Origin of the sequence: Pseudomonas jinjuensis (assembly GCF_900103845.1) — a bacterium.
Classification (GTDB): domain Bacteria; phylum Pseudomonadota; class Gammaproteobacteria; order Pseudomonadales; family Pseudomonadaceae; genus Pseudomonas; species Pseudomonas jinjuensis.
This window is the reverse complement of the sequence record NZ_FNIJ01000004.1, coordinates 112,052-167,175: the sequence shown is the minus strand read 5'-3', so window position 1 is coordinate 167,175 and position 55,124 is coordinate 112,052. Positions and strand designations below refer to the sequence as shown.

Sequence of the window (55,124 nt, the reverse complement as noted above, 5' to 3'; positions counted from 1 at the left end):
CATGTCCGTCGCGCAGTCGGCGGGCCTGTTTTCCTTGCGCGATTCCAGCGCCGCGCGGTCATAGCAGAGGCTTCGGCGCCCGGACGGGCTTTCGGCGGAACAGTCGACGAATACGAACGCGCCGGTGTCCCTGTCCTGACCCACCACATCGGGTTCGCCGCCGGTCCGCTCCATTTCGCCGAGGGCGCGCAGTTTCTCCGGGGCTGACTCCAGCCTGGCCTGCACGCTCGACCAGTCGATGCCTTGATGTCGGCCCATGTTCCCTTCGAATCGCACTTTCAGCGTTTCCACCAGCGCTTCGCGTTGTCCTGCATTCATGCTGCACCTCCGTTGGCTAACCAACATAGCAGCCCGATCGTTTGACGAAGGCTTCGGCCATGGTTAGATTGGCCGCTCGTTCACCTTCACGACTCGCCCCCATGTCCCATGACGCACTCCATCGCTCGCTGACTCCTGACCTCCAGTCAGGCGGCCTGCCACTGTGCGTTTCCAGCGTCGCTCCCCCTCCTGCCTCGGTCGCTCCGCCGCCGGCATCTCCGCCGCCGCCGGCTGATTCGTTCTAACGACCCACTCGAAATCCACGTCCGATCTCGCGCCGCCGGCCACCCGGCACGGTGAAGTTGCGCCCGGACGTCGTTCAACGACCTGGACAGGTATCACATGACTATCTTCAGGAACGCCTGGGCCACCTTTGGCCCGACCTCGCTTTTCGTCCTGCTCTGGGGCAGCGGTGCGATATTCTCGCGCTGGGGCCTCGACCACAGTTCGGCATTCGCCATTCTCACGCTGCGCTTCGGCCTGGCGCTGCTGGCACTGCTGTTCGTCGCCGCCCTGCGTCGCCGGCTGTTGCCGCGACCGGGCACAGGCTGGCAGGTCGCCCTGACCGGCCTCGCGCTGATCGGCGGCTATTCGATCTGCTATTTCCTGGCGCTGGAAAACGGCATCACCCCGGGTGTGCTGGCGACCGTGCTGGGGGTGCAACCCATCCTGACGCTGCTGATCGTCGAACGCGGTTTCTCCCTCTCGCGGCTCGCCGGGCTGGTCCTGGCGCTCTGCGGGTTGGCGCTGGTGGTGTTCCAGGGGTTGCTGAAGGCGCATTTCTCCCCGACGGGAGTGGCCTTCGCCCTGCTGGCACTGGCCTGCATGACCAGCGGGGCGATCCTGCAGAAACGCATCCGGCAGGCGCCGCAGGACGTATTGCCGCTGCAGTACCTGGTCAGCCTGGTGCTGTGCCTGCTGTTCGTGCCGTTCAAGCCCTTCGCGGTGGAGTGGGTGGCGGGCTTCGTCATCCCGCTGCTGTGGCTGGGGCTGGTGATTTCCGTCGGTGCGCAGTTGCTGCTGTACCGGTTGATCCAGGCGGGGAACCTGGTGAATGTCACCAGCCTGTTCTACCTGGTGCCGGTGGTTACCGCGGTCATGGATTACCTGTTCCTCGGCAACGCCTTGTCGATGCTCGGCGTTGCGGGAATGGCGGCGATTCTGCTCGGGCTGGCGATGGTCTTCCGGCCTGGTCGCAGAACGTAGGGTAGATCGGTCGGGGCCATGGCCGCCCTTCGTAGGAGCTCAGCTCGCTCGCGATCCATGGTTTCTACCGGCACCCCATCACCAGGGGAAACACCGGTTCGCGAGCAAGCTCGCTCCTACAAAAAAGCATGCAGTTCCCCAGGCTGGGCATCTACCGTTGCGGGACCGCATGCGCGGCCATGGCCGCCCTTCGTAGGAGCTCAGCTCGCTCGCGATCCATGGTTTCTACCGGCACCCCATCACCCGGGGAAACACCGGATCGCGAGCAAGCTCGCTCCTACAAAAAAGCGTGCAGTTCCCCAGGGTGGCCGTTTTCAGGCGAGCTGAATCCAGGTGGTCTTCAGTTCGCAGTACTGGTCATGGGCATAGACCGACTTGTCGCGGCCGCCGAAGCCCGACTGCTTGTAGCCGCCGAAGGGCGTGGAGATGTCGCCTTCGGAGAAGCAGTTGACCGACACGGTGCCGGCGCGGATCGCCGAGGACACGCGGTGGGCGGTGTTGATGTTGTCGGTCCAGAGCGAGGCGGCGAGGCCGTAGCAGGTGTCGTTGGCGATGGCGATGGCTTCTTCCTCGCTGTCGAAGGTGATCACCGCCAGCACCGGGCCGAAGATCTCTTCGCGGGCGACGGAGGAAGCATTGGTCACGCCGTCGAAGATGGTCGGAGCGACGAAGTAGCCGCCGCTGTCCTGATGCAGCCGCACGCCGCCGGTCACCAGGCGCGCGCCTTCGGCCCTGGCCTGTTCGATATGCCCGAGCACCTTCTCCATGTGCGCCTGTTCGATCAGCGCGCCGAGACGCACGGATGGGTCGAGCGGGTCGCCCGTCTTCCAGTCCTGCAGTTGCCGAACCAGCTCGTCGAGCAGGGCGTCCTTGATCGAGCGGTGCACGATCAGGCGCGAGCCCGCCGAGCAGTTCTCGCCCATGTTCCAGAAGGCGGCGCTGAGCACGTTGCTGGCGACGTTCTCCAGGTTGCCGGCATCGGCCATGACCACCTGCGGGTTCTTGCCGCCGCATTCCAGCACCACGCGCTTGAGGTTGCTCCTGGCCGAGTATTCGAGGAACAGCCGGCCGACTTCGGTGGAGCCGGTGAAGGCGGCGAGGTCGATGTCCGGATGCAGGCCGATGGCCTTGCCGGCGGTATGGCCGAGGCCGGGGACGACGTTGAGCACACCGGCGGGAATGCCGGCCTCATGGGCCAGTTCCGCCAGGCGCAGGGTGGCCAGGGAGGTCAGTTCGGCCGGCTTGAGGATCACGCTGTTGCCGGTGATCAGCGCCGGGCCGAGCTTCCAGCCGGCCATCATGCAGGGGAAGTTCCATGGCAGCACGGCACCGACCACGCCGATCGGCTCGCGCTTGATCATGCCGATGTTGCCAGGGCTGGACGGCGAGATGGCGTCGTACAGCTTGTCGCCGGCCTCGGCGTGCCAGCGGATGGTGTTGGCGGTATCCGGGATGTCGATGGCGAAGCATTCGCCGACGGGCTTGCCGGCTTCCAGGGATTCCAGCACCGCCAGTTCCAGGCGGTGCGCGTCGATCAGGTCGGCGAAGCGCTGCATGATCGCCTTGCGCTCGGCGGGCGCCAGCTTCGACCAGACGCCGGCTTCGAACGCGGCGCGGGCGGCCTTGACCGCGACGTCTATGTCTTCGGCATCGCAGGCCGCGACTTCGGCCAGCACCTGGCCGGTCGCCGGGTTCAGCGTGGCGAAGGTGGCGCCGGAGCGGGCGCTGACGAAGCGTCCGCCGATGAAGGCCTGGGTGCGCAATTCGAGTCGTTCGATCTGTTCATCGATGGCGCTGCGGGTGAGGGCGTCGCTCATTGTCGTTCTCCAGAGTGGGTCTCAAAGTTCTGCGCCGGCGGTCCATTCCTTCCAGGCGATGGACGAGCGCACGCCAAGTCCCAGCAGGGGCTCGGGCGGATTGCGGCAGGGTTTGGGCTGTTCCAGCATGCTGCGCAGCAGGTCGCTGTCCATGCCCAGTGCGTATTCGGCGATCAGCTTCCCGGAGATGGTGCCGCGGGTCAGGCCGAGGCCGTTGCAGCAGACCGCGCTGTAGACCGCCGGGGCGATCTCGCCGAACACCGAGCCGGAGTTGCGCGCCAGGCACAGGGCGCCGCCCCAGGTGTATTCGAACTCGACGCCGGGCAGCATCGGGAAGCGATTCTCGAAGGACTTGCGGTGGGCGCGGCGGACCCGTTCCAGGGTGCCGGCGCTGGCCTGGACCTGCGGGTTGTAGGTGAAGGAATTGCGGATGCAGATGCGTCCGTTGGCCAGGCGCCGCACCGTGGTTCCCAGCGGGTCGGCGGGAATCAGGCCCCAGGACTCGTCGCCGCCGAGCACCTGCAGTTCCTGCGGGGTGAGTTGGCGGGTCATGCTGGCGTAGGTGTACACCGGCAGGATGCGTCCCTTCAGGCCCAACTCGCCGAAGGTCGATGCGTAGGCGTTGTTCGCCAGCACCATGCGCGGGGCCTTGACGACGCCTTGCGCGGTGGTCAGCACGTGCGGCCTGCCGACCTCGATGGTCAGCACCGGGCTGTCCTCGAACAGCTGGACGTTCTCCGGCAGGGTCTGCCCCAGCCCGCGGGTCAGCGCCGCCGGCTGGACCAGCACGCAGCGCGGGGCATGCAGGCCGGCCTGGTAGAAGTCGCTGCCGGTGATGGCCTTCATCTCCCGGGCATCGAGCATGCGATAGGGCTCGCCGAGGGCGGAAAGCCCCCTGGCGAATTCCTCCAGCGAATGCGCGCCGCGCTCGTTGACCGCGCCGTGGATCTTGCCCTGCTCGCGCCAGTCGCAATCGATGTCGTGCTTCCTGACGATGTCGCGCACGTAGTCGATGGCGCCGCGGCAGAGGCGGATGATCTTCTGGTCGGCCTCCTGACTGCTGGTGTAGCTGTGCGAGGTCAGGTCATGGGGCAGGTCGACCATGAAGCCCGAGTTGCGTCCGGCGGCGCCGAAGCCGACCCGCCGGGCGTCGATGAGCACGATCGAGGCGTCCGGCTGCAGCTCCGCCAGCCGGCGCGCCGCGGCCAGGCCGGCGAGGCCGGCGCCGAGCACCACCCAGTCGGCCTGCACGGTGCCGCGCAGCGACGTACCGGGGGGCGGCGGCGGCAGGGTTTCGTACCAGCCGCAGCGACCGTCGTTCTGCGGCAGGAAATTGCATTGCAGCTGCATGGGGCACCTCCAGTGACCGCGAACTAACCGCGATGGGCGACCAGTTGCTCGTAGGTGCGCGCGAAGGCGGCCTTTTCCTGCTCATTCAGGGGGAGCAGCGGACGGCGGGTGTTGCCCACCGGCAGGCCGGCTAGTTCGCAGCCGTACTTGATGTACTGGCAGAACTTCCCGCCCTGTTCGAGCAGGTTGAGCATCGGCAGCAGGCGGCTGGCCAGTTCGCGGCCGGCGATCATGTCCTGCTCGACCACGCAGGCGCGGTACAGCGCGACGTGCTCGGGAGCGAGGAAGTTGGAGGCGCCGGCGACCCAGCTGCGCGCGCCCCAGGTGAAGAACTCCAGCACCTGGTCGTCCATGCCGCAGCTGGTCTGCAACTGGCCGGCGTACTCCTGGGTGAGGGCGTGCATGCGCTCGATGGAGCCGGTGCTTTCCTTGATCGCCTGGAAGTTCGGGCGGTCCTTGAGGGCGTCGATGAACTCGAAGCTCATGGGCGTCCCGGTGCGGGCCGGGAAGTTGTAGAGCATGGTCGGCAGGTCGAGGGCATCGTCCACCGTGCGGGCGTGGGCGAGCAGTTCTTCCTGGGTCGGCTGGCAGTAGTAGGGCGCGGCGAGGAGGATGCAGTCGAAGCCGGCCGACTTGGCGTAGCGGCCGAGGTCGAGGGATTCGTCGGTGGTGGTCGAGTTGATCCCGGCCATCAGCGGGATGCGTCCGCCGGCCAGTTCGGCGACCGCGTCGAACAGCTGCTTGCGTTCGCCATTGCTCAGCGCGTAGTACTCGCCGGTGGTGCCGCCGATGATCAGGCCGTTGATGCCGTCGCCGATCAGGCGCTCGACCACCGGGGAGAGGGCAGGGAAGTCGATGGAACCGTCCTGGGCGAAGGGCGTAACGACGGGGGTCCAGATACCATCAAAGTTCATGTAATCACCTAGCCGAAAAGTTGTTCTTGTTGAGGATTTCGGCTTGAAGATTAATGACGCGCTTCCGTGGTCAACAAGCAACATTTAAGGATGGCAATCAATGAGCGGGGGTTATGAATTTATTGGCGGAAAATAAAAAACCTGCACAAGGCAGGTTCTTTTTTTCTGGGCAGACTGGTGCGGCCGATATTAACAAGCCACAACTTCCGGAATTCGCAATTAAAACTGCGGACAAACAATAACGCCCGGTAATCAGAACTGCGCGAGCAGCCAGTCGCGCAGGCGGCAGCAGGCCTCGTCGTCTTCCTTGTCTTCGTTGAAGGTCAGGTAGTGCAGGCTGTCCTTGAGCACCATTTCCTGCTCCACCGGCCGGACCAGCAGGCCCTGTTCGAGCAGATGGCCGACCAGGTGATTCCAGCCGAGGGCGACGCCCTGGTGGCTGAGGACCATCTGGATCAGCAGGTTGTAGTCGTTGGCGTTGAAGAAGTGCGGGGCGTTGGCCTTGCGCGTCTCGATGTCGATGTCATGGAAGGCCAGCCAGACGCTCCAGTCGACGTGTTCGGCCACCTGCGAGCGGCCGTAGGGGCTGAGGTTCAGCAGCACGCTGTCGCGCAGGCCTTCCAGGCTGCGCAGCTCCGGATGCTCGTCGAGGTACTTCGGCGTGCACACCGGGTAGATCACGTCGTGCATCAGCGGATAGCTGCGGTAGCCCTCGCGGATCTTCGCCATCTTGGTGATGAAGATGTCGGGGCGCACGCCGGGTTCCATGGACAGGAAGTTCTGCGTGGTGATCAGGTTCAGGTCCACGTCCGGGTGCGTGCTGAAGAAGTCCGGCAGCCGATGGGCCAGCCACAGCGCGGAGAAGGCCGGCGAGCAGCACAGGGTGAGCACGCGCTTGCTGGTGCTGTGGCTGCGGATGCGCTCGGCGGCCTGGGCGATGTTGACGAACGACAGCTGCACCGCATCGAAGAAGATCGAGCCGGCGGCGGTGAGTTCCACGGCACGGCCGACGCGCTTGAACAGCTCGGCGCCGAGGTAGGTTTCCAGCTCGCGGATCTGCCGGCTGATCGCCGCCTGGGTCACGCACAGGGCTTCGGCCGCGCGGGTGAAGTTCTGGTATTTGGCCGCGGCGACGAAGGATTTCACGGCGCGCAACGACGGCATCTTGATCAGGGTCTGATCGGGTTCGGTGTGCTTAACCATAACGACAGGTAATCAAGAACCTCAATAAAAAGTCGATTCAGTCCGCGGACGGGGCCGCCCTAGACTGCGCTTATTGCAATCGCGGTGAAATGATCGCTGCCGACGGAGGGTAGCCGAAAAGGGCGGAAGCGCAGAAGCCCGGCTTTTCGGTTCCATCCTTCGCCGGCCAGAGAATGCACCGACAAACCACCGAGCCTGCTCCGGAGTGCAAATAACAATGGACAACAAAATTGCTGTGATAGACCTCATCCACCAGCGCGAACAGCGCCATGCGCTTCCCGGGGCGGTGTATAGCTCGCCGGAAGTCTACCGCCAGGACCTGGAGCAGATCTGGCACAGGGAATGGATCTTCGCCGGCCATACCTTCGAGCTGGAAAAGCCCGGCCAGTACTTCACCCTGCAGATCGGCGACTACCCCATCGCGGTGGTACGCGGCGGCGACGGCCAGGTGCGCGCCTTCCACAACGCCTGCCGGCACCGCGGCTCCAAGGTCTGCACCGAGAACAGCGACAAGGTCGCCAAGCTGGTCTGCCCGTACCACAAGTGGGTCTTCGACCTGGACGGCAAGCTGCTCTTCGCCGGCAACATGGGCCCCGACTTCAATGTGGCCGAGTACGGCCTGAAGCCTGCCCATTGCGAAGTGGTGAACACCTACATCTACGTCTGCGTGGCCGAGAAGGCGCCGGACTTCGAGAAATTCCGCAAGGCGGTTTCGCCCTTCATCACCCCGCACAACCTGGAAGACTGCAAGGTCGCGTTCGAATCCAACCTGATCGAGCGCGGCAACTGGAAGCTGGTCTTCGAGAACAACCGCGAGTGCTACCACTGCGAGGGCACCCATCCGGAACTGCTCAACTCCTTCGTCGAGAACCTCTCGGTGGCGGGCGTGGGCGGCGAGGAAGACCCGGAGCTGGTGGCGCACTGGGATCGCTGCGAAGCCGCCGGCCTGCCCAGCCGCCTGGTGATGGACGAAGACGGGCAGTTCCGCATGACGCGCATTCCGCTGTCCGCCGGCGCGGTGAGCTACACCATGGACGGCAAGCCGGCGGTGGCGCGGCGCCTCGACAGGAGCGGCGCGGACAACATCGGCGCGCTGCTGTACTTCAACTATCCGTCCACCTGGAACCACTTCCTCGGCGACCACGCGCTGAGCTTCCGCGTGCTGCCCCAGGGGCCGAACGAGACCCTGGTGACCACCAGGTGGCTGGTGCCGAAGGACGCCCAGGAAGGCATCGACTACGACCTCGACCGCCTGACCCGGGTCTGGGTCGCCACCAACGACCAGGACCGCCGCCTGGTGGAAGGCGCGCAGGCTGGCGTGACCTCGCCGGCCTACGTGCCCGGCCCGTACTCGGCGATCGCGGAGAACGGCGTCTGCCAGTTCGTCGACTGGTACTGCGAGACCATGCGCCGCCGGCTGGCGGACTGATTTCCCGCACCGCCTTTCCTCGCTGCGACCCCGTTTCACCGCTCCGGTGAAACGGGGTTTTTTCGTCCATGGCCCAGGAAGCAACGATGCAATCACATTCCTCTTCTCTTCGCGACGGACACGCCCGGGGCTTCTGCCTGGTGCTGCTGGCGGCGTTCTGCTACGGCCTGCAGCCGTTCTTCGCCCAGTACGCCTATGCCGGCGGAGCCGATCCGGTGGGCCTGCTGCTGGCGCGCTTCTCCATCGCCGCGCTGGCCTTGCTGGCATTCCTGCGCTGGCGCGGGATACCGCTGCCGAGCGGCCGGCTGGCGCGGCAGAACCTGCTGCTGGGCGTCGGCTACGGGCTCGCGGCGCTGGGCTACTACAACGCCTGCCGTTCGACCTCGGTGAGCCTGGCGATCATCGTGGTGTACACCTTCCCGGCCTTCGTCACGGTGGTCTCCATCGCCTGCCTGGGCGAGCGCACCAGCGCGCTCAAGCTGGCCAGCCTGGTGCTGGCGCTGGGCGGGGTGCTGCTGGCGACCGGGCTGAGCCTGTCCGGCGCATCGCTGGGCGCGCTCTGGGCGCTGTTCGCGGCGATGTGCTACGGCGCGTCGATCATCTACGGCACCCACCGCATCTGCCATGAGGACCCGCTGGCCTCGGCGGCCATGCTGTTGCTCGGCTGCGCGCTGACCTTCGCCGTGGCGGCGCTGTTCCGCGGTGCGGCGTTCCCGGCCACGGGCGCGGGATGGTGGGGAACGGCAGGGCTGGCGCTGTTCGCCACCCTGGTGCCGGTCGCGGCCTTCCTCGCCGGTTCGCCGCGCATAGGCTCCTCGGCGGCGGCCACGCTGTCGACGGTGGAACCGGTGGTGGCGGTGACCATCGCGGTGCTGTTCATGGGCGAGCGGCTCACCGTCGCCATGCTCTGCGGCGGGCTGATGGTGATGCTCGCCGCCGTGTTCCTGGCCCGCCAGGGCGGGGGAGAACAGGGCGCGGACAGCGTGCCGGGAGACGCGACTCGCAACCGATAACATGAAGTTATGGTTAAGGGCGAACAAATGTCGTTGGACGCTGGGATAACCAAATCCTAATTTGAAGGTGCAGTGCGGCGCCATGTATGGAGCCGATTTTGAAGAGCAGGAATTTCTGCACGCCGGCATATATCCGGCCTATCTCGTACTTGTCGCAATACATGTGAAAAGTACGAAGTTGACTGATCCGTCATAAAGATAACAAAGAGGGTTGTATGAGCCAGGCTGACGATATTCTTTCGGTGAAGAACATCTTCAAGGTATTCGGACCCCATCCGGAAGTCGCCATGGAGATGTTGCGCAAGGGTGCCGACAAGAATGAGATTTTCCGCAAGACCGGTCATGTCGTAGGGGTCTTCGACGCCAGTTTCTCGGTCAAGCGCGGCGAGATTTTCGTCATCATGGGACTGTCTGGCTCAGGCAAGTCGACCATGGTGCGGCTGTTCAACCGCCTGATCGAGCCGACTTCCGGCAGCATCCACCTGAACGGCCGCGAGATCACCGGCCTGTCGGACAAGGCGCTGCTCGACGTGCGACGCAGGGAAATGGGCATGGTGTTCCAGTCCTTCGCGCTGATGCCGCACATGAGCGTGCTGGAGAACACCGCCTTCGGCCTGGAGATTTCCGGCGTGGCCGAAAGCGAACGCCACGCCCGCGCCGCCGAGGCACTGCGCCAGGTGGGCCTGGCCGGCCACGAGAACAGCTATCCGCACCAGCTCTCCGGCGGCATGCAGCAGCGCGTCGGCCTGGCCCGCGCGCTGGCCAACGACCCCACCATCCTGCTCATGGACGAGGCGTTCTCCGCCCTCGACCCGCTGATCCGCAGCGAAATGCAGGGCGAGCTGATCCGCCTGCAGGCCGAGCAGCAGCGCACCATCATCTTCATCTCCCACGACATCGAGGAAGCCATCCGCATCGGCCATCGCATCGCGATCATGGAAGGCGGACGGGTGGTGCAGATCGGCACCCCGCAGGAACTGATCAACCACCCCGCCAACGAGTACGTGGAGACCTTCTTCAAGGGCTTCGACAGCTCGCGGGTGCTCAAGGCCGGCGACGTCGCCCAGCTCGACCCGGACGTGGTCTGCCGGGTCAACGGCAAGGCGCCGCACTTCAAGGCGGGCGTGCCCTACGGCTACCTGGTCGACGAGCGCGGCCAGCTGCTCAGCGTGGTAGGCACCAACGAATCCGGCAGCGTCGACGACACCCTGCCGGGCGAACAGCTCAGCCTGTACCAGCAGAGCCCCGTCTACACCGACACCCCCCTGCATGACGTGCTGGATATCGTCGCGACGCTGCCGTATCCGGTACCGGTCCTGGACCGCGGAGGCGCCCTCAAGGGCACCATTTCCAAGAATCAGCTGCTGCACACCCTGAGCCGCCACTGAGCGTCGTCAGGTTCGCCAGAGCCGCAACTTCTTAGAGCAGGTATCCAGCATGTCCGAATTCAGTCTCCTCGATCCCTTCCAGAGCGCCACGATTCCCCTCGGCGACTGGGTGGAAAACACCCTCAACTACCTGGTGCACAACTTCCGCGATGTGTTCCGCGCCATCCGCTGGCCCATCGACCAGGTCCTCAACGGTTTCGAATACGTCCTGCAGAGCATTCCTCCGTCCATCGGCATCCTGCTGTCCGGCCTGCTCGGCTGGCAGATCGGCGGCCAGCGCATCGGCTGGCTGTGCGTGGTGACCCTGACCCTGCTCGGCCTGATCGGCGTGTGGTCCGAGTCCATGACCACCCTGGCGCTGGTGCTGACCTCGGTGTTCTTCTGCGCGCTGATCGGCGTGCCGCTGGGCATCCTTTCCGCCCGCAGCGACCGGCTGGAAAAGATCGTCCGGCCGATCCTCGATGCGATGCAGACCCTTCCCGCGTTCGTCTACCTGGTGCCGGTGGTGATGCTGTTCGGCATCGGCAACGTCCCCGGCGTGCTGGTGACCATCGTCTTCGCCGTGCCGCCGCTGGTGCGCCTGACCAACCTCGGCATCCGCCAGGTGCCCGAGGACAAGATCGAGGCGGCCCGCGCCTTCGGCTGCACGCCGCGGCAGATGCTGATGCGCGTGCAACTGCCGCTCGCCACGCCGACCATCATGGCCGGCCTGAACCAGACGCTGATGCTCTCGCTGTCGATGGTGGTGATCGCCTCGATGATCTCGGTGGGCGGCCTCGGCCAGATGGTCCTGCGCGGCATCGGCCGCCTGGACATGGGCCTGGCGACCGTCGGCGGGGTAGGGCTGGTGCTGCTGGCGATCTTCCTCGACCGCCTGACCCAGGCGATGGGCGAACGCACCAACTCCGACCCGAGCCTGCGCTGGTACCACAGCGGTCCGGTAGGCCTCGTGCTGCGGCTGTTCGGCAGCCAACCGGCGCGCGGCAAGGCAGCGTGAACCTTTCCTAAGCGAATCCCCAGCGGTCCGTCGGACCACAGTAAAACAACAAGAGGTACGCGACGATGTTCTTCGACTTCACCAGAAAGTTTCGGCAATGCGCTTCCGTGGTCACCCTGAGCCTGGTGCCGCTTTACGGGATGGCGGCTTCGGCGGACAAGCCGGGCGAGGGCGTCAAGGTCAACCCGATCTTCCCGCCGATCGCCGAGGAGCGCTTCCGCGGCGAGGTGGCCATGGCCGGCCTGCGCGAGCTGGGCTATGACGTGCAGGAACCCAAGGAAACCGAATACGCGGCGATGATGGTCGCGCTGTCCTACGGCGATGCGGACTTCACCGTGCACTTCTGGGACAAGCTGCACGACAACTTCTACCAGAAGGTCGGCGGCGACGAGAACCTGGTCAAGGCCGGCGACGTCATCCCCGGCGTGCTGCAGGGCTACCTGATCGACAAGAAGACCGCCGATGCCTACAACATCAAGTACCTGACCGACCTGAAGAAGCCGGAAATCGCCAAGCTGTTCGACATCGACGGCGACGGCAAGGCCGACCTGACCGGCTGCAACCCCGGCTGGGGCTGCGAGCTGGTGATCGACCACCACCTCGAGGCATACGACCTGGAGAAGACCGTCACCCACAACCGCGGCTCCTACTTCGCGCTGATGGCGGACACCATCACCCGCTACAAGCAGGGCCAGCCGGTCCTGTACTTCACCTGGGTGCCGCAGTGGATCGCCGGCGTGCTGGTGGAGGGCAAGGACGTGGTCTGGCTGGAGGTGCCCTACACCGATCTGCCGGACGGCAAGAACGACGTGAACACCACCTACCAGGGCAAGAACCTCGGCTTCGCCATCGACAAGGTGGAAGCGATAGTGAACAAGGACTTCGCCGAGAAGAACCCGGCCGCGCTGAAGTTCCTCTCGCTGGTGCAGATCAGCGCCGCTGACGAGAGCCAGCAGAACCTGAAGATGCAGAACGGCGAGAACAAGCCCGCCGACGTCCGTCGCCATGCGGACGAGTGGGTCGCCGCGCACCGTCAGCAGTTCGACGCCTGGCTGCAGGAATCCCGCGCCGCCGCCGGCAACCAGGTCAGCAAGAAGTAATAGCCCGGGGTGCCCCGTGGCCGGGCACCCGCCTTTCCCTTTCCCGAGTTCCGTCTGTGGAGTACCCACATGTCGCTCTATTCGTTCGTCCGCGATTTCCACTTCAGCCAGGCTCCGGCGCATACCCGCGAGCTGCTGCAGACCTGCCTGCTGGACATCCTCGGCGTCGCCGCCGGGGCGCGGGACAACCACACCAGCCAGACCCTCAAGCGTTATGCGCTGGCGCATTACCCGGCGGGCGCCCTGGCCAGCCGCCTGCTGTTCGACGGCCGCGCGGTGCATCCGCTCGGCGCCGCCTGGGCCGGTGGCTTCAACATCGACAGCCTGGATGCCCATGAAGGCCACTTCACCTCCAAGGGCCATGCCGGGGCGACCGTGGTGCCGGCCCTGCTGGCGCTGGTGGATGCCTTCCGCGAACAGGGCAGGGAGGTGAGCGGCGAGGAGCTGCTCAGCGCCCTCTGCATCGGCTACGAAACCGCCCTGCGCGCCGGCGCTGCGCTGATGGCCACGGCCCCCGAATACCACGCCTCCGGCGCCTTCTCCGGCATCGGCGTCGTCTGTGGCGGCGCGCGCCTGCTGGGGCTGGACGAGGAAACCTTCCGCCATGCCCTGGGCATCGCCGAATACTTCGGTCCGCGCTGCCCGATGATGCGCCTGGTCGATCATCCCTCGATGCTGCGCGACGCCCACGGGGCAGGGGCCTACGCTGGCCTCAATGCGCTGCTGATGGCGGAGGCCGGCGTCACCGGCGCACCGGCCGAGACGGTGGAAAACGCAGAGGTAGCGCCTTTCTGGCGGGACCTGGGCGAACGCTGGGAGATCGACGCCCAGTACTTCAAGCCCTGGCCGGTGTGCCGCTGGGCGCAGCCGGCGCTCACGGCGATGACGGCGCTGCTGGCCGAGCACCCGCAGATCCGCGGTGGCGATATCGAGCTGATCCGGGTCGAAACCTTCCATGAATCCATGCGCCTGCAAGGGCATACTCCAGCCAATGCCGACGAGGCGCAGTACGCGCTGGCCTTCCCGCTGGCGGCGCTGGTGGTGCGCGGGCAGGTCGGCCCGCTGGAGGTGACGGGGGAGGCGATCCACGCCCCCGACATCCTCGCCGTCAGCCGCCGGATCGAGATAGTCGAGAACGACGAGCTTTCCGCGCGCTTCCCCGGGGAAATCCTGTCGATCGTCTCGGTCACCCTCAAGGACGGCCAGACCTTCGCCAGCCCGGTCACCGCGGCCAGGGGCGACCCGGCAACCGCCATGAGCCAGGCGGAATTCCGCGCGAAATTCGACCTGCTCGCCGGCATCAGTCTGGACGAAGCGTCGCGCCGGGCAATCGAAGAGGCGGTTGCGGCACTTCCCGACAGCCCCGATTGTGAGAGATTGTTCGCGCTGCTGTTCTCCGGTGACAGAGGACAGCGATAACGAGATGGCTGTTGAACCGGCGCCCGGGCGCCAGCGAGTCGAGCGATGAGAACCTCATTCGAGAGCGTGCTGAAGAGCAAGAACCTGGCCCATCTGGACAAGGCCAGCCGCGCCGGGCTGACCACGCCGGTGCGCCGCGTGGCCTTCGTCCTGCGCGAGCATTTCTCGATGATGGCCTTCACCGGTGCGGTGGATGCGCTGGTGACGGCCAACCTCATGAGCTCGACCACGCTGTTCGAGGTGCAGGTGGTGGGTGGCAACAGCGACAGCAACCTGGTCGTGAGCGACCTGGGGATCGCCATTTCCACCGACTGCCGCCTGGACGAACTGGACGAGAAGCAGCAGGACATCGTCGTGGTCTGCGGCGGCTTCCGCGTCCGCCTGGAAAGCGACCCGCTGCTGCGGGCCAAGCTGCGCCGGGCCGACTCGGCCGGCGCGGTGCTCGGCGGCCTGTGGAACGGCGCCTATTTCCTCGCCGAGGCCGGCTTGCTGGACGGCCACGAATGCGCCTTCCACCCGGACGGCCGGGCGATGATGGCCGAGCTGTTCCCCAACGTGAAGGTGACCAGCCACGCCCACGTGCTCGACCGCAAGCGGATCAGCTGCGCCGGCGCCAACAGCTCGCTGGACATGATGCTCGCCGTGCTGCGCCACACCGCCGGCCAGGAGCTGCTGAACGCCGTGGAGGAAGTGCTGAGCTGCGACAAGATGAAGGACATCGTCGATGTCTCGGTGGTCTCCATCGACTTCGACCCGACCCTGCCGCAATCGCTCAAGCTGGCCCTGGAGCTGATGCACCGGAACATCGAGGACCCCATCGAGATCACCGAGATCGCGCGCTATGCGGGCATTTCCCGGCGTCACCTGGAGCGCCTGTTCCGCCGCCACGTGAACGCTTCGCCACCGCGCTACTACCTGGAGCTGCGCCTGACCCACGCGCGCCAGCTGCTGCAGCACACGAACAAGTCGCTGATCGAGATCGCCGTGGCCAGCGGCTTCGCCACGCTGCCGCATTTCCACCGCTGCTTCCGCGAGAAGTTCGACATCGCCCCGGGGCAGTTCCGCGCGCGCAACCATTTCAAGGTCTGACGGCCAGAGTCCGTCGGCGCCGGCTGTCGATCCAGTAGAGCATCCCGCTGGCATAGATCGACACCAGCAGGAACAGGCCCATGCGCACGGCGAAGGCCTGGTAGACATCCTGGCCGGCGATGCTGTCCTGCACGGATTGCCCGAGCAGGATCAGCATGGTGGACAGGCAGCCCACCCAGAACGCCGGGCTCTGCCGCGTCGCGACCACGCCGTACAGCCGGCGTGCCTGCAGCAGGGCGAACAGCAGCACCCAGAGGAAGAACATCCACAGGTGGGTGAACATGCTCAGCGCGCTCCAGATCGCGATGGCCAGCAGGCCGGCCAGCAGGGTGGAGCCGACGAGTTCGCGGGCGGCGTGCCGGGCCCGGGTCTCGCAGGTCTGCTGGCCGAGGCTCACCGACTTCATGATCAGCGGCATGAAGCTGTCCGGCGCGATGAGCGCCAGGAGAAAGGCCGGCAGCACGATCAGCGTGGCGCGCAGGGCGATCCAGGCGGCATCCGCCGCGTCCGGCACAGGCGGCGGTGGCGGTGTCGGAGCGCCCGGCGGCTCGGGGAACAGGCGATGCGCCAGCGCCACGGAAAGGGCCGCCAGCAGCATGCCCTTGGCCATGGCCTCGACCACCGACAGCGCCAGGCCGAAATCGCTGGCGCCGGCGGCGGAGATCATGGTCAGGCCGATCACCAGGAAGTTCGCCACCAGCGGATTGCCGCCCTGCTGGGCGTAGCGGAAGCAGAGGAACAGGCACAGCCCCACCAGCAGCACCCCGCTGGCCGGGGTGTAGCGCAGCAGCGGAATGAGCAGCAGGCCGCTGCCGCTGCAGGCCATGACCAGGATCGCCAGTGCCGGCGCGGCCCGCACCGGCAGCGGCTGGGTGCGCAGGGCCAGCAGGAGCAGGGCGAATACCGGCGCCAGCACGGGGACCGGCAGCGCCAGGCCGAAGCTGGCCGCCAGGCACAGCGCGGTGCCGCAGGCCAGGCGCAGTGCGCGGCGGCGGCGCAGCGCGTCAATAGGCATAGGACAGCCAGCTCATCAGCCACATGAAGACGCGCCCCAGCAGGTTCAGCGGATTGCCTTCGGTGGGCAGGGCCATGACCTCGACCTGGCCGCCGACCCGGAGGTTGCCGATCTCCGCCAGTTCCTCGCGGTCGAACTCGACGATGACCGGGAAGCGCTGCGCCGGGCGCAGCCAGTCGCGGCTGTTCTGCACCGTCGGCAGGGCGCCCGGCGGGGGCGGCTGGCCGACGCTGACGCCGTGGCCGATGCTGCGTATGCGCCCGTGGAACACCTCGCCGGGCAGCGCATCGAGGATGACCAGCACCGGCGTGCCGATCCGCAGGCGGCCGAGGTTGTTCTCCGTCAGGTCGGCGCTGATCCACAGGTCGTGGATGGTGATCAGGGTCATGACCGGGCTACCGGCATTCACGAAATGGCCGACGTCGGTGCGCAGGTCGGTGACCAGCCCGGCCGACTCGGCGCGCACCACAGTGCGGGCCAGGTCCAGCTCGGCCTTCTCCACCGCCGCGGCGGCGCTGCGCAGCTGGGCGTTCTCGCTTTCCTGGCCGCCCTGTTGCTCGCGGGCGCGCTGCACTTCGGCGCGGGCCGCCGCCACCTGGCTGATCGCCTGCTGGTGCGTGTTCCGTGCGCCTTCCAGGCGGCGCACCGAGACGGTGCCGGGGTCTTCCCGATACAGCCGCTGCAACCGCTCGCTGTCCTGCCGCGCCTTGCGCTCGTTGGCCTGGGCCGCCGCCAGCCCGGCCTGGGCCGCGTCGATGCCGGCGGTACCGGCACCGATCTGCCGGCGCACGGTTTCCAGGTCGGCGCGGGCGCGGGCCAGGGCGATGCGGTACTGTTCCTGGTCGACCTCGAACAGGGTGTCGCCGGCCCTGACCTCCTGGTTGTTGCCGACGGTGACCCGCTTCAGCTGGCCGGAAATCTCGGCGGCGACCGGCACCACATAGGCCTGCACCCGCGCCTGCTGGGTATAGGGGGTGAAGCGGTCGGCCAGCAGGTACCACAGCAGGCTCGCCAGGATCAGTGCGAGCACCACCCTGATGCTGCGGTCGGGCGCGGCGGCGGGCTCCTCCGCCGGAGCGGCTTGCGGGGCTGGCGCGTCCGGCCTGGATGCGTCGTTCATGTTCGTTCTACCTCGGTCCTTGTGGGCTGGATGCATCCGTTTCCTGCTCGTCCAGCAGTTCGCCCCAGTCCGTGCGCCCGCGCATCTGCGCCCGGACCTGCGGCTCGACCAGCGGCCTGTCGCTTTCCCAGCCGCCGCCCAGGGCGCGGTAGAGGGCGATCAGGCTGCTCACGGCGTTGCCGCGGCTGACCAGATAGCCATCCTGCTGTTGCAGGAGGATCTGCTGGGCATCCAGCACCCGCTGGAAGTCGGCGAAGCCCTCGCGATATTGCGCGGTGGCCAGGTTCAGCGAGCGCTGGGCGGCGTCCGCCGAGTCCTGGCGGATGCGCGCGCTCTCGCTGAACTTCAGCAGTCCGTTGGCGGCGTCGTCGGCCTCCCGCGCGGCCTCGCGGACATCCTGCTGGTAGGCCTCGATCAGCTGCTGCAGGCGGGCATCCTCGACGCGCACGGCGTTCTTCCGCCGGCCGTAGTCGAACGGGTTCCACAGCAGGCTCGGGCCGGCGGCGATGTCCATGGCGTCGGGCACATCGCTGGCGGAAACGAAGGTCCAGGCGATGCTGCCGACCAGAGTCAGGGCAGGGTAGAGGTCGGCCTCGGCCACCCCGACCAGCGCCGACTGCGCGGCCACGGCGGCCTCGCTGGCGCGGATGTCCGGGCGCCGCTGCAGCAGGTTCGCCGGCACGTCCTGCAGGACGGCGCGGTCGGGCAGGGGGATCTGCCCATGGCGGGCGGCCAGCTCCGGCATCGGCCCAGGCGGACGGCCGATCAGCGTGGCCAGCGCATTGCCCAGGGCGTTCACCTGGTTCTCGAATTCGGGAATCGTCGCCAGGGTGGCGAGGTACTGGGTCCTGGCCTGCTGCCAGTCGAGTTCGTCGTTCTCGCCGTGCCGGAACAGCCGCTCGGTGATCTGCAGGCTGCGTTCCTGCCGGCGGGCGTTCTCGCGGGCGATGTCCAGCCGCGCCTCGGCGGTGCGCAGGGCGAAGTAGGTGTCGGCGACCTGCGCGCGCAGCAGCACCAGGGCATCCTCGTAGTTGGCCCGGGAGGCGAACCAGGCCGCGTCGGCGGCCTCGATGGCGCGGCTGAAGCGGCCCCAGAAGTCGATTTCCCAGGCGATGTCGAAACCGACGCTGGATTGCCAGAACTCCGAATCCCGCGCGATCGGCGCACCCGACTGGTCACGCTTGAGATAGATGCTGTCGGCGCGCAGCTGCTGCAGCTGCGGATAGCGTCCGGTGGTGGCGATCGCGAGCTGGGCGCGGGCCTCCAGCACCCGCAGGCCGGCCACCCGCAAGCCGGTGTTGCCGGCCTCGGCCTCGTCGATCAATGCGTCGAGGGTCGGATCGGCGAACACCGTCCACCACTGCCGATGGTCCGGCCGGGCATCGGTTTGGCTGGCCTGCTCCAGCGACGGCGTGCTCCAGCCGCTCGTCCAGGGCGCCTGCAGCGGCTGGAAGTCGGGCCCCACCTGCGTGCAGCCCGCGGCTGCGCCGAGCAGGAGGATGGCGAGCGGTCTGGCGCGCACAGGCATGGGGACGGGCTCAGCCCTGCTCCCCGGTGTCGGATTCGACGTCCGGCACCTGGTCGTCGACCCACTGCCAGAACAGGTTGTAGGCGACCGCCAGGATGACCGGCCCGATGAACAGGCCGATGACGCCTTTCACCACCATGCCGCCGAGGGCGCCGATGAGCACCACCGGCATGGGCACGTCCACGCCGCGCCCGAGCAGGAGCGGCTTGAGCACGTTGTCGGCCAGCCCGGCGACGAAGGTGTAGATGGCGAAGACGATGGTCGCCGCGGTGAAGCCCTCTGTGGCGAAGACATAGGCGATCACCGGGACGGTGATCAGCGTCGCCGGCAACTGGACGATGCCGAGCAGCAGCACGGCGATCGCCAGCATGCCCGCCGCGGGCACGCCCTTGACGACGAAACCCACGCCGATCAGCAGCATCTGGATGAAGGCGATGCCGACCACGCCCTGGGCGACCGCGCGGATGGTGGCCGAGCACAACGCGACGATCCGCGGCCCGCGCTCCGCGCCGGAAATGCGCGTGGCGATGCGCAGGGAGCTGCGCTCGCCGTTCTCGCCGAAGGCCATGATGATGCCGGCGATGATCATCGCGGCGATGAACATCAGGAAGGTCGCGCCGAGGCTCGCCAGCGCACCCAGCAGCACGCGCCCCGAGCCCTTGAGATGGGGCAGCAGCTTGTGCAGGGTGTCGGTCAGGTCGCTGGAGGCCCCCAGCCAGAATCCGTGCAGTTGCGGCCCGATGAGCGGCCAGCCGGCGACCGCGTCGGGCGGCGCCGGCAGCCGCCAGGTCCCGCTCCGGAGAAGCGCCACCGTGCTTTCCAGGGATTCGGTGATCGACATCACCATCAGGTAGATCGGCGCGATCAGTATCAGCAGCGCCACCAGCACGATCAGGGTCGCGGCATGGCCGTCGCGCAGGCCGGGCCTGCGCTTGAGCCGCTGCAGCAAGGGATACATGGTCACCGCCAGGATCACCGACCAGAGCATCAGTTCGAGGAAGGGCTGGAACACCTGGAAGGAAAAGATCACCAGCGCGGCGATCAGGCCGGCCTTGATGAAGATGTCGAGAAGTCCCCGCGAAAGGTTGCTGTCCAGCTTGAAATTGGGCTGCATCTGTCTGCCTCCAGGCGTGTTCGCGCGGCCAGGCTTCCGGCGCTCCGGCAGCCTTGCGCAACTCCGTTCACTGCTGTGCGAGGGGCCGCCAATGGCCGCCTACGCTTCCCCGATCCCGCTCCGGCGAGTACGGCATCCACCCGCCGTCCCTTGCCGGCAGCGTCATTCCTCGTCGTCCTGCCCGCTGCCCGCCGGTGTTTCTTCCCCCGGCTTCTCCGCACGCCCCCGGTGCTGCTCGCGCAGGGCGTCCTCGTCCTGTTTCTGGTAGCGCCTCACCCGGGCCGTGGCCTGGTCCTCGCTGAGGCCGAGGGCGACCAGCGCGCGACGGCCCATTTCCAGGCTGGAGTAGAAGGTTTCCCTGACCGGGGTCGCGCCCACGTCCAGCAGGTGCAGCACCTGCTGGCGGCTGCGCGCCCGGGCGATCACCTTGACCGAGGGGTAGAGCCGCGCGATCAGTTCGGCGGTCCTGAGATTGATCTCCGGATCGTCGGTGGAGACCACGACCAGCTCCGCGCTGCCCACCTTGGCCGCGTGGAGGATTTCCGGGCGGGTCGGGTCGCCATAGAAGGTGGGAATGGATTCCCGGCTGTTGCGCCCGAGGGCGACCACCGCGGTATCCAGGGCCACGAAAGGAATCTCCTGGGCCTGCAGCAGGCGCGCCACGATGCGGCCCATGCGGCCCATGCCGGCGATGACCACCCGCGGCTCGTCCTCGACTTCCGGCTGCTCCCGCGCCACCTCGGCTTTCGCCGGAGCGGCGCGCAACTGGCGCGACAGGGCGATCATCACCAGCGGCGTCAGCGCCATCGAGAGGGTGATGACCAGCACCATCATGTCGTGGACCTGCTGATCCAGCAGGCGATGCGCCAGTGACAGCTGGAACACCACGAAGGCGAATTCGCCGCCCGAGGCGAGGACGATGCCCATGGTCATGGCGCCGGCATGGGTAAGGCCGCCTGTCAGCCGGCCGATCCCGTAGAGCAGCGGCAGCTTGATGCCGACCAGCAGCAGGGCGAGCCCGATGATCGCCAGGGGGGCGTCGAACAGCAGGCGCAGGTCGGCGGACATGCCCACGCCGACGAAGAACAGGCCGAGGAACAGCCCCTTGAAGGGCTCGATCTGCGATTCCATTTCATGGCGGTATTCCGATTCCGCCATCAGCACGCCGGCGACGAAGGCGCCCAGGGCCATGGAGACCCCGACCTGTTCCATCAGCCAGGCGGTGCCGAGGACCACCAGCAGGGCGGTGGCGGTGGACAGGTCGCGCAGCCCGGAACTGACCGCCCAGCCGAACGCCGGACGCAGCAGGTAGCGCCCGCCGACTATGACCACGGCGATGGCGGCCACCACGCCGATTAGTTCGCGCGGGCTGGTGCCGTCCGCACCGTCGCCGCCGCCCAGCAGCGGCACCAGCGCGATCAGCGGGATCGCCGCGATGTCCTGGAACAGCAGTATGGCGATCGACAGGCGGCCGTGGGCGCTGCTCAGTTCCTTGCGTTCGGCGAGCATCTGCAGGCCGAAGGCGGTCGACGACAGCGCCAGCCCCAGTCCGAGCACGGCCGCCGCCTTGAACGACTGGGAAAACAGCAGGGCCGCGATCGCGCCGAGCACCACGGCGGTCAGCGCCACCTGCAGCAGGCCGACGCCGAACAGCGAGCGGCGCATCATCCACAGACGGCGCGGCGACAGTTCCAGGCCGATGATGAAGAGCAGCATCACCACGCCCATTTCCGAGAGCCTGGCGACGTTCTGCGGGTTGTCGACCAGCCCCAGCACCGAAGGTCCGATGAGGATGCCGGCCAGGAGATAGCCCGGAACGGCGCCGAGCCTCGAACGCTGGGCCAGCGGCACCAGTACCACCACCGCGAGCAGGAAGATCACTGTCGCCTGGAGCAGACTTCCATGGTGCGGCATAGCTCTCTCCCGGGGGCTGGTGGCCGCCCCGGCACTGGTGCATCGGGGCCTGCTGCATGTCCTCCGGAAAAATCTAGTTGGCGCAGCGGGAGTTGCGCGAAAAGTTTCGCATTTCGCGACAGAGGGAGAGGGCGGGGGCTAGTTCCAGCACACCACGTGGGGCTCAGGTTTGCTCCTGAGGGTCGCCGAGGGCGTTTCGCCGAACAGTTGCCGGTAGTAGGAGGCGAACATGCCCATGTGCCAGAAACCCCAGCGGGCGGCGATTTCGCCGATGGTGAGGGCGTCGGAGGAGAGCAGGTCCTGCCGGGCGCCATTGAGCCGCAGGTAGCGCAGGAAGGTCACGGGGTTGATGCCCAGCACCTTGATGAAGCCGTAGTGCAGCGTCCGGCGGCTCACCTTCAGTTCCTGGCAGATTTCCAGCACGGTTGGCGGCTCCTCCTTGCGCGACAGGATGTATTCGCGGGCGCGCTCGACGATGTAGCGATGGACGAACTGCCTGCGGCCATGGGGCTCGATCCTGTTCAGCGCCACCAGCGCGCCGAAGACGTGCTGCATCAGGTCGTTCAGCAGGACCCGCTGGGAAAGGCCGGAGTCGAGGATGCCCGGATTCGACTCGATGGACTGCAGCACGCTGTCGAAGCTTGCCCGGAAGGCATCGCTCAGCCGCTCCGGAACTTCCTCCACGCCGCTGAGGGTGAGAATCCGCTCCAGGCTGGTCTCCTCTATCAGGTCCGAATAGCTTTCCAGGCTGTCGATATCCAGCACCGCCACGTAGATGTCGGAATAGTCGGGCGTGCGGAATTTCAGCTCGGAATTCGGCCGCAGGGAAAATATCGAGTTCCGCGAAAGCCGGTCGCCGCACCAGTAGCCATCGCCGACGACCTCCACCGGCACGCCGATGGCGAAGCTGTTCGGCCAGGGTTTTCCCTGCTCGTCGACGGCCTTGTCCATCGATTCGCGGAACAGCTGGATGCCGCCCAGCGACAGCTCCTTCAGCAGTCCGGAGAAGGTGCCGCCACCGATCTGGATGTAGTTCTGCTCCCACTTGCGCAGGCATTCGGCCTGCTGGAAGACGTCGCGGGTTTCTATGGTCTGGTAGGCGATGGGGGGAGTTTTTTCACTTCGGCCGTGGATGGCAGTCGTACAGGACATGGCTAGCACCCTTGTTCAGGCTTCTTGTTCTGGAATCGTTCTGGCGCCTTCCGAAGTATTTTGAAACATCTGGCTCCATGCAAGTTTGCCGGGCCGGATGGTCGCTGGTGTTGCCGATTCTTGATAGGTGGGAGCTGGAACTGCACATACCGGTAGGAGCCAGCTTGCTGGCGATCCTGGCGTTATCAGAAAACCCGGAGTAGCCGGATGGCTCGGCTGATCGCCAGCAAGCTGGCTCCTACGAAGAGCCGTACCGCATTGATCGATCCACGTTCGGAGGCAATGCCTGTCTTGCCGATTCCCGATACCCCCGCGCCGCCTCTTGCCGAAACCCGATATCCCTCCCCAACACCCGCGCCGTAACGTTTTCCCGACGCCGACCCACCCGTGGCCGGAACCCCTCTCCGGCGCCCGTCGGCGTGCGCTACCCACCCCAACAAGAACAAGGGAGCCACCAATGCGCATGCGCAGTGCATACCCATTCCCCCTGCGGACTCTCGCATTTTCAGTCGCGCTGGCGATGTCGCCGCTGGCTGTCCATGCGGATTCCACACCCGATCCCAAGGCGCTGTTGAACGGCAAGTGCATGGCTTGCCACCTTCCCCTGGAAGAGCAGGGCATGAACCGTATCGACCAGTCCCGGCGCACGCCCGAAGGCTGGGACATGACCATCGGCCGGATGATCGTGGCCCATGGCGTGCGAGTCACCCCGGAAGAACGCCAGGCGCTGGTGAAGTACCTGGCCGATACCCACGGCCTGGCGCCGGAGGAGACCGCCGGGCGGCGCTACCTGCTGGAGCGCGACTACGCCCTGGTGGAAACGCCGGACGACCAGTTGGTCGCCGCCACCTGCGCGCGCTGCCATTCCTACGGGCGCATCGCCCTGCAACGGCGCACCGAGGACGACTGGCGCAAGCTCGCGCACTTCCATGTCGGCCAGTTCCCCACCATCGAGATCCAGGCCAGCGGCCGCGACCGCAACTGGTGGGAAATCGCCTCGCAGCAGATGCCCAAGGCCCTCGGCAAGCTCTACCCCTACCAGAGCGAAGCCTGGAACAAGTGGCTGCAGCACGAGAAGGCCGACGTCGCAGGCAACTGGCGCATCGCCGGGCATCGTCCGGGCTGGGGCGCCTACGAGGGCGACGCCACCATCGAGGCCGACGGCAACGACCATTACCGGCTGAAAATGCAGCTGACCTACGCCAACGGCAAACAGGAAAGCGCCGAAGGCAAGGCGATCCTCTACACCGGCTACGAATGGCGCGCCTCGGTCAGACAGGGCGGCGAGGACGTGGTGCAGGTGTTCACCCTCTCGGAAGACGGCCAGACCCTGGCCGGGCGCTGGCACAAGGCGGGCGTCGATTCCATCGGCGGCAGGCTGCAGGCGGTGCGCAGCGGCAAGGGCGCGACGGCGCGCCTGCTCATGGCCGAGCCGAGCTACATCAGGTCCGGCGCGACGCAGCGCATCACCCTCTACGGCAGCAATCTTTCCGGCGATGCGGATCTCGGCAGCGGCGTCGAGGTCAGCAAGGTGCTGGAACAGTCTCCCGACAAGCTGGTGGTGGAAGCCCGTGCCGCCGACGGCGCCGCAGCGCGCGCGCAGACCATCCGCGTCGGCGACGCCAGCCTGGAGAACGGCCTGGCCGTGTACCAGAAGGTGGATTACCTGCAGATCGAGCCGGAACAGGCGATGGCCAACGTCGGCGGCAACGGCGGCGTGCGGCCGAAGATTCCGGTGCAATTGGAGACCGTCGGCTACAGCGTCGGCCCGGATGGCAGGAAGGGCACCGCGGACGACATCCGCCTCGGCTACATGCCCGCCAACTGGTCGGTCAGCAACCTCAACGCCTACGCGGAAAAGATGCAGGACGACCGCTTCGCCGGGACCCTGCAGCCGGACGGCCTGTTCATCCCCGGCGACGCCGGTCCCAACCCCGAGCGCAAGTTCGGCACCAACAACGCCGGTGAGCTGAAGGTCACTGCCGTCGTCGACGATGCCGGACAGCAGGTCAAGGCCAGCAAGAAGCTGGTGGTGACCGTGCAGCGGTGGAATGACCCGCCGATCCGCTGACCGAGGAGCGATGCCATGAGCGCGCTTTATGTGAACCGCTACAGCTTTCATGACGTGGCGCTGGAAGGGCGGCGGGTGCTGTTCCACATCCCCTCCAGCGGCATTTTCGAACTGGATGAGCTGGGCACCTCGCTGATCGATTTCCTCAAGGAGAACGAACAGGTGTCCTTCGACAGCGTGCGCGAACGCTTCGCCGACGCGGCGCCGCCAACCGATCTGGCGCAGACGCTGGAGAGCTTCCGCGAACTGTCGATCCTCGGCGAACAGCCGGCTGCGCCTGACGCCGGCATGCAGGTGCAGATCCGCGAGTTCCCGCTCAGCACCCTGGTGCTCAACGTGAACACCGGCTGCAACCTCAGCTGCACCTATTGCTACAAGGAGGACCTGACGGTCCCGAACAAGGGTCGCAAGATGGACTTCGAAACGGCGCGCAAGAGCATCGAGCTCCTGCTCGTCGAAGGCGCGGCCCATGAGCGGCTGAACGTGATCTTCTTCGGCGGCGAGCCGCTGACCAACCTGCCGCTGATCAAGCAGGTCGTCGAGTACGCCGAGCGGCGCTGCGCGGAGGAGGGCAAGCAGGTCGACTTCTCCATGACCACCAACGCCACCATGCTCACCGAGGAGATCGTCGATTACCTCGACAGCCATCGCTTCGGCATCTCCATCAGCATGGACGGCCCGCAGGCCGTGCACGACCGCCGGCGCATCACGGTGAGCGGGCAGGGCACCTATGCGGTGGTGGCGGCCAAGGCACGCATGCTGCTGGAGCGCTATCGCTCCAAGCCGGTGGGCGTGCGGGTGACGCTGACCGCGGGCTTCACCGACGTGGTCGCCATCCACGAGCACCTGAAGAACGACCTCGGCTTCTTCGAAGTCGGCGTGGCGCCTGCCACGTCCGGGCCGGTGACGGTGTTCAACCTCGGCAAGGAGGAGCTGCGTCAGGTCTTCGACAACATGATGGAGCTGGGCCGCGCCTACCGCGATGCGGCGCTGGAGGGGCGCAACAACGGCTTCTCCAACATGCACCAGCTGATGAGCGACCTCTACGAGGGGCGCAAGAAGGCGCTGCCCTGCGGCGCGGGCGTCGGGCTGCTGGCGGTGGATCACAAGGGCGATCTCAACCTCTGCCACCGCTTCACTGGCTCGGACATGCCGCGCTTCGGCAACGTCGACGAGGGGATCGCCAAGGAGGCGCTGGGCAGCTTCCTCGAAGGCGCCACCAGCCGCGCCGACAAGGGCTGCTCCACCTGCCGCATCCGCAATCTCTGCGCCGGTGGCTGCTACCACGAGTCCTACGCGCACTTCGGCGACCCGCTGTCGCCGACCTACCACTACTGCGACCTGATGCGCGAGTGGGTGGACTTCGGCATCGAGATCTACATGGAGATCCTGCAGAAGAACCCGCTCTTCTTCAAACAGCACCTAAGCACCCGGAGTGTCCAGCCATGAACCACATGAAACCGATGAACGCCAAGGCCCGCCAGGTCGAGGTGGCGATGGAGAAGGGCGAGACCGAGGAAGTCGTCGCCATGTCCGCGGTGGCCGGTTGCGCCACTACCTTCGACCCGGGCTGGGAAGTCGATCCCTTCCTCGGCGTCGCCGGGCTCTGCCAGCCGATGGAGGCGGACCTCTACGGCTGCTCCGATCCCTGCTGGTGGCCGGCGCAGGTGCCGGACACGCTGCACACCTATCCGGACTGGAGCACCGGCAACGACTCGGCTCCCCACGACTGGGCGAAGCTGCAGGCGGTCTTCCCCAAGTGATCCATGCCCTTTCGGCTAGAGGAAGTCATATGAACAAGAAGAAACATCCGGCCCTGCGCATGGCCTTCACCCTGGGCGCCATCACCCTCGGCCTGATCAGCCAGATGGCGGCGGCCAGGGACTATCTGGTCACCGCCGCGCGCCCGAACCTGGTGCTGCTGGTCGACCCCGAGGCGCGCAAGGTGGTGAAGACCCACCACATCCCCAACACCTCCATGGGCAACAGCCCCGGCGCGCTGGTGGCATCGCGCGACGGCAAGGTCGCCTATGTCATCCATAACCGCTGGGAGAGCGTTTCCGGCATCGACCTGGATAGCGGCAAGGAAGTGTTCCGCGCCGACCTGTCCAGCCCCGGCACGCGGGCCAAGGCGCCCTATGCCATCGACCTGAGCCCGGATGGCAGGGAACTGGCGGTGTTCGTCAACGAGACCCAGCTGCTGCCGGGCGAATACCACGTGCAGGACCCGTACATCGCCATCTTCGACACCGCCAGCGGCGTGCACGCCAAGCCGCTGCGCAAGCTCAAGGTGCCGCGCCGCGTGTCGTCGCTGATCTATTCGCCGGACTACAAGCGCCTCTACGCCTTCAGCTGGGACATGCTGGCGCTCGACCCGAAGACCGGCAGGGAGATCGGCCGCCACCCGTGGCGCAGCTGGAGCCGCGAGGGCTTCGGCGAGCCGGATACGCTGGCGATCTGGCCGCAGTTCGAACAGACCAACGAGTTCGCCACGCCGTACTACATCAACCACACCGACGCCAGCGGCAAGACCACCCAGAAGGCCGGCATCTGGGCCCTGGACCTGGAGAAGGACAAGGTGCGTTTCTCCGAGTTCGAGGATGCCTCGGTGGTGCTGTTCTCCACCGCGATCAACCCGGTGCGGCGCAACGAGGCCTATACCGTCTACACCCAGCTGACCAAGACCGACGTGAATACCGGGAAGCTGCTCAAGCGTGTCGACCTCGACCACACCTACTACAACGTCAACGTCTCCAGCGATGGCAAGGAGCTGTACATCGGCGGCACCATCGACGACATCGCCGTGTACGACTCCGAGACACTGGAACAGAAGGGCAGGATCATGATCCCTGGGGGAGGGGATCAGGTGCTGACCTCGCTGCGCGTGGTGCATCGCTGAGGGTGTCCTGCCGAGGGGCGCGTCCCCTCGGCAGGCTGCCGCTGGAACCGCTGATCGGCATGCCGGCCCGGAGGCGGTCAATGCCGTGAAATCCCCCGGTATTTTGCTAATGTCCTTGTAAAAGGAGAGGGCATTCCTCCTCGAACCGCCCTCCGCCTGACGATGCCTGCGTGCGAACCCGACATGGGTGGCGCAGGTGCATGCCTGGCTATCCATCCACCTGCCCACGGATAGCCGCCATGAGCCACGACCTTTCCCCGCTGCTTCCTCCGTCTCCTTCCACCCGGCCCGGCCGTTTGCCGGTGGGGAGGCCCGTACACGACCCTGCCGTCGAGCGACGCAGAGGAGGCAGGCGATGATCAAGCGAATCCTGGTGGCCTACGACGCATCGGCCGCCGCCACCCTGGCACTCAACTTCGCCAACGAGCTGGCCGAGTTCTTCGCGGCCAACCTGTACATCCTGTCGGTGGCGCAGCCGCCCGAGTTCGGCGACGAGGTCGAGACGGAGGCGGTGATCGAGCGCTCGCGGGCGCATTTCCAGCATGCGATCCGTCTGCTCGGCTACAACCGCCTGCCGGTCGGGGACCGTCCGATAACCCATGTCTCGGTGGGGCGGCCCGCCGAGCAGATCGTGCGTTACGCGGAAGAGAACGCCATCGACCACATCGTCGTCGGCCATCGTGGCCATTCCGACTTCGAGCGCTGGCTGCTCGGCTCGGTGGCGCGGCAGGTGATCGACCACGCGCCGTGTGCGGTGACGGTCATTCGCGGATGAGAGGCACTCACTGGAACTGCGGCCAGTGATCCTCGATGGCGTACCAGCAGGCGCGCGAGGCGACATGCAGGTGCTTCTGCCTGGCCGCGGTGAAGTCGCTGTCCAGAGTGCCCAGGGCGATGGATATCCAGTCGCTGTAGTCGCCCGCGGAGTCCGACCAGAACAGTGACGAACCGCAGTCGCCGCAGAACTGGCGCAGCACCGTTGCGGAGGAGCGGTAGGACCTGAGCCGGTCGGCTCCGCGAAGCAACTGCAGATTGTCGCGCGGCACGCTGGCGTAGCTGGCGAATGCCGCGCCGTGGCCTTTCCGGCACTGGCTGCAATGGCAGTGGGAAAGCGCCTTCGGCGGCGTCGACAAGCGGTATTCGACAGCGCCGCACAGGCAGCTGCCGTGGAAGAACTCGGGCATCCGGACAAATCCCTCGGTCGATAAAAAGGAAGCCGCTCAGGACGAACCGTCTTCGCGTTCCACCTTGCGCCTGCCCACGGTGCCCAGCTCCACGGGCGTCTTCACGTAGAACAGCGCCAGGTCCTCGGAATCCAGGCGTTCGAACAGCCGCTCGCATTCCTCCTCCGTCACCGCCAGGCAGACTTCCACCGGCTGGTCGGCCAGTTCGAAGAAGTGGTAGGAATGCAGCCGCCCCCCGTGGCCGAAGCCCTCGGCGCCGACGACCAGGGTGGCGCCCTTGAGCTTCATGCCCTTGGCCAGCTCGACCAGCCAGTCGGTGATCGGCTTGCCGCCGTGGCGGCGGTTTTGGTGGGTGAAGAAGGTCACCAGGTAGCCTTGCATGGTTGCGTCTCCTAGCGTCCGCTGAACATGGGATAGGTCAGGAGTCCCGCCATCGTGGCCAGCAGGGACCCCACGACATGGATGGCGATCTGGCCGATCGCCCACGCCGGGCGGCCGGTCTGCAGCAGCGTCACGACCTCGGCGGAGAAGGTCGAGAAGGTCGTCAGGCCGCCGCAGAAGCCGGTGATGATCAGCAGCCGCCATTCCGGGCTGAGGGCGGGATTGGCGGCGAAGAAGGCCACCGCCAGGCCGATGATGTAGCCGCCGACCATGTTGGCGGCCCAGGTGCCCGGCGGGATGGTCGGGAACAGGGCATTCAGCTGCATGCCGAGAACCCAGCGCAGCAGGGCTCCCAGCGAGGCGCCGAGGGCGATTGCGATGACGGATTTCAGCATGCCGGACGACCTCCACGGGAGGGCTCGGGCTGGTTCGATGGGGAGAGTCGTGAGAAGTGCTGCGCTGTGGTCATGGTCCGTTCCTTCTGCAAGAGGACAGGACACATGACTACGCACCCTGTCCAGGGTTCACGTAGGCATCATCAGCACGGGGGCGGTTATGAGGAGGAATGCCATCTCCTTGCGCGAAAGGTAGCACCATTCCTACGTATCCCGGAAGATGGGGACTACAGCGGGCATGGAAACTCCCTACGCCGATTCGCCAAAGACCTGCGCATGCAGATCGGCGCCTAAGCCATATGACCCTTGCCGTGAACTGCCTGTGGCAGCGACTCCTTTTAGTTCGAAAGAGTGACTGTGGCCGCATTCCGGCCATGCCAAGATGCGGCTCGTTCGCCCCGAAAGCTGCAACTGGTACCGCTCCACAACCGACTGAAGCGAGAAAACAAGATGAAGAAATACCAACGGCACGACGAACCCCGCTGGATCACCTATGAAGTGCCTGCCGCGCACGTCGCCCGGATCAGCCTGAACAAGCCGGAAAAGCGCAACGCCCAGGACACCCATCTGCTCTACGAACTGAACGACGCCTTCGACCGCGCCTGCGCCGACAAGGAGATCAAGGTCATCATCCTCGCCGCCAACGGCCCGGACTTCTCGGCGGGCCACCAGTTCGGCGAGGAAAACCCGGCAGGAGCCATGGACGAGTGGCAGACGGTCGGCACCTGGTGCGGTTTCGGTTGCGCCGGCGCCGAGGCGCAGATGTCCCGCGAGAAGGAGATCTACATCGGCCTGAGCGAGCGCTGGCGCAACATCCCCAAGCCGACCATCGCGCAGGTGCAGGGCAAATGCATTTCCGGCGGCCTGATGCTGGCCTGGCCGTGCGACCTGATCATCGCCGCGGACAACGCGCGGTTCATGGACAACACCGTCAGCATGGGCATCAGCGGCGCCGAATTCTTCGTGCATCCCTGGGAAATGGGCGTGCGCCAGGCCAAGGAATTCCTCTTCACCTCGGGCTGGATGGACGCCCACGAAGCCTGGCGCCTGGGCATGGTCAACAAGGTGGTGCCGCTGGAGAACCTGGCCGCAGCCACGCTGGCCCTGGCGCAGAACATCGCGCAGAAACCGGCCTTCGCCCTCAAGCTGGCCAAGGAAGCGGTCAACGGCGTGCAGGACGCCGCCGGCCGGGTGAGCGGCATGAACACCGCCTTCGCCCTGCACCAGATCTGCCACAACCACAACCTGCTGCAGTACGGCACCCTGGCCGATCCGGCGTTCCTGGCGACGGCCAAGGGGCATGTGAAGAAGCCGGTGACGGAAACCGAGCCGAGCGACGAGGCCAAGGGGTAAAGCCGTAGCGTAGGGTGCATAACACGCCAGAGTTATCCGCCATCCTGTCGGCACGGCCCCATCGGCGGATGAAGCGTTCCGCTTCATTCGCCCTACATCTGTACATCCGAACGCGGATCGATCAGTGCGGTACCGCTCTTCGTAGGAGCCAGCTTGCTGGCGATCAGCCGAGCCATCCGGCGACACCGAGTTTTCCAATAACACTAGGATCGCCAGCAAGCTGGCTCCTACAGGTCTGGCGTCGGGGGGCAGAAAATATCAGGGCGAACGCTCAGTTCTTCAGCTTCAGATGCTTGATCGAATGTGCCCGTTGCTCATCCAGCGAGTTGTAGTAGGTGTTCTGCGTGGTGCTCAGGCTGTTGTGGCGCAGGTCGGCCTGGAGGTCCTTCATGTCGCGATGCGGGGCGTCGAAGGTGGCCGAGGTGTGGCGTAGCCAGTGCAGGGACGCCGAGCGCAGCTGGTCGATCTCGTCCTCGCTCCAGCCTTCCTCGGCCATGCGTTTCAGCGAGCGGTCGAAGACTTCCTGCAGCAGCAGGCGGATGTGGCGGTCGGAGAGGCCGCCGCGGCCGGAGAGGGTGCCGATCAGCGGGAATTTCTCGTGGGGCGAGGGCAGGGAAGGCAGCTGCAGGTGTCGGCGGTAGCGCGCCAGGTAGTTCTGGATGTAGTCGTCGCGGACGCTGATCTTGGCCGCCTTGTTGCCTTTACCGACCACGTGGAACCACCAGTTGCCCATGGTGTCCCGGCGGAAATCGCCCATGCAGGGCTCCCAGTTGTCGCGGCCGACCAGGTCGGAGACCCGCAGGTACATGGCGAACAGCGTGGCCACGATGAACAGCGTGCGTTCGTGGTCTTCGTCTTCCGCGGCCATCATTTCCGCCGTCTCGATGACGTAGCTCCATTGCAGCTGGGTCAGCGAGCGCGCAGAGACGTCCAGCGTGTTGCGCTGCTTGTAGACGGATTTCTGCTTGACCGCGCGGAACGGATTGACCTCGGTGAGACCTTCGTCGATGGCGTGCTGGAAGAAGCTGCCGCACACGGCGAATACCTGGGCCACCGAACCCTGGGACATCTTGTACGGACGTTCGGGAACCTCGCTCAAAGTTTCCGCGGCGATCTTGCGTTCGCGCTTGGCGACGGTACTGCTGAACGGCCGCCAGTTCTCGTTGACCACGTAGGTATCGGATTCCAGCTTCTTGCGGCCGCCGACACGGGAGAACCGCGATTTGACCACCGGGCCGATCCAGTCGGCCGGTGGATTCAGGCAGAACTCCATGAAGGCCTCGGCGTCGCGGCGGCGGAATTCCAGCAGCGGCTTGCGGGCGATCAGCAGTCCCCAGAGCAACAGGCGCTCGACGTGGGTCCGGTACGAATTGAACGTGGCTTCGTTGCCAGCGTATGACTTCAGGAAACCACGCACTGCGAGATAGCCTTCGACGGCCTGGACGTCGTCGGCGAAATCCTTCAGGTAATCGCGCACGACGGGAAGCTCGGCGCTCAGATGCAGGAAGTTGAGCTCGTGGAAGCGATCGAAGGTTTCGAAAAGCGGCTGCGGGTGTTGCGGCATGCTGATGGGAATCCTTGTGAAGACACGGATGAGGAAGCCGGGGACGCGGCCCGGAAAGCTGCAATATACAATATCCGGGTCTGGTGATTATCGGATATTGCATCCCTCTTTTTCCAGCCGCCCAGGTCGAACCGGCTGCTTGAATCCATGTTCGCATGGGTTTCGCGGGCTCTATTGCTGTTCACGCTGGAGTCTCCGTCGCATTGGAAATGCTCCGTGATCAACCCCGGCGACATGAACAGCAGATCGTTCACTTTGCGAAAAGCTGGCCGATGTCCTTGAACGCCTTGAACTCCAGCGCATTGCCACAGGGGTCGAAGAGGAACATGGTGGCCTGCTCGCCAACCTGCCCCTTGAAGCGGATGTAGGGTTCGATGACGAACTGGATGTCGAAGGACTTCAGGCGTTCGGCAAGGGCTTCCCACTGATCCCATTCCAGCACGATGCCGAAATGCGGCACCGGCACGTCGTGCCCGTCGACCGGATTGCAGTGTGCGTTGTCCTGCGATGAGGTTTTCGGGTGCTCGTGGATGACCAACTGGTGGCCGTAGAAGTTGAAGTCGACCCATTGGGCGCTGGAGCGGCCTTCTTCCAGGCCGAACACCTCGCCGTAGAATTTGCGCGCGGCGGGAAGATCGTAGACGGGGATCGCAAGATGGAAGGGAGAAAGGCTCATCTGTGGCTCCGTTTTTTGCTCGTCATGGAAGCGCGAAAGGCATGCCCTCGAGTTGCGGCATGCCTTTCATGATGGACCAGATGGCGCCCCGCGCTATCACTCCGCCAGTCGCAACGCCCCTACCGGCTCCTTGCCGCGGGTCGCCAGGCAGTAGTACAGCGGGCAGGTCACCAGCAGCCCGACCAGCCAGGACAGGTCCACGCCGTCGATGTAGTTGGCGTAGGGGCCTACGTAGAGCGCGGTGTTGGCGAACGGCAGCTGGACCAGGATGCCGAGGAAATAGGCGGTGATCGCGTGCATGTTGAAGCGCCCGTAGATGCCGCCGTCGGCCTTGAAGATCGAGGCGATGTCGTAGCGGCCGCGCTTGATCAGGTAGAAGTCGATCAGGTTGATCGAGGCCCAGGGCACCAGGACGATCAGCAGCGCCAGGATCAGGCCGATGAAGTGCGAGATGAAGTTGGCCGAGGCGCCCAGCGCCATCACGCAGCTGCCGGCCAGCACCACCGCCGAGAGCACCACCCGCACGCGCACGCTGGGCGTCCAGCTGCCGGCGAAGGTCTGGATCGAGGTGACGATGGACAGCACCGCGCCGTACAGGTTGAGGGCGTTGTGGCTGATGATGTTGAGCAGGAACAGCAGCATCAGCACCGGGCCGAGCACGCCGGTGGCCTGCTTGACCGCCGCCATCGCCTCGGTGCCTTCCGGGGTCGCCAGCACGGCCACGGCGCCGAAGCTGAACGACAGGATGGTGCCCAGGCAGGCGCCGGCGTAGGTCGCCAGGAACGGCCGGGCGATGCCGACGCTGGCCGGCAGGTAGCGCGAGTAGTCCGATACGTAGGGCGAGAAGCTGATCTGCCAGATGGTGCCCAGGCAGATGGTGGCGAGGAAGCCCGACAGGTTGAAGCCGCCGCGGCTGAAGAAGTCCGCCGGCAGCTCGCTGCAGAAGATCCAGGCGAAGCCGGCCAGCAGCGCCCCGCCCATCACCCAGGTGCCGATGCGGTTGAGGGTATGGATGAAGCGGTAGCCGATCACGCCGATGGCGGTCGCGCTGATCGCGCCGATGATGATGGCCGCCGGCATCGGCACCGACGGCGCGATGCCGTGGATCGATTCGCCGGCCAGGACGATGTTGGAGATGAAGAAGCCGACATAGATGATCGCGGCGAAGAACACGATCAGCAGCGCGCCGTAGCGGCCGAACTGGCCGCGGCTCTGGACCATCTGCGGGATGCCCATCTGCGGCCCCTGGGCCGAGGCCAGGGCGATGAAGACGCCGCCGAGCATGTGCCCCAGCGCGATGGCCAGCAGCCCCCAGAGCAGGTCGAGGTGGAACACCTGGACCACCATGGCCCCGGTGACGATGGGCAGCGGCGCGATATTGGTACTGAACCAGAGCGTGAACAGGTCGCGCGCCCGGCCGTGGCGCTCGGCTGGCGGCACGTAGTCGACGGTATGGTTCTCGATCAGCGTCTGCTGGGAATTCTCGGACATCGTCTTGCCTTGCTTGTTGTCTTTGTAGGAAGCCATTGCCGAGAGCCTTGGTCGCCCCTTCGGCGCGCACCATATTATGGTATTCCAAAGTTCAGGCAAGATGCTTCAGTACAGCCGAGACCGAAAAAAGCGTATCAGGAGAGTATCAGGCCCTCCTCCCCCGCCATCATGAAGGCCCGTCGTTATTGGCCTTCAGCCCGATTTCCGTCATTCGTCGGAGAAAATTTCGGCGCTGAAAAATAGTGCTTGCATTGCAGGTATTACGGTATACCATCAGACACGTACGAGCTGCCGGTCGCAGCCGCCTGCCCCGATAGGTACCCGCAATGATCGATACCAATGCCTACAAACAAGTCATGGGCTCCTTCCCTTCCGGCGTCACCGTCATCACCACCCTGGATGACGACGGCCAGGTGGTCGGGCTGACCGCCAGCGCCTTCAGCTCGCTGTCCATGGATCCGGCCCTCGTACTGTTCTGCCCCAACTACAGTTCCGATTCCTATCCGGTGCTGATCCGCAACGGGCGCTTCGCCATCCACCTGCTCTCCGCCGAGCAGCGCGACGAAGCCTATGCCTTCGCCAGGAAGGGCAAGGACAAGGCCCAGGGCATCGACTGGACCCTCAGCGAACTGGGCAACCCCCTGCTGCCCAACGCCTCCGCCATCATCGAGTGCGAGCTGTGGCGCGAATACGAAGGCGGCGACCACGCCATCCTGGTCGGCGCGGTGAAGAACCTGATCGTGCCGGAGCAGGAAGTGGTGCCGATGATCTATTGCCGCGGAAAGATGGGCGCGCTGCAGGCGTTCGCCTGAGTCTTCCCCGATTCGATTTCCCTTGCCCCCCTCGCGGGGGCTTTTTTTGTTTTCCTGTCGCTCCCATCGCTAGGCGCACCATGCGCCCCGCTCGCGGGCATGGTCCGCTCCTACGCGGAGTCGCGCCGCGCCTGAAACACGCACAGAACCTGTAGGAGCGAGCTTGCTCGCGATCCAGGTTTTCCCTCAACGTCGGCGTGGAAGGAGAACACGACAATCGCCAGCAAGCTGGCTCCTACAGGTATGGCGTCAAGCGGGCCATGAGCAGCCACGTAGGGCATAACGCGCCAGCGTTATCCGCCATTCCATCGGCACGGCCTTATCGGCGGATGAAGCGTTCCGCTTCATTCGCCAGATGTTTCGACCCGAAAAGCGGCCCGCAATCGCGAGCCCTTTTCCCATCAGGTCCTGAACCGCGACACCAGCCGGTTCAGCTCATCCGACAACCCGCTCAAGGTCTGCGCATCGCCCCGGGTGGCTTCGGCCAGCCCGGCGACTTCCCGGGCGTCGCGGTGGATCTGGCTGATGTGGCGGTTGATCTCCTCCGCCACCTGATGCTGTTCCTCGGCGGCGGTGGCGATCTGGGCGTTCATGTCGCGGATCACGTCCACCGATTCGCGGATCGCGCCGAAGCAGGCGCGGGCCTCGCGGATCGAGCCGACGGTGCGCTGCGAGGCTTCCAGGCTCGCCTGCATCTGCCGGCCGGTGTCGTGGGTGCGGCGGGCCAGGTTGCCCAGCAGTTCGTCGATCTCGCCGGTGGATTCCGCGGTGCGCCGCGCCAGTGCGCGAACCTCGTCCGCCACCACGGCGAAACCGCGGCCCTGGTCGCCGGCGCGGGCGGCCTCGATGGCGGCGTTGAGCGCCAGCAGGTTGGTCTGCTCGGCGATGGAGCGGATGGTGCCGAGGATCGACTGGATGTCGTTGCTGTCCTGCTCCAGCTGGCGCATGGCGTCGGCGGAGTGGGAGATTTCCTCGCTCAGGCGGCCGACGCTGTCCACCGCCTCGTCGATCTGCTGCTGGCCGTCGTGGGCCTGGCGCTGGCCGCTGTCGGCGGACGTCGCCGCCTGGCTGCAGGAGCGCGCCACCTCGTTGGCGGTCATCACCATCTCGTTGAACGCGGTGGAAACCATGTCCACCGCCTCGCGCTGGCGGGCGGCGGCGTCGGCCAGGGCTTGTGAGGTCTCGCTGCTGCTGCCGGAGCTCTGGTGGATGCTGCCGGCGGCGGCGCCGATGTTCTGCACCAGGCGGCGGATCGCATCGAGGAACTGGTTGAACCAGCCGGCGAGCTGCGCCGTCTCGTCGCGGCCGCGAACGTCCAGGCGGCCGGTGAGGTCGCCGTCGCCATGGGCGATACCTTCCAGGCCGGCGGCCACCGCGCGCACCGGGCGCACCACCAGGCCGGCGAACAGCGCGCCGAGGCCGGCGAAGACCAGGGCGATGATCACCGCGATCAGCGCGATGCTCCAGGTCAGGCGGGTCGCCGAGCTCATCACCTCGCTCTGCTTGATCAGGCCGACGAAGCGCCAGCCGAGGGCCTCGGACGGCCAGACGTTGGCCAGGTAAGGCTCGCCGTCGATCCGGACTTCCACCAGCCCCTTCTGCGCACTGGCCAGGCGCTGGAAGTCGCCGCCCAGGTCGCCCAGCGGCTTGAAGCTGTTCCCCGGCTCATGCGGGTCGACCAGGATGGTGCCATCGCCTTCCATCAGCATCAGGTAGCCGCTGTCGCCCAGGCGGATGGCCTTGACGATGTCGGTCAGGCGCTTGAGCGAGACGTCGATGTTGACCACCCCGCCCTGCGGGCCGAACTGGTTGGCGAAGGTGCGCACGCTGCTCACCAGCACCACCTTGTCCGCCGCCCAGTAATAGGCCCTGGTGCGCAGGGTCTTGCCCGGCTGGGCCATGGCCGCCTGGTACCAGGGACGGGTGCGCGGGTCGTAGTTGGCCAGCTTGTCGTCGCCCGGCCAGAAGCTGTAGCCGCCCTCGCGGGTGCCGAGGGACACGTAGGCGTAGTCCGGGTGGCTCCGGGCCAGGCCGGTGAAGAGCTCGAAGACGCGCTGGTCCAGCTCGCCGGCCGGGCGCTGCGCCGCGTCGGCGCCGATGTACTGCTTGAGCTCGCCATCGATCGCCGCGAGCTGTGGGTGATTGGCGAGGTACTCGACGTTCTGGGTGATGCCGTCGAAGAACAGTTGCATGGCGTTCTCGACCTGGCGGATCTCGCGCCCGCTGCCGTCGATGAAGCTGTCCCGCGCCTCGCCGCGCAGGTTGAGGATCACCAGCACGGCGACCAGGATCACCGGCAGGCTGGCGATGGTGGAAAAGGCGAGGATCAGTTTTTGTTTGAGGTTCATCCTTAATTCCCTTGGTCTTCTTTGGGTAGAAACGCCTTGCAGACATCCCATATTATGGTATACCAATATGCAGCGGAACCCCGGCGTCGAGATGGCCACCTGCCCTGCTCCACGCCAGCCCCCGAAAGCAGCGATGCGTGCCTGCGCATCCCACCCGCCGGCTGCCATGCCGGAAACAAGAAAGGTTCGAGGTAAGCGACATGAAATTCTCTTTGTTCGTGCACATGGAGCGCTACGACGAGCAGGTCAGCCACCGCCAGCTCTTCGAAGATCTGACCGAGCTGACCCTGATGGCCGAAGCCGGCGGTTTCGGCACCGTGTGGATCGGCGAGCACCACGCCATGGAATACACCATCTCGCCGAGCCCGATGCCGCTGCTCGCCTACCTGGCCGCCCGCACCACCACCATCCGCCTGGGCGCCGGCACCATCATCGCGCCCTTCTGGCACCCCATCCGCGTGGCCGGCGAATGCGCCCTGCTCGATGTGATCAGCAATGGCCGCATGGAAGTGGGTCTGGCCCGTGGCGCCTACCAGTACGAATTCGATCGCATGGCCGGCGGCATGCCCGCTACCAGCGGCGGCCAGGCTCTGCGCGAGATGGTTCCGGTGGTCAAGGCGCTGTGGCAGGGCGACGTCGCCCATGACGGCGAGATCTGGAAGTTCCCCGTCTCCACCTCCTCGCCGCGTCCGATCCAGAAGCCGACGCCGCCGATGTGGATCGCCGCCCGCGACCCGGATTCGCACAACTTCGCCGTGGCCAACGGCTGCAACGTGATGGTCACCCCGCTGATGAAGGGCGACGAGGAAGTCGTCGACCTGAAGAACAAGTTCGAGGCTGCCCTCGCCAACAACCCCGGCGTGCCGCGTCCGCAACTGATGGTACTGCGCCACACCCACGTGCACAGCGCCGACGACCCGGACGGCTGGAAGGTCGGCGCCGCCGCCATCTCGCGCTTCTACCGCACCTTCGACGCCTGGTTCGGCAACAAGCAGACCCCGGTCAACGGCATCCTCCCGCCGAGCCCGGAAGAGAAGTTCAAGGACCGCCCGGAGTTCGAGCTGGAGAACATCCGCAAGAACACCATGATCGGCACCCCGGAAGAAATCATCGCGCGCATCCGCCACTACCAGGAGCTGGGCGTCGACGAGTTCAGCTTCTGGGCCGACAACAGCCTGTCCCATGCGGAGAAGAAGAAGTCCCTGGAACTCTTCATCAAGCACGTGGTGCCGGCGTTCCGCTGAGTCATGCTGCAGGCGGCCGGATCGGGCGATCCGGCCGCCTTTCACCAACCCACGAGTGGTAGAACGCCATGTACCAGACAGGCATCACCCTCTGTACCTGCAAGCCACTGCCCGGGGCCGCCATGGCCTATCTGCGCGGCAAGTGGACGCCCACCCGCCTCTTCCTCAAGCGCTTGCGCTCCTCGGTCACCGCCAAGCAGAACGGCTTCTGGCAGATAGTCCGCTGATCAACTCCTACCGCTGAAATTCGCCCGCGTCCGACATCGCGTCGTCACGCCACGGCGCCCTGGTGCGCCTGGCCGATGCTGCCCGTCGCCGCGCACTCATGGCCGAACAACAACAAGAGTTGCTCATGAACACAGACCGAGCTTTCCTCGTCATCGACATGCAGCAGGAGGACGGATTCCCCCTGCACGCCCTGTCGCAGGTCGTCGACAACACCGCCGCATTGCTCGAAGCCGCGCGCAATGCCGACATTCCCGTCATCTACAGCCGCCACCTCAATGCGGCGGACGGCAGCGACCTGCCGCCGGGCGAACCGCTGGACGACAGCGGCCGCCCGCTCGGCTACCGCGCCGGCACCCGTCAGGTGGAAATCATCGAGCGCCTGGCGCCCCGCCCCGGCGACCGGGTGATCGACAAGCCACGCTACAGCGCCTTCCATCGCACCGACCTGGACCGGCATTTGCGGGAACTGGGCGCGCGCCGGCTGACCGTCGCCGGCGTGCTCACCGATGCCTGTGTGCTGGCCACGGTGCTGGACGCCTTCGCCCTGGGCTATGGCGTCGATCTCATCGCCGACGCCTGCACCAGCACCACCGAAGCGGCGCACAACGCCGCGCTGCTGATCATGGCCAACTGGGTCTACGCCATCGAACTCTTCTCCACCGGGCAGTACCTGCGGGCTCTGGGCGGCATGCCGTATCGGTCCTGCCGACCGACGGAACCGGACCAGTTCGCCCATCGCCCCGAGCAGTTCGTCGCCACCATCGCCCACCTGCAGGCCTCTCTCGGCCTGCCGCGCCGCGTACAGGAGTGATCGTCATGAATGTCGAGAAAAGAAGCATCGATTTCATCCCTGAAAGCGAACGTCACGGCCGGCCGGGTTCGCTGTTCTATATCTGGTTCGGCGCCAACATGAACATCACCACCATCGCCTCCGGGGTGCTGCCGGTGATGCTCGGCCTGAACCTGTTCTGGAGCGCCGTGGCCATCGTCGTCGGCTCGCTGATCGGCGCCGTCTTCATGGCCTCGCACTCGGCACAGGGGCCGAAGCTGGGTATTCCGCAGATGATCCAGAGCCGCGCCCAGTTCGGCGTGATCGGGGCCGTGCTGCCGCTGCTGTTCGTGATGCTCATCTACCTGGGCTTCTTCGTCAGCAACACCCTGCTGGCGGCCCAGGCCATCGAGTCGGTCAGCCCGCTCGGCGGCAACGGCAACATCTACCTGATCAGCGCGCTGTGCTTCCTGGTGGCGCTCTACGGCTACCGCCTGATCCACCGCCTGCAGAAGCTGCTGTCGCTGCTCTCGGTGCTGGTGTTCCTGGTCGCCACCGCCCTCGCCCTGGGCCTGCCGATTGCCGAGGAACAGTGGTCCCCGGCGGGCTTCTCGCTGTCGAAGTTCCTGGTGGCGGTGAGCATCGCGGTCACCTGGCAGCTCTCCTATGCCCCCTACGTCGCCGACTACTCGCGCTACCTGCCGAGCGCCACGCCGATGTCGCGGGTGTTCTGGTACAGCTACGCCGGCACCGTGGCGGGCGGAGCCTGGATGATGATCCTCGGCGCCATGCTGAGCGTCGCCATCGGCGGCTTCTCCGACAACGTCGGCAGCCACCTGGCACTGCTGTTCGGCGCGGCCGCCGTGCCGCTGTTCGCCTTCATCCTCTACGGCCAGGTGGCGATCAACGTGTTCAACCTCTATGGCGCCTTCATGTCCACGGTCACGGTGATCGAGCCGTTCGCCCGCCTGCGGGTGACGCCCCTCGTGCGCGGGCTGTTCATGCTCGCCATCAGCCTGATCGCCACGGCGCTCTGCACCATCAGCCAGGAGGACTTCATCAGCTACTTCCTGAACTTCATCTTCTTCATGAGCTACTTCCTCATCCCGTGGACCGCCATCAACCTGGTGGACTACTACTGCCTGAGGAAAGGCGACTACTGCGTCGCGGATATCTTCGACCTCCACGGGCGCTACGGACGGGTCAACCTGGTGGCCTGCGGCAGCTTCGTGCTGACCATCCTGCTGGAGATTCCGTTCATGAACACCACCCTCTACGTCGGCCCCGTCGCCAACGCGCTGGATGGCATCGACCTGGCCTGGGTGGTCGGCCTGCTGGTCCCGGCGCTGACCTACTACGGGGCGATGCGGCGGCGTGTGGCGCCTGCGCGCAGTGGAGTTCCGGCTGGAGTAGAACCACGCTCTTCGTAGGATGGGTTGAGCGCAGCGATACCCATCGAATTCGGACGCAGGAGCGTCCGGGGATGCGTTCCCACGCAGGAGCGTGGGAACGATGGTTCGCGCTCTTGGCAAGAGCGCGCCATGCGTGTGATGGTCCTGCGCGGGGCCGGTCGCGGGCATGGCCCGCTCCTACAGGTCCGGCAGAAAGCCCACTCCACGCATCACTCGTGCCCGTAAGAGCGGGCCATGCCCGCGATTCGGACGCAGAATGTCCGGAGAGCCTGGGAACGCGAAACGCCGCTTCGCCATACGCGCCTTTCCAGCTCATTCCTTCTCCCCCGTCTGACCTTCCGTCGCCAAGGTCTGCCCTCCTCTGGCAGCTGCCTCTTGCATATTCAATATTATGGTATACCATCAGACAGCAAGAGACTTCCCCAACCAGGAGACCCCAATGAGCTTCGAAATCCGCAAGATCGTCAGCTACGTGGAAGAGACCTTCATCGAAGGCGGCAAGGCCGCCGAGAAGCCGGTGACCATGGTCGGCCTGGCCGTCGTGATCAAGAACCCCTGGGCCGGCCGTGGCTTCGTCGAAGACCTCAAGCCGGAGATCAAGGCCAACTGCTCCGACCTCGGCGCGATGATGGTCGAGCGCCTGACCGCCGCCATCGGTGGCGCAGCGCGGATCGAAGCCTATGGCAAGGCCGCCGTGGTCGGCGCCGATGGCGAGATCGAGCACGCTTCCGCGGTGATCCACACCCTGCGCTTCGGCAACCACTACCGCCAGGCGGTGAACGCCAAGAGCTACCTGAGCTTCACCAACAAGCGCGGCGGCCCGGGCACCTCGATCCAGATCCCGATGATGCACAAGGACGACGAGGGCCTGCGTTCCCACTACATCACCCTGGAAATGCAGATCGAGGACGCACCGCGCGCCGACGAAATCGTCATCGTGCTGGGCGCCGCCGACGGTGGCCGCCTGCACCCGCGCATCGGCAACCGCTACATCGATCTGGAAGAACTGGCCGCCGAGCAGGCCCAGGCCAAGTGATCCCACGGCCCGTGCAGGAGCGTTCCATGATTCGGCTTACCGCTGAGCGCACACCGGCCGGCACCAGTTATCTGGCGACCGGCCAAGGCCACCCCGTGGTGCTGATCCACGGCGTAGGCCTGAACAAGGAAATGTGGGGCGGCCAGATGGTCGGCCTGGCCCCGCAGTTCCAGGTCATCGCCTACGACATGCTCGGCCACGGCGCCAGTCCGCGCCCCGAGCCGGGCACCGGGCTGCTGGGCTACGCCGAGCAGTTGCGCGAGTTGCTGGAGCACCTGGGCCTCAGGCAGGCCACGGTGATCGGCTTCTCCATGGGCGGTCTGGTGGCACGGGCCTTCGCCCTGCACTACCCGCAGCACCTGGAAGGCCTGGTGATCCTCAACAGCGTGTTCAACCGCAGCGCCGAGCAGCGCGCCGGGGTGATCGAACGCACCCGCCAGGCCGCCGAGCACGGCCCGGACGCCAACGCCGAGGCGGCCCTGTCGCGCTGGTTCAGCCGCGAGTACCAGGCGGCCAATCCGGCGCAGATCGAGGCCATCCGCCAGACCCTTGCCAGCAACGATCCGCAGGGCTATCTGACTACCTATGAGCTGTTCGCCACCCAGGACATGTACCGTGCCGACGACCTCGGCAGCATCAAGGTGCCGACCCTGGTCGCCACCGGCGAGCTGGACCCCGGCTCGACCCCCGAGATGGCCCGGCAACTCGCCGAGCGCATTCCCGGCGCCCAGGTGGCGGTGCTCGACGAACAGCGGCACATGATGCCGGTGGAGTCGCCGCGCCTGGTCAACCAGGTGCTGCTGGACTTCCTCCTGCAGGCACAGAGCTTCCAGAACCAAGCAAAGGGGATCGTCGCATGACGCTCGCACGTTTCCAGATGTGCATCGGCGGCCAGTGGGTCGATGCACTCTCCGGCAAGACCTTCCAGAGCCTCAACCCGGCCCTGGCCGAACCCTGGGCGGAACTGCCCGATGCCGACGAGGCGGATGTCGAGCGCGCCGTGCAGGCCGCGCAGGAAGCCTTCGGCAATCCGGCCTGGCGCGGCCTCAGCGCTACCGCGCGGGGCAAGCTGCTGCGCCGCCTGGGCGACCTGATCGCCGAGAACAGGGAGCATCTCGCCCAGCTGGAAAGCCGCGACAACGGCAAGCTGATCCGCGAGACCCGCGGCCAGGTCGGCTACCTGCCGGAATTCTTCCACTACACCGCGGGCCTCGCGGACAAGCTGGAAGGCGGCACCCTGCCGATCGACAAGCCGGACATGTTCGCCTACACCGTGCATGAACCGCTGGGCGTGGTGGCCGGGATCATCCCGTGGAACAGCCCGCTGTACCTCACCGCGATCAAGCTGGCCCCGGCACTGGCCGCCGGCAACACCATCGTCCTGAAGCCGTCCGAGCACGCCTCCGCGACCATCCTCGAACTGGCGCGCCTGGCCCTCGAAGCCGGCTTCCCGGCGGGCGTGGTCAACGTGGTCACCGGCTACGGCCCGAGCACCGGCGCCGCCCTCACCCGCCATCCGCTGGTGCGCAAGATCGCCTTCACCGGCGGCGCCGCCACCGCGCGCCATGTGGTGCGCAGCAGCGCGGAGAACTTCGCCAAGCTGTCGCTGGAGCTGGGCGGCAAGTCGCCCAACATCATCTTCGCCGATGCCGACCTGGACAGCGCCATCAACGGCGCCGTGGCCGGCATCTACGCCGCATCCGGGCAGAGCTGCGTGGCCGGCTCGCGCCTGCTGGTGCAGGACGAGATCTACGACGAATTCGTCGAGCGCCTGATGGAGCGCGCCCGGCGCATCCGTATCGGCAACCCGCAGGACGACGCCAGCGAGATGGGGCCCATGGCCACCGCGCAGCAGCTGGCCGTGGTCGAAGGCCTGGTGGCCGACGCCATCGCCGAGGGCGCGCGTCTGCGCATGGGTGGCAAGCGTCCGCAGATCGACGCCAAGGGCTGGTACTACGAACCGACCCTGTTCGAGTGCGACCGCAACTCGATGAAGATCATGCAGGAAGAGGTCTTCGGCCCGGTGGCTTCGGTCATCCGCTTCAAGGACGAGGCCGACGCGCTGGCGATGGCCAACGACTCCCAGTTCGGCCTCGCCGCCGGCATCTGGACCCGCGACCTCGGCCGCGCCCACCGCATGGCCCGCGACATCCGTTCGGGGATCATCTGGGTCAACACCTACCGCGCGGTTTCGGCCATGGCGCCCATCGGCGGCTTCCACAACAGCGGCTACGGCCGCGAGAGCGGCATCGACTCGGTGCTGGCCTACACCGAGCTGAAGACGGTGTGGATCAACCTCTCGCAGGCGCCCATGCCCGACCCCTTCGTGATGCGTTGAGAGGACACCGCCATGATCGAACCCGGCATCTACAAAGAAGTGATGGGCTCCTTCCCCTCCGGCGTCACGGTGGTCACCACCCTGGACGCCGATGGTGAAATCGTCGGAATCACCGCCAGCGCGTTCAGCGCCCTGTCCATCGACCCGGCGCTGGTGCTGTTCTGCCCGAACTACGGCTCGGACACCTACCCGATCCTGCGCGACAGCAAGCAGTTCGCCATCCACCTGCTGTGCTCCGACCAGCAGGCCGAGGCCTACGCCTTCGCCAGGAAGGGCAAGGACAAGGCCAAGGGCATCGAGTGGCACCTGAGCGAGCTGGGCAACCCGCTGCTTATGAAAGCAACCGCCATCATCGAGTGCGAACTGTGGCGCGAGTACGACGGCGGCGACCACGCGATCATCATCGGCGCGGTGAAGAACCTGATCCTGCCGAAGGAAGAGGTGACGCCCATGGTCTACCACAAGGGCAAGCTCGGCGCGCTGCCGGAGATTGCCTGAAACACCCTCGGGACCGCTGTCTTCCACACTCGGCAGCGGTCCCTTTTTTATTTGACGCCCGTCGCTTTTGTAGGAGCGAGGAGCCTGCTGATGAGCAACGACAAATACGCCAAGGGCCTGGAAATCCGCACCCAGGTGCTGGGCGAGGCCTACGTGAACAGGTCGATCCAGAACGCCGACGACTTCACCCGCCCCCTGCAGGAACTGGTCACCGAGTACTGCTGGGGCCACGTCTGGGGCCGGGACGGCTTATCGCTGAAAGAACGCAGCATGATAAACTTGGCGATGATTTCGGCACTCAACCGCCCCCACGAGCTGAAGCTGCATGTCCGTGGCGCCCTGCGCAACGGCCTGTCCCGCGAGCAGATCCGCGAGATTCTCCTGCAAGTCGGCATCTACTGTGGTGTGCCGGCGGCGGTGGACAGCTTCCGCCTCGCCCGCGAAGCCTTCGCCGAGGCTGATGCCGAGGCTCAGGGTTGATTGCCGGAAACCCGATGATGGAGCACCCGCTGGTGCTCCTTCGTTTTTCCTACGGACAGCCATAAGCAGAGCCGGACTACATGAAACGCTTGCCCCTCGACGACAGCTTCAAGGTCAACCGCAACCCCGTCACCCTGCGCGAGATCGTGCTCGACAAGCTGCGGGGCGCGATCATGAACTTCCAGTTGCTGCCCGGCGACCGCCTGGTGGAGCGCGATCTCTGCGACCGTCTCGGCGTCAGCCGCACCTCCGTCCGCGAGGCCCTGCGCCACCTGGAGTCCGAGGGCCTGGTGGAGTTCGCCGATGCCAAGGGCCCGCGGGTGGCGATCATCACCCTGGAAGACGCCTGCGACATCTACGAGCTGCGCTGCGTGCTCGAAGGGCTGATCGTCCAGCTGTTCACCCTCAACGCCAAGGCCAAGGACATCCGCGCGCTGGAACGCGCCCTCGAAGAGAACCGCAAGGCGCTCGAGGAAGGCGAGCTGCAGCAGGTGCTGGAATCCGTGCAGGGCTTCTACGACGTGCTGCTGGAAGGCTCCGGCAACCATGTCGCCGCCACCCAGCTGCGCCAGTTGCAGGCGCGCATCAGCTACCTGCGCGCCACCTCGGTGTCCCAGGAGAACCGTCGCGGCGCGAGCAACCAGGAAATGGAACGCATCGTCGAGGCGATCAAGAGCGGCGACCCGCTGGCCGCCCACCAGGCCTCGGTGGACCACGTCCGCGCCGCCGCCAGGGTGGCGCTGGACTACCTCCAATCCAAGCAGGGCGAAACCGGCAAGGTGCGCGAGATCGTCACCCCCATCGCCCTCAAGGAACCGCGCATAGGACGCTGACGCCATGCCTGACCCGCGCTTCTGTCCCGGCTGTGGTTGCGGCGACCTGAGCCGCCAGTGTCCCCCCGGGGACACCCACGAAAGACTGGTGTGCGCGGGTTGCGGCTACGTCCACTACGTCAACCCGAAGATCATCGCCGGCTGCATCATCGAGCGCGACGGCAAGTACCTGCTCTGCCAGCGCGCCATCCCGCCGCGCCCCGGCACCTGGACGCTGCCCGCCGGCTTCATGGAAAGCGGCGAGACCACCGAGGAAGCGGCGCTGCGCGAAGTCTGGGAAGAGAGCGGCGTGCGCGCCGACATCGTCTCGCCCTACTCCATCTTCAGCGTGCCGAAGATCAGCGAGGTGTACATCATCTTCCGCGCCACGGTGATCGAAGAGACCGGCCAGCACGGCCCGGAAACCCTCGCCTACCGCTTCTTCGCCCCCGAGGAGATTCCCTGGGACAGCATCTACTACCCGGCCATCCGGCAGATCCTCGAACGCTACATCGAGGAACGCCGGGCCGGGGTGTACGGCATCTACATGGGCAATGACGATACCGGGAAGATCCATTTCATCCGGTAAACCCAGGGGCTGCCTCCGGAGACCATTCCTGTAGGAGCCAGCTCGCTGGCGATCCGGACTTACCGGCGACCACTGAGCTGCCGGCTGGCATGGATGATCGCCAGCAAGCTGGCTCCTATGCAGAGCGGTGCTGCACCGATCGATCCGCATTCACCGGTTGGCAGATAACGCACCCTGTCCCGCTTGACGCCAAACCTGTAGGAGCCAGCTTGCTGGCGATCCGGATTTACCGGCGACCACTGGGCCGACGGCTGGCATGGATGATCGCCAGCAAGCTGGCTCCTACAAAGAGCGCGGCTTACTCGATCCCTTCCACGATGATCACCTCTGCCTTCGCCACGCCCTGGCGATGGCTGCACGCCTCCTGGTACTCCGCCGACCGATAGCACGCCAGCGCCTGCTCGTAGGAGTCGAACTCGATCACCACGCTGCGCTGGGGCGTCGCCCGTCCTTCCATGGCTTGCGAACGGCCGCCGCGGGCCAGCATCCTGCCGCCATACCTGGCGAATGCCGCCGGTGCCCGGCTGGTGTATTCGCTGTATTGCACCGGGTCCGTCACATCGACGTGGGCGATCCAGTAAGCCTTCATGCTGACCTCTGTTGTCTCGATTAATCATGTATTATGGTATACCAAATAACCTTTCCTTGATCCAGCCAGGACAACGACCATGCCTTTCAATCGCATCGAAGAAATCATCGAAGACTATCGCCAGGGCAAGATGGTCCTGCTGGTGGACGACGAGGACCGCGAGAACGAGGGCGACCTGCTGCTGGCCGCGGAAAAATGCACGCCGGCGGCGATCAACTTCATGGCCCGCGAGGCGCGCGGCCTGATCTGCCTGACCCTGACCGACGAGCACTGCCAGCGCCTCGGCCTGGAGCAGATGGTGCCGGCCAACGGCAGCGTCTTCTCCACCGCCTTCACCGTCTCCATCGAGGCCGCCAGCGGAGTGACCACCGGCATCTCCGCCGCCGACCGCTGCCATACGGTGCTCACCGCCGTGGCTCCCGACGCCAAGGCCGACGACCTGGCGCAGCCCGGCCACATCTTCCCCCTGCGCGCCCGCGAAGGCGGCGTGCTGACCCGCGCCGGCCATACCGAAGCCGGCTGCGACCTGGCGCGCCTGGCCGGTTTCACCCCGGCCTCGGTGATCGTCGAGGTGATGAACGACGACGGCAGCATGGCGCGCCGGCCGGAGCTGGAAGCCTTCGCCGAGCAGCACGGCATCAAGATCGGCACCATCGCCGACCTGATCCACTACCGCCTCAGCACCGAACACACCGTCACCCGCATCGGCGAGCGCGACCTGCCCACTGTCCATGGCACCTTCCGCCTGGTGACCTACGAGGACCGCATCGAGGGCGGCGTGCACATGGCCATGGTCATGGGCGAGATCCATCGCGACGAACCGGCCCTGGTGCGCGTGCACGTGATCGACCCGCTGCGCGACCTGGTGGGCGCCGAATACACCGGGCCGAAGAACTGGACCCTCTGGGCCGCCCTGGAGAAGGTCGCCGAGGCCGGCCACGGGGTGGTGGTGGTGCTGGCCAACAACGAGTCGTCCCAGGCCCTGCTGGAACGCGTGCCGCAACTGACCCAGCCGCGCCGGCAGTTCAGCCGCTCGCAGTCGCGCATCTACTCCGAGGTGGGCACCGGCGCGCAGATCCTCCAGGACCTCGGCGTCGGCAAGCTGCGCCACCTGGGCCCGCCGCTGAAATACGCCGGCCTCACCGGTTACGATCTGGAAGTGGTGGAAACCCTGCCGTTCGAGGGGTAGGACCAGTCGCGGGCATGGCCCGCTCCTACAAAAAGCCCGGCGTCACCTGTAGGAGCGGGCCATGCCCGCGAAGAGACGGACGCCGCAGCGTCCGTGATGGCGCAATCCCACCACTCGTCACCCATCCCACCGCTTCCGGCCTCACGACAACGCCAGGTACTTGCAAAATTCTTGGCATACCATAATATGCCATTCCATAGGCCGAGATAGTTCGGTCGTCCTTGAAGCCCCGCCGAAGCGGGGTCACTGCTCCTGATAAGCGGGCAAGAAGAACAGGGCCCGCTTGCGTACAAACACAACAATGAGGGCAAGCAAGATGGTGTTCAGCAAACGCGTAACCGCGGTATTCGCCGCAGCGCTCCTGGCCGCGAGCGGCAGCGCCGCCATCGCCGCCGACAACCTCAGCTTCGTCAGCTGGGGCGGCACCACGCAGGACGCGCAGAAACAGGCCTGGGCCGAGCCCTTCAGCAGCGCCAGCGGCATCCGCGTGGTGCAGGACGGCCCCACCGACTACGGCAAGCTCAAGGCCATGGTGGAAAGCGGCAACGTGCAGTGGGACGTGGTCGACGTCGAAGCCGACTTCGCCCTGCGTGCCGCCGCCGAGGGCCTGCTCGAGCCGCTGGACTTCAACGTGATCCAGCGCGACCGCATCGACCCGCGCTTCGTCTCCGACCACGGCGTCGGCTCCTTCTTCTTCTCCTTCGTGCTCGGCTACAACCAGGGCAAGACCGGCGGCAAGGAGCCGCAGGATTGGACCGCCCTGTTCGACACCGCCACCTATCCCGGCAAGCGCGCCCTCTACAAGTGGCCGAGCCCCGGCGTGCTGGAGCTGGCCCTGCTGGCCGACGGCGTGCCGGCCGACAAGCTCTACCCGCTGGACCTGGACCGCGCCTTCAAGAAGCTCGACACCATCAAGAAGGACATCGTCTGGTGGGGCGGCGGCGCCCAGTCGCAGCAGCTGCTGGCTTCCGGCGAAGCGACCCTCGGCCAGTTCTGGAACGGCCGCATCTACGCCCTGCAGCAGGACGGCGCGCCGGTCGGCGTGAGCTGGAAGCAGAACCTGGTCATGGCCGACTTCCTGGTCATTCCCAAGGGCGCGAAGAACAAGGACGCGGCCATGAAGTTCCTGGCCAACGCCAGCAGCGCCAAGGGCCAGGCCGATTTCGCCAACCTCACCGCCTACGCCCCGGTGAACCTCGACAGCGTGAGCCAGCTCAAGGGCGATCTCGCCCCCAACCTGCCCACCGCCTACGCTAAGGATCAGATCACCCTCGACTATGCGTACTGGGCCAAGAACGGTCCGGCGATCGCATCCCGGTGGAACGAATGGCTGGTCAAGTGAAGATGGCTGCACTCCAGCCCGGCTCGCCGGCCAAGTCCACCGCAGGGGCGTCCCGCGCCCCTGCCGACTCCAGGGCTGCGCCGATGAAGCATGACAACCAGACCGCGCTGCGCTGGCGCGGTGCCCGCAACCTGATCCCGGCCCTGCTGTTCCTCGGCGTGTTCTTCCTCGCGCCGCTGATCGGCCTGCTGCTGCGCGGCGTGCTCGAACCCACGCCGGGGCTGGGCAACTACGAACAGCTGTTCGCCAACTCGGCCTATGCCCGCGTGCTGTTCAACACCTTCGCCGTCGGCGGCCTGGTGACCCTCATCAGCCTGCTGCTGGGCTTCCCGCTGGCCTGGGTGATCACCCTGGTGCCGCGCGGCTGGGGCCGCTGGCTGCTGAACATCGTGCTGCTGTCGATGTGGACCAGCCTGCTGGCGCGCACCTACTCCTGGCTGGTGCTGCTGCAGGCCTCCGGGGTGATCAACAAGGTGCTGATGGCCCTCGGCATCATCGACCAGCCGCTGGAGATGGTGCACAACCTCACCGGCGTGGTGATCGGCATGAGCTACATCATGATCCCGTTCATCGTGCTGCCGCTGCAGGCGACCATGTCGGCCATCGACCCGATGGTGCTGCAGGCCGGCTCCATCTGCGGCGCCAGCCCCTGGACCAACTTCGTCCGGGTGTTCCTGCCGCTGTGCCGTCCGGGTCTGTTCTCCGGCGGGCTGATGGTGTTCGTCATGTCCCTCGGCTACTACGTCACCCCGGCGCTGCTGGGCGGGGCGCAGAACATGATGCTGCCGGAGTTCATCGTCCAGCAGGTGCAGTCCTTCCTCAACTGGGGCCTGGCCAGCGCCGCCGCCGCGCTGCTGATCGCCATCACCCTGGTGCTGTTCTACTTCTACCTGAAGCTGCAGCCGGAATCCCCGGTGGCTTCGAGCACTGCGAGGTAAGCGCCATGCTGCTGTCACCCAACGCCATGGGCCCGCGCCTGCGCCTCGGCCTGTACCTGACCACGGGCGCCATCGCCGCCTTCCTGGTGCTGCCGATCGTGTTCATCGTGCTGCTGTCCTTCGGTTCCTCCCAGTGGCTGGTGTTCCCGCCGCCGGGCTGGACGCTGAAGTGGTACGGGCAGTTCTTCTCCAACCCCGAGTGGATGGACTCGGCCCTGGCGAGCCTGAAGGTCGCCGTGCTGACCACCATCTGCTCGGTGGCCCTGGGCCTGCCGACCGCCTTCGCCCTGGTGCGCGGCAGGTTCCCCGGCCGGGAGTTCCTCTACGCGCTGTTCACCCTGCCGATGATCGTGCCGCTGGTGATCATCGCGGTGGCGGTGTACGCGCTGTTCCTCAAGCTGGGCTACACCGGCACGCTGTTCTCCTTCGTGGTCAGCCACGTGATAGTCGCGCTGCCGTTCACCATCATCTCGATCATCAACTCGCTGAAGCTGTTCGACCAGTCGATCGAGGATGCCGCGGTGATCTGCGGCGCCTCGCGGCTGCAGGCGGTGCTCAAGGTGACCTTCCCGGCGATCCGCCCCGGCATGGTGGCCGGCGCGCTGTTCGCCTTCCTGGTCTCCTGGGACGAAGTGGTGCTGAGCGTGATGATGGCCAGCCCGACCCTGCAGACCCTGCCCGTGAAAATGTGGACCACCCTGCGCCAGGACCTGACCCCGGTGATCGCCGTCGCCTCGACGCTGCTGATCGGTCTGTCCGTACTGGTGATGGTGATCGCCGCCGTGCTGCGCCGGCGCAACCCTGTCAGCGCCTGAGCGCCGAGGTAAACGAAATGAGTGCCGTGATCCAAGACACCCGCGACAACAAGACCCTGGTCAGCCTGCGCAACCTGAACAAGCACTACGGCGACTTCACCGCCGTCGACAACATCAGCCTGGACATCCAGGACGGCGAGTTCCTCACCTTCCTCGGCTCCAGCGGCTCGGGCAAGAGCACCACGCTGTCGATGCTGGCCGGCTTCGAGACGCCCTCTTCCGGCGAAATCCTGGTGCAGGGCCAGTCCCTGGTGAACGTGCCGCCGCACAAGCGCGACATCGGCATGGTGTTCCAGCGCTACTCGCTGTTCCCGCACCTGTCGGTGCGCGACAACATCGGCTTCCCGCTGGATATCCGCAAGCAGAAGGGCGCCGACCGCGAGCGTCGCGTCGAGGCGATGCTCAAGCTGGTGCAGCTGGAGAAGTTCGCCCACCGCCGCCCGGCGCAACTGTCCGGCGGCCAGCAGCAGCGCGTCGCCATCGCCCGCGCGCTGGTCTACGAGCCGCGCATCCTGCTGATGGACGAACCCCTCGGAGCGCTGGACAAGAAGCTCCGCGAGGACCTGCAGGACGAGCTGCGTCACCTGCACCGCCGCCTCGGCATCACCATCGTCTACGTGACCCACGACCAGGAAGAAGCCATGCGCCTGTCCCAGCGCATCGCCATCTTCAGCCACGGGCGGATCGTCGGCCTGGGCAGCGGCTACGACCTCTACCAGAGCCCGCCGAATGCCTTCGTCGCCTCCTTCCTCGGCAACTCCAACTTCCTCAAGGTCAAGGCTCAGGGCAACGCGGCCGCCAGCTTCGAGAACCAGTCGCTGGCGATCCGCCCCACCGCCGGCCTGCACGACGGCCAGGAACTGGTGCTGATGGTGCGTCCGGAAAAGGCCCTGGTGCTGACGCCGGAACAGGCTGCCCAGCAGCCGCTGGCCGCCGGCTGGAACCAGATCCAGGCGCGGGTGGCGGAAACCGTGTTCCTCGGCGAGAGCCTCACCTGCAGCGTGACCACCTCCAGCGGCGCGAGCCTGACGCTGAAGGAGCTCTCCGGCACCAGCCAGCCGCTGCAGACCGGCGCCCCGGTGCTGGTGCGCTGGGCTGCGGCGGATGCCTGCGTCTACACCGAGTGGAGCGAAAGCGACCTGGTGCGCGGCGCCGGCGCCCACTGACGGACCAAGCCCCTGCCCTGCAGGGGCTTTTTCGTTCAGCCGTTGCGGGACAGGAACATCCGTTCGTCGTAGGCGAAGTCGAAGACGTCCACCACGGCGACCTGGTGGATCGCCGGATGGCGGGGATTGAGCACGATGTTGCGCTCCAGCGGCAGCACCGCCGAAGGCACGATCAGGCCGAGGTGACTGGCGGCGTTCAGCCAGTCGCTGCCGAAGGACATGCTCGGCCGGTCCGCCGGCAGGCTGCTCCAGCCGGCGGGCAGTTCGTCCGGCCGCGGTTCGAGATACAGTCCGGGATCGTCGGGCAGCTCGAAACAGGTGATCTTCAGCGGCACGCTGGGGCGGGCGTTGGTATGGACGAAGGTTTCCAGGCAGCAGATCGCCGGGGTCAGCCCCATGTAAACCGCGGGGATTTCCTGTTCGTTCCAGCGCCCACCCTCGATCGCCGCGCCCTGCCCGCTCAGGTCCCGGGCGCGGCGGGCCTTGGATACTCGCCACGCGCGCATCAGGCCACGCCGCCCCACTCGATGGCATGCAGGATGCGCCGCACCTGCTTGGCGCCGATCTCGGTATCGCAGGACTCGACCGGGCTGAGCCCGCCCAGGGCCTGGTTCGGGGTGGTCATCCATTCGGACGCGGCTTCGGAACTTTCGAACACTTCCTCGGCCAGCAGCACCACCGAGGCCAGGCGGTCCAGGCGCTCCGACGCGACCTGGTCGAGCGGCAGGTCGGCGCGTTTCTTGCGCTCGAAGGTCGAGGTGGAAATATTGATGAAGCGCTCGATGGCGGACGGGCCGAGACGGAATTCCATCTTCACCAGTTCGGCCCAGCGCCAGCTCAGCCCTTCCCTGATCCGGCTCAGGCGCTCGCCCTCGGTGAGCCGGGCATGGGCGTGGACCAGCGGCCAGAAGGACGCTTCGGGGCTCGGTTGTTCGTTGCGGCGGGCGGCACTCATAGGGCCTCCTTCAAATGACAGAATATCTGCCTTCAAATGAAGGATACTCTCGTCCGCCAGCGAAATGAAGGAGAACCATGACGAACAGCGATACCGCACCGGTCGATCCGTATTCAGCGGATGGCGGATAACGCTGGCGCGTTATGCCCTACGCCCCCTGCCCCGCTTGACGCCAGACCTGTAGGAGCCAGCTTGCTGGCGATCCGGATTTACCGGCGACCACCGAGCCGCCGGCTGGCATGGATGATCGCCAGCAAGCTGGCTCCTACGAAGAGCGGTGCCGCACCGGTCGATCCGTATTCACCGGATGGCGGATAACGCTGGCGCGTTATGCCCTACGCCCCCTGCCCCGCTTGACGCCAGACCTGTAGGAGCCAGCTTGCTGGCGATCCGGATTTACCGGCGACCACCGAGCCGCCGGCTGGCATGGATGATCGCCAGCAAGCTGGCTCCTACGAAGAGCG

General features: G+C 66.1%; 51 protein-coding genes, 2 pseudogenes and 2 riboswitches (1 of these 55 cut by a window edge). Of the genes and pseudogenes, 31 read left to right on the top strand and 22 right to left on the bottom strand.

All coding sequences use genetic code 11. The annotated features are described in order from the left end of the window. Positions 1 to 318 carry the 5' portion of a DUF4256 domain-containing protein gene (locus BLR75_RS07140; protein ID WP_084311883.1) on the bottom strand. Its footprint begins 228 nt before the window's first position, so only the first 318 of its 546 coding nucleotides appear in the window; its start codon is at positions 316 to 318; its stop codon lies beyond the left edge, outside the window. A 342-nt stretch (positions 319 to 660) separates the two neighbouring features. On the opposite strand from BLR75_RS07140, the gene BLR75_RS07135 reads away from it, so the two are divergent. Then, positions 661 to 1,524 carry a DMT family transporter gene (locus BLR75_RS07135; RefSeq protein WP_084311884.1) on the top strand — a complete coding sequence of 288 codons (864 nt, stop codon included), beginning with the start codon at positions 661 to 663 and terminating at the stop codon, positions 1,522 to 1,524. 314 nt (positions 1,525 to 1,838) lie between these two features. On the opposite strand, the gene BLR75_RS07130 is transcribed toward BLR75_RS07135, so the two are convergent. The 4 genes from BLR75_RS07130 to BLR75_RS07115 form a co-directional block, all read right to left on the bottom strand. Then, positions 1,839 to 3,341 carry an aldehyde dehydrogenase gene (locus BLR75_RS07130; RefSeq protein ID WP_084311885.1) on the bottom strand — a complete coding sequence of 501 codons (1,503 nt, stop codon included), beginning with the start codon at positions 3,339 to 3,341 and terminating at the stop codon, positions 1,839 to 1,841. A 21-nt stretch (positions 3,342 to 3,362) separates the two neighbouring features. Beyond that, entirely contained in the window at positions 3,363 to 4,691 is a 1,329-nt protein-coding gene (locus BLR75_RS07125) for an NAD(P)/FAD-dependent oxidoreductase (protein ID WP_084311886.1), read from the bottom strand. Between the two features lie 23 nt (positions 4,692 to 4,714). After that, a complete protein-coding gene (locus tag BLR75_RS07120) occupies positions 4,715 to 5,605 on the bottom strand; it encodes a dihydrodipicolinate synthase family protein (protein ID WP_084311887.1) in 891 nt (296 codons plus the stop codon). 252 nt (positions 5,606 to 5,857) lie between these two features. After that, complete coding sequence (locus BLR75_RS07115) at positions 5,858 to 6,808, bottom strand: LysR family transcriptional regulator (RefSeq protein WP_084311888.1); 951 nt, start codon at positions 6,806 to 6,808, stop codon at positions 5,858 to 5,860. Positions 6,809 to 7,025: 217 nt separating this feature from the next. Here BLR75_RS07115 and BLR75_RS07110 point away from each other — a divergent pair, with 217 nt between their 5' ends. From BLR75_RS07110 to BLR75_RS07080, 7 genes and pseudogenes are all read left to right on the top strand, one after another. After that, a complete protein-coding gene (locus tag BLR75_RS07110) occupies positions 7,026 to 8,237 on the top strand; it encodes an aromatic ring-hydroxylating oxygenase subunit alpha (protein ID WP_084311889.1) in 1,212 nt (403 codons plus the stop codon). Between the two features lie 86 nt (positions 8,238 to 8,323). Next, positions 8,324 to 9,250, top strand: a complete 927-nt coding sequence (locus BLR75_RS07105; RefSeq protein WP_084311890.1) for a DMT family transporter — start codon at positions 8,324 to 8,326, stop codon at positions 9,248 to 9,250. Between the two features lie 215 nt (positions 9,251 to 9,465). Then, entirely contained in the window at positions 9,466 to 10,638 is a 1,173-nt protein-coding gene (locus BLR75_RS07100) for a quaternary amine ABC transporter ATP-binding protein (protein WP_084311891.1), read from the top strand. Between the two features lie 37 nt (positions 10,639 to 10,675). After that, a pseudogene (proW, locus tag BLR75_RS07095) lies at positions 10,676 to 11,635 on the top strand (glycine betaine/L-proline ABC transporter permease ProW); the annotation flags it as partial. A gap of 140 nt (positions 11,636 to 11,775) precedes the next feature. After that, on the top strand, positions 11,776 to 12,735 hold the full coding sequence (proX, locus tag BLR75_RS07090) for a glycine betaine/L-proline ABC transporter substrate-binding protein ProX (protein WP_425439000.1): 960 nt from the start codon (positions 11,776 to 11,778) through the stop codon (positions 12,733 to 12,735). Positions 12,736 to 12,804: 69 nt separating this feature from the next. Then, the gene (locus BLR75_RS07085) at positions 12,805 to 14,154 is read left to right on the top strand and encodes an MmgE/PrpD family protein (RefSeq protein ID WP_084311894.1); all 1,350 of its coding nucleotides are present in this window, start codon (positions 12,805 to 12,807) and stop codon (positions 14,152 to 14,154) included. Between the two features lie 45 nt (positions 14,155 to 14,199). Next, positions 14,200 to 15,243 carry a GlxA family transcriptional regulator gene (locus BLR75_RS07080; RefSeq protein WP_084311895.1) on the top strand — a complete coding sequence of 348 codons (1,044 nt, stop codon included), beginning with the start codon at positions 14,200 to 14,202 and terminating at the stop codon, positions 15,241 to 15,243. Here the strand turns inward: BLR75_RS07080 and BLR75_RS07075 are convergent. The 6 genes from BLR75_RS07075 to BLR75_RS07050 form a co-directional block, all read right to left on the bottom strand. Next, the gene (locus BLR75_RS07075; RefSeq protein WP_084311896.1) at positions 15,233 to 16,258 is read right to left on the bottom strand and encodes a DUF2955 domain-containing protein; all 1,026 of its coding nucleotides are present in this window, start codon (positions 16,256 to 16,258) and stop codon (positions 15,233 to 15,235) included. The two genes, BLR75_RS07080 and BLR75_RS07075, sit on opposite strands and share 11 nt — an antisense overlap. Next, positions 16,248 to 17,378: an HlyD family secretion protein gene (locus BLR75_RS07070; protein WP_084311897.1), complete on the bottom strand. Its 1,131-nt coding sequence runs from the start codon at positions 17,376 to 17,378 to the stop codon at positions 16,248 to 16,250. Before BLR75_RS07070 ends, BLR75_RS07075 begins: the two co-directional genes overlap by 11 nt. A gap of 7 nt (positions 17,379 to 17,385) precedes the next feature. Continuing rightward, the gene (locus BLR75_RS07065; protein WP_084311898.1) at positions 17,386 to 18,906 is read right to left on the bottom strand and encodes an efflux transporter outer membrane subunit; all 1,521 of its coding nucleotides are present in this window, start codon (positions 18,904 to 18,906) and stop codon (positions 17,386 to 17,388) included. Positions 18,907 to 18,916: 10 nt separating this feature from the next. Beyond that, positions 18,917 to 20,020 carry an AI-2E family transporter gene (locus BLR75_RS07060; RefSeq protein WP_084311899.1) on the bottom strand — a complete coding sequence of 368 codons (1,104 nt, stop codon included), beginning with the start codon at positions 20,018 to 20,020 and terminating at the stop codon, positions 18,917 to 18,919. A gap of 162 nt (positions 20,021 to 20,182) precedes the next feature. Continuing rightward, positions 20,183 to 21,934 (bottom strand): monovalent cation:proton antiporter-2 (CPA2) family protein, encoded by a 1,752-nt coding sequence (locus BLR75_RS07055; RefSeq protein WP_084311900.1) that lies wholly within the window; start codon positions 21,932 to 21,934, stop codon positions 20,183 to 20,185. 138 nt (positions 21,935 to 22,072) lie between these two features. After that, positions 22,073 to 23,086, bottom strand: coding sequence for a helix-turn-helix domain-containing protein (locus BLR75_RS07050; protein ID WP_084311901.1), 1,014 nt, complete (start codon positions 23,084 to 23,086; stop codon positions 22,073 to 22,075). A 457-nt stretch (positions 23,087 to 23,543) separates the two neighbouring features. On the opposite strand from BLR75_RS07050, the gene peaA reads away from it, so the two are divergent. From peaA to BLR75_RS07025, 5 genes are all read left to right on the top strand, one after another. After that, complete coding sequence (gene peaA / locus BLR75_RS07045) at positions 23,544 to 25,157, top strand: quinohemoprotein amine dehydrogenase subunit alpha (RefSeq protein ID WP_084311902.1); 1,614 nt, start codon at positions 23,544 to 23,546, stop codon at positions 25,155 to 25,157. 15 nt (positions 25,158 to 25,172) lie between these two features. Continuing rightward, positions 25,173 to 26,606 carry a quinohemoprotein amine dehydrogenase maturation protein gene (gene peaB, locus BLR75_RS07040; RefSeq protein WP_084311903.1) on the top strand — a complete coding sequence of 478 codons (1,434 nt, stop codon included), beginning with the start codon at positions 25,173 to 25,175 and terminating at the stop codon, positions 26,604 to 26,606. Beyond that, positions 26,603 to 26,920, top strand: a complete 318-nt coding sequence (gene qhpC, locus BLR75_RS07035) for a quinohemoprotein amine dehydrogenase subunit gamma (protein WP_084311904.1) — start codon at positions 26,603 to 26,605, stop codon at positions 26,918 to 26,920. Before peaB ends, qhpC begins: the two co-directional genes overlap by 4 nt. A 29-nt stretch (positions 26,921 to 26,949) precedes the next feature. After that, positions 26,950 to 28,056, top strand: coding sequence for a quinohemoprotein amine dehydrogenase subunit beta (gene peaD, locus BLR75_RS07030; protein ID WP_084311905.1), 1,107 nt, complete (start codon positions 26,950 to 26,952; stop codon positions 28,054 to 28,056). A 114-nt stretch (positions 28,057 to 28,170) separates the two neighbouring features. After that, positions 28,171 to 28,232: riboswitch (Fluoride riboswitch) on the top strand. Positions 28,233 to 28,411: 179 nt separating this feature from the next. Beyond that, positions 28,412 to 28,831 (top strand): universal stress protein, encoded by a 420-nt coding sequence (locus BLR75_RS07025; protein WP_084311906.1) that lies wholly within the window; start codon positions 28,412 to 28,414, stop codon positions 28,829 to 28,831. A gap of 7 nt (positions 28,832 to 28,838) precedes the next feature. On the opposite strand, the gene BLR75_RS07020 is transcribed toward BLR75_RS07025, so the two are convergent. The 3 genes from BLR75_RS07020 to crcB are packed head-to-tail and all read right to left on the bottom strand — an operon-like array spanning position 28,839 to position 30,016. Continuing rightward, positions 28,839 to 29,240: a GFA family protein gene (locus BLR75_RS07020; RefSeq protein WP_084311907.1), complete on the bottom strand. Its 402-nt coding sequence runs from the start codon at positions 29,238 to 29,240 to the stop codon at positions 28,839 to 28,841. 36 nt (positions 29,241 to 29,276) lie between these two features. Continuing rightward, positions 29,277 to 29,621 (bottom strand): DUF190 domain-containing protein, encoded by a 345-nt coding sequence (locus tag BLR75_RS07015; RefSeq protein WP_084311908.1) that lies wholly within the window; start codon positions 29,619 to 29,621, stop codon positions 29,277 to 29,279. Positions 29,622 to 29,632: 11 nt separating this feature from the next. Further along, positions 29,633 to 30,016: a fluoride efflux transporter CrcB gene (gene crcB, locus BLR75_RS07010; RefSeq protein ID WP_084311909.1), complete on the bottom strand. Its 384-nt coding sequence runs from the start codon at positions 30,014 to 30,016 to the stop codon at positions 29,633 to 29,635. 127 nt (positions 30,017 to 30,143) lie between these two features. Further along, positions 30,144 to 30,206, bottom strand: a riboswitch (Fluoride riboswitch). A 260-nt stretch (positions 30,207 to 30,466) separates the two neighbouring features. On the opposite strand from crcB, the gene BLR75_RS07005 reads away from it, so the two are divergent. Continuing rightward, complete coding sequence (locus BLR75_RS07005) at positions 30,467 to 31,369, top strand: enoyl-CoA hydratase (RefSeq protein ID WP_084311910.1); 903 nt, start codon at positions 30,467 to 30,469, stop codon at positions 31,367 to 31,369. A gap of 271 nt (positions 31,370 to 31,640) precedes the next feature. On the opposite strand, the gene BLR75_RS07000 is transcribed toward BLR75_RS07005, so the two are convergent. The 3 genes from BLR75_RS07000 to BLR75_RS06990 all read right to left on the bottom strand — a co-directional run bounded on the left by BLR75_RS07000 (position 31,641) and on the right by BLR75_RS06990 (position 35,100). Further along, positions 31,641 to 32,933, bottom strand: coding sequence for a tyrosine-type recombinase/integrase (locus BLR75_RS07000; RefSeq protein WP_174688567.1), 1,293 nt, complete (start codon positions 32,931 to 32,933; stop codon positions 31,641 to 31,643). A 250-nt stretch (positions 32,934 to 33,183) separates the two neighbouring features. After that, entirely contained in the window at positions 33,184 to 33,609 is a 426-nt protein-coding gene (locus BLR75_RS06995) for a VOC family protein (protein WP_084311911.1), read from the bottom strand. 96 nt (positions 33,610 to 33,705) lie between these two features. Next, positions 33,706 to 35,100, bottom strand: a complete 1,395-nt coding sequence (locus BLR75_RS06990; RefSeq protein WP_084311940.1) for a purine-cytosine permease family protein — start codon at positions 35,098 to 35,100, stop codon at positions 33,706 to 33,708. A gap of 326 nt (positions 35,101 to 35,426) precedes the next feature. Here BLR75_RS06990 and BLR75_RS06985 point away from each other — a divergent pair, with 326 nt between their 5' ends. Further along, the gene (locus BLR75_RS06985) at positions 35,427 to 35,912 is read left to right on the top strand and encodes a flavin reductase family protein (RefSeq protein ID WP_084311912.1); all 486 of its coding nucleotides are present in this window, start codon (positions 35,427 to 35,429) and stop codon (positions 35,910 to 35,912) included. A gap of 401 nt (positions 35,913 to 36,313) precedes the next feature. On the opposite strand, the gene BLR75_RS27320 is transcribed toward BLR75_RS06985, so the two are convergent. Both BLR75_RS27320 and BLR75_RS27315 read right to left on the bottom strand, forming a co-directional pair. Beyond that, positions 36,314 to 37,042, bottom strand: a complete 729-nt coding sequence (locus tag BLR75_RS27320; protein ID WP_371858124.1) for a methyl-accepting chemotaxis protein — start codon at positions 37,040 to 37,042, stop codon at positions 36,314 to 36,316. A 129-nt stretch (positions 37,043 to 37,171) separates the two neighbouring features. Then, a pseudogene (locus tag BLR75_RS27315) lies at positions 37,172 to 38,260 on the bottom strand (cache domain-containing sensor histidine kinase); the annotation flags it as partial. 200 nt (positions 38,261 to 38,460) lie between these two features. On the opposite strand from BLR75_RS27315, the gene BLR75_RS06975 reads away from it, so the two are divergent. The 11 genes from BLR75_RS06975 (at position 38,461) to BLR75_RS06930 (ending at position 47,666) form a co-directional block, all read left to right on the top strand. After that, the gene (locus BLR75_RS06975) at positions 38,461 to 39,504 is read left to right on the top strand and encodes an LLM class flavin-dependent oxidoreductase (RefSeq protein WP_084311914.1); all 1,044 of its coding nucleotides are present in this window, start codon (positions 38,461 to 38,463) and stop codon (positions 39,502 to 39,504) included. Positions 39,505 to 39,572: 68 nt separating this feature from the next. Continuing rightward, the gene (locus BLR75_RS26675) at positions 39,573 to 39,731 is read left to right on the top strand and encodes a hypothetical protein (protein WP_169720252.1); all 159 of its coding nucleotides are present in this window, start codon (positions 39,573 to 39,575) and stop codon (positions 39,729 to 39,731) included. Positions 39,732 to 39,856: 125 nt separating this feature from the next. Next, entirely contained in the window at positions 39,857 to 40,543 is a 687-nt protein-coding gene (locus tag BLR75_RS06970) for a cysteine hydrolase family protein (RefSeq protein ID WP_084311915.1), read from the top strand. Positions 40,544 to 40,548: 5 nt separating this feature from the next. Beyond that, on the top strand, positions 40,549 to 41,931 hold the full coding sequence (locus BLR75_RS06965; RefSeq protein WP_084311916.1) for a purine-cytosine permease family protein: 1,383 nt from the start codon (positions 40,549 to 40,551) through the stop codon (positions 41,929 to 41,931). Between the two features lie 421 nt (positions 41,932 to 42,352). Then, positions 42,353 to 42,949, top strand: coding sequence for an amino acid synthesis family protein (locus BLR75_RS06960; protein ID WP_084311917.1), 597 nt, complete (start codon positions 42,353 to 42,355; stop codon positions 42,947 to 42,949). A 26-nt stretch (positions 42,950 to 42,975) separates the two neighbouring features. Beyond that, the gene (locus BLR75_RS06955) at positions 42,976 to 43,809 is read left to right on the top strand and encodes an alpha/beta fold hydrolase (RefSeq protein ID WP_084311918.1); all 834 of its coding nucleotides are present in this window, start codon (positions 42,976 to 42,978) and stop codon (positions 43,807 to 43,809) included. Continuing rightward, positions 43,806 to 45,287 carry an aldehyde dehydrogenase gene (locus BLR75_RS06950; RefSeq protein WP_084311919.1) on the top strand — a complete coding sequence of 494 codons (1,482 nt, stop codon included), beginning with the start codon at positions 43,806 to 43,808 and terminating at the stop codon, positions 45,285 to 45,287. Before BLR75_RS06955 ends, BLR75_RS06950 begins: the two co-directional genes overlap by 4 nt. A 12-nt stretch (positions 45,288 to 45,299) precedes the next feature. Beyond that, positions 45,300 to 45,785, top strand: a complete 486-nt coding sequence (locus BLR75_RS06945; protein WP_084311920.1) for a flavin reductase family protein — start codon at positions 45,300 to 45,302, stop codon at positions 45,783 to 45,785. Positions 45,786 to 45,875: 90 nt separating this feature from the next. Continuing rightward, positions 45,876 to 46,265 carry a carboxymuconolactone decarboxylase family protein gene (locus BLR75_RS06940; protein ID WP_084311921.1) on the top strand — a complete coding sequence of 130 codons (390 nt, stop codon included), beginning with the start codon at positions 45,876 to 45,878 and terminating at the stop codon, positions 46,263 to 46,265. An 80-nt stretch (positions 46,266 to 46,345) separates the two neighbouring features. Further along, on the top strand, positions 46,346 to 47,098 hold the full coding sequence (locus tag BLR75_RS06935; RefSeq protein ID WP_084311922.1) for a GntR family transcriptional regulator: 753 nt from the start codon (positions 46,346 to 46,348) through the stop codon (positions 47,096 to 47,098). A gap of 4 nt (positions 47,099 to 47,102) precedes the next feature. Further along, positions 47,103 to 47,666 (top strand): NUDIX hydrolase, encoded by a 564-nt coding sequence (locus tag BLR75_RS06930; RefSeq protein WP_084311923.1) that lies wholly within the window; start codon positions 47,103 to 47,105, stop codon positions 47,664 to 47,666. A gap of 298 nt (positions 47,667 to 47,964) precedes the next feature. Here BLR75_RS06930 and BLR75_RS06925 read toward each other — a convergent pair whose 3' ends face one another. After that, the gene (locus tag BLR75_RS06925) at positions 47,965 to 48,255 is read right to left on the bottom strand and encodes a DUF1330 domain-containing protein (protein ID WP_084311924.1); all 291 of its coding nucleotides are present in this window, start codon (positions 48,253 to 48,255) and stop codon (positions 47,965 to 47,967) included. A 79-nt stretch (positions 48,256 to 48,334) separates the two neighbouring features. Here BLR75_RS06925 and ribBA point away from each other — a divergent pair, with 79 nt between their 5' ends. The 5 genes from ribBA to BLR75_RS06900 all read left to right on the top strand — a co-directional run bounded on the left by ribBA (position 48,335) and on the right by BLR75_RS06900 (position 53,705). Next, positions 48,335 to 49,444: a bifunctional 3,4-dihydroxy-2-butanone-4-phosphate synthase/GTP cyclohydrolase II gene (gene ribBA, locus BLR75_RS06920; protein ID WP_084311925.1), complete on the top strand. Its 1,110-nt coding sequence runs from the start codon at positions 48,335 to 48,337 to the stop codon at positions 49,442 to 49,444. 316 nt (positions 49,445 to 49,760) lie between these two features. After that, on the top strand, positions 49,761 to 50,786 hold the full coding sequence (locus BLR75_RS06915) for a polyamine ABC transporter substrate-binding protein (RefSeq protein ID WP_084311926.1): 1,026 nt from the start codon (positions 49,761 to 49,763) through the stop codon (positions 50,784 to 50,786). Then, entirely contained in the window at positions 50,771 to 51,724 is a 954-nt protein-coding gene (locus BLR75_RS06910; RefSeq protein ID WP_090416020.1) for an ABC transporter permease, read from the top strand. Before BLR75_RS06915 ends, BLR75_RS06910 begins: the two co-directional genes overlap by 16 nt. A gap of 5 nt (positions 51,725 to 51,729) precedes the next feature. After that, entirely contained in the window at positions 51,730 to 52,539 is an 810-nt protein-coding gene (locus BLR75_RS06905) for an ABC transporter permease (RefSeq protein WP_084311928.1), read from the top strand. A gap of 17 nt (positions 52,540 to 52,556) precedes the next feature. Then, on the top strand, positions 52,557 to 53,705 hold the full coding sequence (locus tag BLR75_RS06900) for an ABC transporter ATP-binding protein (RefSeq protein WP_084311929.1): 1,149 nt from the start codon (positions 52,557 to 52,559) through the stop codon (positions 53,703 to 53,705). A gap of 35 nt (positions 53,706 to 53,740) precedes the next feature. On the opposite strand, the gene BLR75_RS06895 is transcribed toward BLR75_RS06900, so the two are convergent. Then, positions 53,741 to 54,211: an RES family NAD+ phosphorylase gene (locus BLR75_RS06895; RefSeq protein ID WP_084311930.1), complete on the bottom strand. Its 471-nt coding sequence runs from the start codon at positions 54,209 to 54,211 to the stop codon at positions 53,741 to 53,743. Beyond that, on the bottom strand, positions 54,211 to 54,660 hold the full coding sequence (gene parS / locus BLR75_RS06890; RefSeq protein WP_084311931.1) for a type II RES/Xre toxin-antitoxin system antitoxin: 450 nt from the start codon (positions 54,658 to 54,660) through the stop codon (positions 54,211 to 54,213). The genes BLR75_RS06895 and parS overlap by 1 nt, the downstream gene beginning before the upstream one ends. Between the last annotated feature and the right edge of the window lie 464 nt (positions 54,661 to 55,124).

Coding starts and splice junctions, on each gene's coding strand:
- BLR75_RS07135 (WP_084311884.1), top strand. CDS start 661: ATGACTATCTTCAGGAACGCCTGGGCCACCTTTGGCCCGACCTCGCTT.
- BLR75_RS07130 (WP_084311885.1), bottom strand. CDS start 3,341: ATGAGCGACGCCCTCACCCGCAGCGCCATCGATGAACAGATCGAACGA.
- BLR75_RS07125 (WP_084311886.1), bottom strand. CDS start 4,691: ATGCAGCTGCAATGCAATTTCCTGCCGCAGAACGACGGTCGCTGCGGC.
- BLR75_RS07120 (WP_084311887.1), bottom strand. CDS start 5,605: ATGAACTTTGATGGTATCTGGACCCCCGTCGTTACGCCCTTCGCCCAG.
- BLR75_RS07115 (WP_084311888.1), bottom strand. CDS start 6,808: ATGGTTAAGCACACCGAACCCGATCAGACCCTGATCAAGATGCCGTCG.
- BLR75_RS07110 (WP_084311889.1), top strand. CDS start 7,026: ATGGACAACAAAATTGCTGTGATAGACCTCATCCACCAGCGCGAACAG.
- BLR75_RS07105 (WP_084311890.1), top strand. CDS start 8,324: ATGCAATCACATTCCTCTTCTCTTCGCGACGGACACGCCCGGGGCTTC.
- BLR75_RS07100 (WP_084311891.1), top strand. CDS start 9,466: ATGAGCCAGGCTGACGATATTCTTTCGGTGAAGAACATCTTCAAGGTA.
- proX (WP_425439000.1), top strand. CDS start 11,776: ATGGCGGCTTCGGCGGACAAGCCGGGCGAGGGCGTCAAGGTCAACCCG.
- BLR75_RS07085 (WP_084311894.1), top strand. CDS start 12,805: ATGTCGCTCTATTCGTTCGTCCGCGATTTCCACTTCAGCCAGGCTCCG.
- BLR75_RS07080 (WP_084311895.1), top strand. CDS start 14,200: ATGAGAACCTCATTCGAGAGCGTGCTGAAGAGCAAGAACCTGGCCCAT.
- BLR75_RS07075 (WP_084311896.1), bottom strand. CDS start 16,258: ATGCCTATTGACGCGCTGCGCCGCCGCCGCGCACTGCGCCTGGCCTGC.
- BLR75_RS07070 (WP_084311897.1), bottom strand. CDS start 17,378: ATGAACGACGCATCCAGGCCGGACGCGCCAGCCCCGCAAGCCGCTCCG.
- BLR75_RS07065 (WP_084311898.1), bottom strand. CDS start 18,906: ATGCCTGTGCGCGCCAGACCGCTCGCCATCCTCCTGCTCGGCGCAGCC.
- BLR75_RS07060 (WP_084311899.1), bottom strand. CDS start 20,020: ATGCAGCCCAATTTCAAGCTGGACAGCAACCTTTCGCGGGGACTTCTC.
- BLR75_RS07055 (WP_084311900.1), bottom strand. CDS start 21,934: ATGCCGCACCATGGAAGTCTGCTCCAGGCGACAGTGATCTTCCTGCTC.
- BLR75_RS07050 (WP_084311901.1), bottom strand. CDS start 23,086: ATGTCCTGTACGACTGCCATCCACGGCCGAAGTGAAAAAACTCCCCCC.
- peaA (WP_084311902.1), top strand. CDS start 23,544: ATGCGCATGCGCAGTGCATACCCATTCCCCCTGCGGACTCTCGCATTT.
- peaB (WP_084311903.1), top strand. CDS start 25,173: ATGAGCGCGCTTTATGTGAACCGCTACAGCTTTCATGACGTGGCGCTG.
- qhpC (WP_084311904.1), top strand. CDS start 26,603: ATGAACCACATGAAACCGATGAACGCCAAGGCCCGCCAGGTCGAGGTG.
- peaD (WP_084311905.1), top strand. CDS start 26,950: ATGAACAAGAAGAAACATCCGGCCCTGCGCATGGCCTTCACCCTGGGC.
- BLR75_RS07025 (WP_084311906.1), top strand. CDS start 28,412: ATGATCAAGCGAATCCTGGTGGCCTACGACGCATCGGCCGCCGCCACC.
- BLR75_RS07020 (WP_084311907.1), bottom strand. CDS start 29,240: ATGCCCGAGTTCTTCCACGGCAGCTGCCTGTGCGGCGCTGTCGAATAC.
- BLR75_RS07015 (WP_084311908.1), bottom strand. CDS start 29,621: ATGCAAGGCTACCTGGTGACCTTCTTCACCCACCAAAACCGCCGCCAC.
- crcB (WP_084311909.1), bottom strand. CDS start 30,016: ATGCTGAAATCCGTCATCGCAATCGCCCTCGGCGCCTCGCTGGGAGCC.
- BLR75_RS07005 (WP_084311910.1), top strand. CDS start 30,467: ATGAAGAAATACCAACGGCACGACGAACCCCGCTGGATCACCTATGAA.
- BLR75_RS07000 (WP_174688567.1), bottom strand. CDS start 32,933: ATGCCGCAACACCCGCAGCCGCTTTTCGAAACCTTCGATCGCTTCCAC.
- BLR75_RS06995 (WP_084311911.1), bottom strand. CDS start 33,609: ATGAGCCTTTCTCCCTTCCATCTTGCGATCCCCGTCTACGATCTTCCC.
- BLR75_RS06990 (WP_084311940.1), bottom strand. CDS start 35,100: ATGTCCGAGAATTCCCAGCAGACGCTGATCGAGAACCATACCGTCGAC.
- BLR75_RS06985 (WP_084311912.1), top strand. CDS start 35,427: ATGATCGATACCAATGCCTACAAACAAGTCATGGGCTCCTTCCCTTCC.
- BLR75_RS27320 (WP_371858124.1), bottom strand. CDS start 37,042: ATGGTTTCCACCGCGTTCAACGAGATGGTGATGACCGCCAACGAGGTG.
- BLR75_RS06975 (WP_084311914.1), top strand. CDS start 38,461: ATGAAATTCTCTTTGTTCGTGCACATGGAGCGCTACGACGAGCAGGTC.
- BLR75_RS26675 (WP_169720252.1), top strand. CDS start 39,573: ATGTACCAGACAGGCATCACCCTCTGTACCTGCAAGCCACTGCCCGGG.
- BLR75_RS06970 (WP_084311915.1), top strand. CDS start 39,857: ATGAACACAGACCGAGCTTTCCTCGTCATCGACATGCAGCAGGAGGAC.
- BLR75_RS06965 (WP_084311916.1), top strand. CDS start 40,549: ATGAATGTCGAGAAAAGAAGCATCGATTTCATCCCTGAAAGCGAACGT.
- BLR75_RS06960 (WP_084311917.1), top strand. CDS start 42,353: ATGAGCTTCGAAATCCGCAAGATCGTCAGCTACGTGGAAGAGACCTTC.
- BLR75_RS06955 (WP_084311918.1), top strand. CDS start 42,976: ATGATTCGGCTTACCGCTGAGCGCACACCGGCCGGCACCAGTTATCTG.
- BLR75_RS06950 (WP_084311919.1), top strand. CDS start 43,806: ATGACGCTCGCACGTTTCCAGATGTGCATCGGCGGCCAGTGGGTCGAT.
- BLR75_RS06945 (WP_084311920.1), top strand. CDS start 45,300: ATGATCGAACCCGGCATCTACAAAGAAGTGATGGGCTCCTTCCCCTCC.
- BLR75_RS06940 (WP_084311921.1), top strand. CDS start 45,876: ATGAGCAACGACAAATACGCCAAGGGCCTGGAAATCCGCACCCAGGTG.
- BLR75_RS06935 (WP_084311922.1), top strand. CDS start 46,346: ATGAAACGCTTGCCCCTCGACGACAGCTTCAAGGTCAACCGCAACCCC.
- BLR75_RS06930 (WP_084311923.1), top strand. CDS start 47,103: ATGCCTGACCCGCGCTTCTGTCCCGGCTGTGGTTGCGGCGACCTGAGC.
- BLR75_RS06925 (WP_084311924.1), bottom strand. CDS start 48,255: ATGAAGGCTTACTGGATCGCCCACGTCGATGTGACGGACCCGGTGCAA.
- ribBA (WP_084311925.1), top strand. CDS start 48,335: ATGCCTTTCAATCGCATCGAAGAAATCATCGAAGACTATCGCCAGGGC.
- BLR75_RS06915 (WP_084311926.1), top strand. CDS start 49,761: ATGGTGTTCAGCAAACGCGTAACCGCGGTATTCGCCGCAGCGCTCCTG.
- BLR75_RS06910 (WP_090416020.1), top strand. CDS start 50,771: ATGGCTGGTCAAGTGAAGATGGCTGCACTCCAGCCCGGCTCGCCGGCC.
- BLR75_RS06905 (WP_084311928.1), top strand. CDS start 51,730: ATGCTGCTGTCACCCAACGCCATGGGCCCGCGCCTGCGCCTCGGCCTG.
- BLR75_RS06900 (WP_084311929.1), top strand. CDS start 52,557: ATGAGTGCCGTGATCCAAGACACCCGCGACAACAAGACCCTGGTCAGC.
- BLR75_RS06895 (WP_084311930.1), bottom strand. CDS start 54,211: ATGCGCGCGTGGCGAGTATCCAAGGCCCGCCGCGCCCGGGACCTGAGC.
- parS (WP_084311931.1), bottom strand. CDS start 54,660: ATGAGTGCCGCCCGCCGCAACGAACAACCGAGCCCCGAAGCGTCCTTC.